This is a genomic window from Streptomyces sp. NPDC003697 (assembly GCF_053587115.1).
Genome location: NZ_JBSFNN010000056.1, coordinates 1 through 46,214, shown reverse-complemented (window position 1 = coordinate 46,214; position 46,214 = coordinate 1). Strand labels below are relative to the sequence as shown.

Annotated in this window: 31 protein-coding genes and 1 pseudogene; 19 read left to right on the top strand and 13 right to left on the bottom strand. The window is 72.0% G+C overall.

All coding sequences use genetic code 11. The features are described 5' to 3' along the window. The 6 genes from ACWDNY_RS21450 to ACWDNY_RS21425 form a co-directional block, all read right to left on the bottom strand. Positions 1-3,199, bottom strand: a 3,199-nt coding sequence (locus ACWDNY_RS21450; RefSeq protein ID WP_451647382.1) for a type I polyketide synthase, incomplete at its 3' end; no start/stop codon positions are given. A gap of 99 nt (positions 3,200-3,298) precedes the next feature. After that, on the bottom strand, positions 3,299-3,748 hold the full coding sequence (locus ACWDNY_RS21445) for a nuclear transport factor 2 family protein (protein ID WP_451647381.1): 450 nt from the start codon (positions 3,746-3,748) through the stop codon (positions 3,299-3,301). Continuing rightward, positions 3,745-4,617 (bottom strand): SDR family NAD(P)-dependent oxidoreductase, encoded by an 873-nt coding sequence (locus ACWDNY_RS21440; protein WP_451647380.1) that lies wholly within the window; start codon positions 4,615-4,617, stop codon positions 3,745-3,747. Before ACWDNY_RS21440 ends, ACWDNY_RS21445 begins: the two co-directional genes overlap by 4 nt. 11 nt (positions 4,618-4,628) lie before the next feature. Beyond that, the gene (locus ACWDNY_RS21435) at positions 4,629-5,975 is read right to left on the bottom strand and encodes a phthiocerol/phthiodiolone dimycocerosyl transferase family protein (protein ID WP_451647379.1); all 1,347 of its coding nucleotides are present in this window, start codon (positions 5,973-5,975) and stop codon (positions 4,629-4,631) included. After that, a complete protein-coding gene (locus ACWDNY_RS21430; protein ID WP_451647378.1) occupies positions 5,972-7,156 on the bottom strand; it encodes an FAD-dependent monooxygenase in 1,185 nt (394 codons plus the stop codon). Before ACWDNY_RS21430 ends, ACWDNY_RS21435 begins: the two co-directional genes overlap by 4 nt. Continuing rightward, on the bottom strand, positions 7,153-14,262 hold the full coding sequence (locus tag ACWDNY_RS21425) for an amino acid adenylation domain-containing protein (RefSeq protein ID WP_451647377.1): 7,110 nt from the start codon (positions 14,260-14,262) through the stop codon (positions 7,153-7,155). Before ACWDNY_RS21425 ends, ACWDNY_RS21430 begins: the two co-directional genes overlap by 4 nt. Before the next feature lie 299 nt (positions 14,263-14,561). Between ACWDNY_RS21425 and ccrA the strand changes: the two genes are divergently transcribed. From ccrA to ACWDNY_RS21370, 11 genes and pseudogenes are all read left to right on the top strand, one after another. Continuing rightward, entirely contained in the window at positions 14,562-15,911 is a 1,350-nt protein-coding gene (gene ccrA, locus ACWDNY_RS21420; RefSeq protein WP_451647376.1) for a crotonyl-CoA carboxylase/reductase, read from the top strand. A gap of 226 nt (positions 15,912-16,137) precedes the next feature. After that, the gene (locus ACWDNY_RS21415; RefSeq protein ID WP_451647383.1) at positions 16,138-16,743 is read left to right on the top strand and encodes an ATP-dependent Clp protease proteolytic subunit; all 606 of its coding nucleotides are present in this window, start codon (positions 16,138-16,140) and stop codon (positions 16,741-16,743) included. Positions 16,744-16,852: 109 nt separating this feature from the next. Next, complete coding sequence (locus tag ACWDNY_RS21410; protein WP_451647375.1) at positions 16,853-17,527, top strand: ATP-dependent Clp protease proteolytic subunit; 675 nt, start codon at positions 16,853-16,855, stop codon at positions 17,525-17,527. After that, positions 17,524-17,868 carry a tRNA-binding protein gene (locus tag ACWDNY_RS21405; RefSeq protein ID WP_451647374.1) on the top strand — a complete coding sequence of 115 codons (345 nt, stop codon included), beginning with the start codon at positions 17,524-17,526 and terminating at the stop codon, positions 17,866-17,868. Before ACWDNY_RS21410 ends, ACWDNY_RS21405 begins: the two co-directional genes overlap by 4 nt. Before the next feature lie 78 nt (positions 17,869-17,946). Then, on the top strand, positions 17,947-19,305 hold the full coding sequence (locus ACWDNY_RS21400) for a cytochrome P450 (protein WP_451647373.1): 1,359 nt from the start codon (positions 17,947-17,949) through the stop codon (positions 19,303-19,305). 15 nt (positions 19,306-19,320) lie between these two features. Then, positions 19,321-20,367, top strand: a complete 1,047-nt coding sequence (mtnA, locus tag ACWDNY_RS21395) for an S-methyl-5-thioribose-1-phosphate isomerase (protein ID WP_451647372.1) — start codon at positions 19,321-19,323, stop codon at positions 20,365-20,367. A gap of 33 nt (positions 20,368-20,400) precedes the next feature. Beyond that, positions 20,401-20,838, top strand: a pseudogene (locus ACWDNY_RS21390) (phosphorylase family protein); the annotation flags it as partial. A 39-nt stretch (positions 20,839-20,877) separates the two neighbouring features. Next, positions 20,878-21,474, top strand: a complete 597-nt coding sequence (locus ACWDNY_RS21385) for a 1,2-dihydroxy-3-keto-5-methylthiopentene dioxygenase (protein ID WP_451647371.1) — start codon at positions 20,878-20,880, stop codon at positions 21,472-21,474. Continuing rightward, on the top strand, positions 21,471-22,211 hold the full coding sequence (gene mtnC, locus ACWDNY_RS21380) for an acireductone synthase (RefSeq protein WP_451647370.1): 741 nt from the start codon (positions 21,471-21,473) through the stop codon (positions 22,209-22,211). The genes ACWDNY_RS21385 and mtnC overlap by 4 nt, the downstream gene beginning before the upstream one ends. Next, entirely contained in the window at positions 22,208-22,822 is a 615-nt protein-coding gene (mtnB, locus tag ACWDNY_RS21375) for a methylthioribulose 1-phosphate dehydratase (RefSeq protein ID WP_451647369.1), read from the top strand. The genes mtnC and mtnB overlap by 4 nt, the downstream gene beginning before the upstream one ends. A 252-nt stretch (positions 22,823-23,074) precedes the next feature. Beyond that, complete coding sequence (locus ACWDNY_RS21370; protein ID WP_451647368.1) at positions 23,075-23,629, top strand: glycoside hydrolase family 25 protein; 555 nt, start codon at positions 23,075-23,077, stop codon at positions 23,627-23,629. Between the two features lie 143 nt (positions 23,630-23,772). On the opposite strand, the gene ACWDNY_RS21365 is transcribed toward ACWDNY_RS21370, so the two are convergent. The 7 genes from ACWDNY_RS21365 to ACWDNY_RS21335 form a co-directional block, all read right to left on the bottom strand. Then, positions 23,773-24,642 (bottom strand): NADPH-dependent F420 reductase, encoded by an 870-nt coding sequence (locus ACWDNY_RS21365; RefSeq protein ID WP_451647367.1) that lies wholly within the window; start codon positions 24,640-24,642, stop codon positions 23,773-23,775. Then, positions 24,639-24,851 (bottom strand): EF-hand domain-containing protein, encoded by a 213-nt coding sequence (locus tag ACWDNY_RS21360; RefSeq protein WP_451647366.1) that lies wholly within the window; start codon positions 24,849-24,851, stop codon positions 24,639-24,641. The genes ACWDNY_RS21365 and ACWDNY_RS21360 overlap by 4 nt, the downstream gene beginning before the upstream one ends. Positions 24,852-25,069: 218 nt before the next feature. Continuing rightward, on the bottom strand, positions 25,070-26,257 hold the full coding sequence (locus ACWDNY_RS21355) for a YVTN family beta-propeller repeat protein (RefSeq protein WP_451647365.1): 1,188 nt from the start codon (positions 26,255-26,257) through the stop codon (positions 25,070-25,072). 359 nt (positions 26,258-26,616) lie between these two features. After that, positions 26,617-27,120, bottom strand: coding sequence for an ATP-binding protein (locus tag ACWDNY_RS21350; RefSeq protein WP_451647364.1), 504 nt, complete (start codon positions 27,118-27,120; stop codon positions 26,617-26,619). A gap of 272 nt (positions 27,121-27,392) precedes the next feature. Then, entirely contained in the window at positions 27,393-28,160 is a 768-nt protein-coding gene (locus ACWDNY_RS21345; protein WP_451647363.1) for an enoyl-CoA hydratase/isomerase family protein, read from the bottom strand. Positions 28,161-28,257: 97 nt separating this feature from the next. Beyond that, positions 28,258-29,493, bottom strand: a complete 1,236-nt coding sequence (locus ACWDNY_RS21340) for a L,D-transpeptidase (RefSeq protein WP_451647362.1) — start codon at positions 29,491-29,493, stop codon at positions 28,258-28,260. Positions 29,494-29,658: 165 nt separating this feature from the next. Next, on the bottom strand, positions 29,659-30,846 hold the full coding sequence (locus ACWDNY_RS21335; protein WP_451647361.1) for a L,D-transpeptidase: 1,188 nt from the start codon (positions 30,844-30,846) through the stop codon (positions 29,659-29,661). 195 nt (positions 30,847-31,041) lie between these two features. Between ACWDNY_RS21335 and glgX the strand changes: the two genes are divergently transcribed. The 8 genes from glgX (at position 31,042) to ACWDNY_RS21295 (ending at position 46,113) form a co-directional block, all read left to right on the top strand. Beyond that, positions 31,042-33,315, top strand: a complete 2,274-nt coding sequence (gene glgX, locus ACWDNY_RS21330) for a glycogen debranching protein GlgX (RefSeq protein WP_451647360.1) — start codon at positions 31,042-31,044, stop codon at positions 33,313-33,315. Between the two features lie 90 nt (positions 33,316-33,405). After that, entirely contained in the window at positions 33,406-35,364 is a 1,959-nt protein-coding gene (locus ACWDNY_RS21325) for an ABC transporter ATP-binding protein (protein WP_451647359.1), read from the top strand. Next, complete coding sequence (locus ACWDNY_RS21320; RefSeq protein ID WP_451647358.1) at positions 35,361-37,220, top strand: ABC transporter ATP-binding protein; 1,860 nt, start codon at positions 35,361-35,363, stop codon at positions 37,218-37,220. The genes ACWDNY_RS21325 and ACWDNY_RS21320 overlap by 4 nt, the downstream gene beginning before the upstream one ends. A 13-nt stretch (positions 37,221-37,233) precedes the next feature. Beyond that, on the top strand, positions 37,234-39,018 hold the full coding sequence (locus tag ACWDNY_RS21315; RefSeq protein WP_451647357.1) for an ABC transporter transmembrane domain-containing protein: 1,785 nt from the start codon (positions 37,234-37,236) through the stop codon (positions 39,016-39,018). Next, positions 39,015-41,015: an ABC transporter ATP-binding protein gene (locus ACWDNY_RS21310; RefSeq protein WP_451647356.1), complete on the top strand. Its 2,001-nt coding sequence runs from the start codon at positions 39,015-39,017 to the stop codon at positions 41,013-41,015. The genes ACWDNY_RS21315 and ACWDNY_RS21310 overlap by 4 nt, the downstream gene beginning before the upstream one ends. A 109-nt stretch (positions 41,016-41,124) precedes the next feature. Continuing rightward, positions 41,125-41,475, top strand: coding sequence for a DsrE family protein (locus tag ACWDNY_RS21305; protein WP_451647355.1), 351 nt, complete (start codon positions 41,125-41,127; stop codon positions 41,473-41,475). 694 nt (positions 41,476-42,169) lie between these two features. Then, positions 42,170-44,215 carry a M4 family metallopeptidase gene (locus tag ACWDNY_RS21300; protein ID WP_451647354.1) on the top strand — a complete coding sequence of 682 codons (2,046 nt, stop codon included), beginning with the start codon at positions 42,170-42,172 and terminating at the stop codon, positions 44,213-44,215. Between the two features lie 236 nt (positions 44,216-44,451). Further along, positions 44,452-46,113 carry a M4 family metallopeptidase gene (locus tag ACWDNY_RS21295; RefSeq protein ID WP_451647353.1) on the top strand — a complete coding sequence of 554 codons (1,662 nt, stop codon included), beginning with the start codon at positions 44,452-44,454 and terminating at the stop codon, positions 46,111-46,113. Positions 46,114-46,214: the final 101 nt, after the last annotated feature.

Sequence of the window (46,214 nt, the reverse complement as noted above, 5' to 3'; positions counted from 1 at the left end):
CGGCCACCAGACGCCACAGATCATCCGGCCCCCGCACACCACCCGGGAACCGGCACGCCATCCCCACGATCGCCAGCGGCTCATCCACCGCCACCGCTTCACCGACGACCGTGACGGACGTCCCGGCATCCCCGGCCAGCGTGCGGCACAGATGGTCGACGAGCACGTCCACGGTGGGGTGGTCGAAGAGCAGGCCGGACGGCAGCCGCAGGCCCGTCGCCGCCTCCAGCCGGTCGCGCATCTCGACGGCGCGCAGGGAGGTGAAGCCCAGGTCCTTGAACGTCCGGTGCGCACTTCGAGCGTCACCGGGGCGCCGCTCCGATTCGTCGTCGTCCGCTCCCACCACCGCGGTGACTGCCGTCTCGACGAGGTCGCGTACGGCGGTCCTCAGGGCCTCGCCGCGCAGCCCTGCCAGCGGGTGCCCTTCCCCGGCCTCCTCGGCCTCATCGGCCCCCACCGACCGCGTGGGCCCTGGGGTGATCGACGCCGCACGAGCCGGACGCCCCTCCGGGTCGAACTGGTCGAACTGGTCGAACTGCGGCCAGTAGGAGCGTCGTTGGAAGGCGTACGTCGGCAGGTCGCAGCCCGGGGTGCCGTGGGGGAGGACGGCGGACCAGTCGACGTCATGACCGGCGGTGAACAGGGCGGCCAGGGCACTTGCCGCGCCGAGCGCGTCTGCGCGGTCCGGCTGGAGGGCCGTGATGACGACCGGCCTGCGCTCCTCACCGTCCAGGCAGGTGCCGACGGCGGGAGCCAGGACGGGGGTCGGGGAGAGTTCGAGGTATGTGGTGACGCCCTCGGTGTGCAGGGTGTGCAGGCCGTCGGCGAAACGGACGGTCGCCCTCACGTGGCGGACCCAGTACTCGGGGTCGGTGAGCTGGTCGGCGGTGGCCATGGTGCCGGTGACGTTGGAGACGACCGGGATGCGGGGCGGGGAGTAGGTCAGGCGGCGGGCCACCGTGCGGAACTCGTCCAGGATGCCGTCCATGTGCGGGGAGTGGCCGGCGACGGTGACCGCGAGGCGCTTGGTCTTGCGTCCCCGGGAGCGCCACCGTGCGCACAACTCGAGGACGGCGTCCTCGTCGCCGGAGATGACCGTGGAGTCGGGTGCGTTGATACCGGCGATGGACACGGCGGCGGAAAACTCGTCGAGGGTAGCCAGCACCTCGTCCTCCGAGGCCTGGACGGCGGCCATGGCGCCGCCGGCCGCGGACTGGATGAGCCGGGCGCGGGCGACGGCCAGTTCGCAGACGTCGGGCAGGGTGAGGACGCCGGCGATGTGCGCCGCGGTCAGCTCGCCCATGGAGTGGCCGGTGAGGTGGGAGGGGCGCACGCCCCAGCTCTCGTAGAGGCGGTAGAGGGCGACCTCTACGGCCAGCAGCGCGGGGAGGGCGAAGTCGGTGCGGTCGAGCAGCCGGGCTTCCGGGGTGTCCGGACAGGCGAAGATCAACGGGCGGACCGGGCGCGGGAGGTGGCGGTCGAGTTCGTCGCAGACGGCGTCGAAGGCGGCCGCGTACACCGGGTGGGTGGCGTACAGCTCAGCGCCCATGCCGGGGCGTTGGCTGCCTCCGCCACCGAAGAGCACGGCGAGGGAGGCGGGGCCGGGGGCCGGTGCACCGATGGTGACCAGGTGCGGAGAGGCGGTTCCGTCAGCGAGTGCGGACAGTCCGTCAAGGAGCTCCGCCCGGGTGGTGCCGACGGCGGCGGCCCGGCGGCGGAATGCGGTGCGGGTGAAGGCGAGGGCGTGGCCGACCTGGTCGGGGGTGGCCAAGGGGTCGGTGTCGGTGAGGTGGGTGTGCAGGCGGTCGGCCTGGGAACGCAAGGCGGCCTCGGTACGGGCGGAAACCGGCCAGATGCGCGGCAGACCGTCCGTCGCCGGTGCCGGGGCGTCCTGCACGGCCGGTGCCTCGGAGAGCACGACGTGGCAGTTCGTGCCCCCGATGCCCCACGAGTTGACGCCCGCGATCAGTTCCCGGTCGGGGTGGGGCCAGGGCCCGTGCTCGGTCTGGACGCGCAGGTGGTGGACGTCCAGCCGGGCGTCGGGGTGGGGGCGGACGTGGTTGAGGCTGGGCGGCAGGGCGCGGTGGCGGAGGCTGAGGGCGACCTTGAGGAGGCCGACGATGCCCGCGGCGGCTTCGAGGTGGCCGAGATTGGTCTTCACGGAGCCGACCGGCAGGGGTCCGTCGGCGCGGCCGGCTCCGGCGGCCCGGCCGACCGCGCCCGCCTCGACGGGGTCGCCGACGGGGGTGCCGGTGCCGTGGAGTTCGACGTACTGGAGGTCGGTGGGGTCGACGGCGGCACGCCGGCAGGCGGCGAGGATCACGGCGCGCTGGGCGTCGGGGTCAGGGGTGGTGAGGCCGTCGGTGGCGCCGTCGTTGTTGACGGCGCTGCCTCGGATGACGCAGATCACCCGGTTCCCGTCGGTGAGGGCGTCACGCAGCGTCTTGAGGACGACGAGGGCACCGCCCTCGCCACGCACGGTACCGTCGGCGTCGGCGTCGAGGAGGCGGACGTGACCCTCGGTTGAGAGCGCGCCGAGCCGGCCGAGGGCGGCGGCGGACTCGGGGAGCAGGTTCAGGTTGACGCCCCCGACGAGGGCGAGGGTGGATTCGCCGCTGCGCAGGCTGGCGCAGGCGGCGTGCACGGCGACCAGGGAGGAGGACTGGGCGCTGTCGAGGGTGAGGCTGGGGCCGCGCAGGCCGAGAGCGTAGGAGACCCGATTGGCGATCATGCCGCGGTGGGTGCCGGTGAGGCCGTACCGGCCGGCGATGTCGGGGTCGTGTCCGTGCAGCAGGCGGGACCAGTCGTCCCAGATCGCGCCGACGAAGACGCCGGTGCTGGAGCCGGCGAGCCGGTCGGGGACGATGCGGGCGTCCTCCAGCGCCTCCCAGGCGAGTTCGAGTACGAGGCGCTGCTGGGGATCCATCGTGGTCGCCTCGGCGGGGCCGATGCCGAAGAAGGCGGCGTCGAAGCGGTCGACGTGGTCGAGGAACGATCCGTGGGAGAGGGCGGTCGCGTCGGCGGAACCGAGAGCGGCGGGGTCCCAGCGGTGGGCGGGGGTTTCGCCGACGGCCTCGGCACCGTCGCGCAGCAGCCGCCAGAAGGCGGCCGGATCGTCGGCCCGCGGCAGCCGGCAGGACATGCCGATGACCGCGATGGGCTCGTCCGGGGTGGCAACGGTCCTGGTGGTGTCGCTCATGCCTGCCTTCGTCCCTCGTCGTTCGTGTCGCGGGTGTCTCGTGTCGCACCGGTGCCCGGCGCCGCCTGGGTCGGGGTCGCCGGGCAGCCGGTGGCGGGGTCAGCCCATGAGTGGTTGCAGCGCCTGGTTCCACGCCTCCTCGCCGCCCACCGCCGCCATGGGCAGCCAGGGGTTCCAGAAGTCGCGGTAGTGCGTGATCAGGCCGTTCTCGAAGTGGACGACGGAAAGGTAGTCCTGCCGGTACTGGCCTCCGGTGGCGAGCAGGGTGCAGTCGCCGGGGAACTCGGCGACGAGCACTCCCTCCGGAGTCACGGCGTGGAAGACGGGTTCGCCGTACTCGACCTTGAGCTGCTGCGGCATCATGCTGATCTGGGCGCGCAGTTGGTCCGTGCCGCGCATGACGGTGGGGAATCCGGGCGGGGCGTAAACGAACTCCAGGACGCCGTCGGGGGCGAACAGTGCGATCCACTCCTCGACGCGGCCCTCCTGAAGCAACGCCAGGCTCTTGGTGAACGTCTCCTTGAGCTTGTCGGGCGCGGGGTTGGTCACAGGGTTCCTCCTGATGGGGTGACGAGGGAACGGAAGGCGCGGTCGAGCGCCGCGTCGGGCAGCAGCCGGGTGAGCACGCGGCCCACTGCGGCGTCACGCCCGACGGCGTATCGGGTGCGCGGTCGCCTGTCGGACAGGGCGCGCAGCACGGTCCGGGCGAAGTCCTCCGGGGTGGTCCTGCTGGTGCGTGCGCTGTGCTCGTTGCTCTGCAGGAAGCGCGGGAAGGTGTCCTGGTACAGCTCCCTCAACCGCTCGGGGGCGGCGTCGAGGATGCGCGAGCCGGTGTCGGACACCTTGTCCCAGATCGGGGTGAGGATGGCGCCGGGCTGGACGACGCTCACCCGGACACCGCTCGGGGCGACCTCCCGCCGCAGGGCGTCGCTGAACGCCTCTTTGGCCCACATGGCGGCGGCATAGGCGCCGAGGTAGGGGATGGCGACGTTGCCGAGTCCGGAGGTGACGTTGACGACGCGGCCTCCCGCGTCGCGCAGCAGCGGCAGGAAGGCCTGGGTGGTGGCGACCTGGCCGACGACGCTGGTCTCCAGCTGTCGCCGCAGGTCCTCCAGCGGCAGGCACTCCAGGGGCGCCGAAACGCAGATGCCGGCGTTGTTGACCAGTCCCCACAGGCCAGTGCCGCCCACCCTGTCGCGTACGACGTCCTCGGCGGCGGCGATCGACGCCGCGTCGGTGACGTCGAGGACGAGCTGTTCCACCCGGGGGCGGGGCGTCTCGCCACCCGGTTTGCGTACCGCGGCGAAGACCCTGAAACCTGCTGCCGCCAGGTGCTCGGCACACGCCTTGCCCAGGCCTGAGGAGGCCCCGGTGACGACCACGGCGCGTCCGCGAGGGCTGGGGATTCGGGTGGACATGAAGGCTCCTGTCAGGTGAGGGAGGCCAGCACGGCCTCGACGCCGGCGTCGGCCATGCGTGCGGCGCGGTCCCGGGGGACGGCCTGGTCCACGTGGGTGAAGTTCCAGGCCAGCCGGTCGTGACTGGTGTTGACGGTGGCCACGAAGTACGCGTTCACCGAGAGGCCGGTGACGAACTCGGCGTCGCTGACCTGCCACGGGCCGATCCGGTCGGGGAAGTCGAACCGGCCGAGGTTCGACAGGCACAGGGTGATGGGCCCCTTGTCCTCCATGAAGCGCAGAAACCGGTCGCTCTTGGCGACGGTCCTGGGTGCGACGAACCCCATGGTCGCGATGGCGGTGAGGTGTTCGCCCCGGTTGCGGCGGCGGGCGAGGTCGCGGCTGATGGCCCGGGCCATGGGCCACAGTGACTGCCCCGGCCGGTAGGCGACGACGGAGGGCACGGTGGCGACGTACGTGCCGAGCTCGTCGTCCGTCACGGGGGGCTCCAGGGCCTCGCGGAAAGTGATGGGGGAGCCGATGGTGAGGTGGCCCGGTCCGCTGCCGGCGTCCTCGGCGACGGCGGTCACCATGGCTGCCGCCAAGAGCCCGTGGACAGTGGTGTGTTCGCGCTTGCAGGCCTGGGCGAGGCTTTCGACTGCGGGCCCGTCGAGTTCGTGGTGGATCAGCCGTGTGGTGCGCTGCGGGAACGGCACGCTGCGGCTCGGCTCGAGGCGGCTGGGCTTGAGCCGCCTGGCTGCCGACTGGTCGGCCAGCAGCTGTGCGGCGACCTTGGCCGCCCCTTTCAGGCCCCGGTACTCCGGGGGCAGCAGACCCTCGGGGCCCGGCAGGGCGCGCGCCGACTCGTGTACCGCGCCCCCACCCACCTCACCGGTCTGGCAGCGGGCCGCGAGGTGGAGCCACTGGCGCAGCAGGCTCAGCACGGTCGTCCCGTCAGCGACACAGTGCGGAACGGTGATGATCAGGTCGTGGACTTCGCCCCGTGAGATCGCGACGGCCCGGGCGAGTGGACCGGTGGCCCAGTCGACGGGCTCGCTGAACTCCTGCTCGTTCAGTTCGCGTTGCCAGCGCGGCTCCCCCGTCTCCGCCTCGGGCACGGAGACGGTGCGCAGCGGGACGGGTCGTCCGGTGATCGGCACGAAGTGCGGCCTGCTCCTGTCGGCCTCGGCATGGATGGCGGCCCGCAGCAGGGGGTGACGGGCCTGGAGGGCGTCCAGGCCCTGGCCGAGCACCTCCTCGGGGAGGCGTCCGCGCACGCGGACATGCCCGATGACGTTGAGCGGGGAGATCTGGTCACAGATCCAGTACCAGCGCTCCAGCGGGGTCAACGGCCGTGCGATCTCCGCGGCGGGCTTCACCGGTTCACCTCCGTGGCAACGACAGCGTGGTAGTCGAGGAGCTCGATGTTCTGCTTGTCGAGCACCGAGCGTGGCGCGAAGGTGAAGAACAGTCGGCGCCCCAGCAGTTGGGGCCAGGACTCGGTCTGTTCCAGCGCGCTCAGGGAGCGAGCGGCAGCGACGGTCTTTCGAGTGCGCGGCAGCCGGGCGCGCTCGTAGGCCCGCAACGCGCCGACCAGGTCGCTCGCGCCCTCCAGGTGACGGGCGAGGACGACGGCGTCCTCCATGGCGATGGCCGCGCCCTGGCCGAGGCTCGTCATCATCGGGTGAGCCGCGTCGCCGAGCAGGGTGACCCGGCCCTCGCCCCAGCGTTCCAGGAAGGGCCGGTCCCGGGCCGGGAAGGCGGTGATCTGGTCTTCGGGCGTGGCTCGGATGCACGCCTCGACCTCCGGAGCCCAGCCGGCGTACGTCCGCTCGAGCTCGGCTCGGGTGCCCTGCCAGTCACGGGCTCGCGCGGCGGGCATGTTCTTGGTGCCCCACCAGTACACCTGGCCCTTGCCGATGTTGGCGATGCCGAAGCGGCGGCCCCGGCCCCAGTAGTGGGCGCCGTACTGCTTGGTGATGGCGGGGTGGGACAGGTGCGGGGTGGCGACCCAGCAGATGTATCCGGGCTCGTAGGGCGTTTCGGGGCCGACCAGGGTACGGCGGATCGCCGAGTCGAAGCCGTCGGCGCCGATCAGGACGTCGCCGCGGGCCTCGGTGCCGTCCGCGAAGAACACACTCACGCCGTCGTCGTCGGCCTCGAAGCGGGTGGCCTGGGCGCCGAGCGTGATGGGGACGTCCTTCACCGCTTCCAGGAGCAGGCGCTGGAGTTCGGCGCGGTGCAGGCCGAAGCTGGGGGCGCCCAGTCGGTCGCAGATGTCCTTGAACTCCAGGGTCCGGATCAGCCTGCCCCGCTTGGTGCGGAAGTGCAGCTGCTCCAGGATCTCTACGGTTTCCTCCAGCCGCAGGTCGATACCGAGGGTCCGCAGGGCCAGCACCGCGTTCGACATCAGCGACAGCGCGCCGCCGACCGGCTTGAGTTCCCGCGCCCGTTCGTACACCTCGACGTCGACGCCGACGCTGCGCAGGGTGGCGGCGGCGGTGAGGCCGCCGATACCGGCCCCGACGACCAGGGCGCGGACAGGGGGACGTGGCGTCACTTCGGTAGCCTCTCTTCCGTGAGGGCTCGGCCCACTTCCTGGACGTACGGTTCGTCGAGCAGCCTCAGATGGTCGCCCGGGACCTTGATCAGACGGACCTGCCCGCTGGTGAGGGTGGACCAGCCGTTGAGGGCGTCCCGGTGCAGGGTACGAGCGGCGCCGTGCATGGGCTTGAGCGCGTCGGGCAGTTCCCCGGTGGCCTTGACGAGGGTGACGTCGATCGGCAGGGGGCCCGGCTGGTAGTCGCGCAGCGCCGCCCAGTTGGCCTTGTAGACGCGGAACAACCGGCGAACCGCCGAGCGTGCGGTGGCGGGTGCGAGGATGCCGGCGGCGGCCGCGCGGTCGGCGATGAAGTCCAGGCGGTCCTCGTCGCTGTCCAGCGTGTCGGGGAGCGGTTCGACGGGGGCGTCCCCGCCACGGTCGACCCAGATCAGCTCCCAGAAGAACCACTCGAGCATGGCCCGGTCAGCGACCTCGGGCCGCTCTCCCGGATCGGGCGCGATCGAGTCGAGCAGCACCAGCTCCTCCACCCGGCCCTTCCCCGAGGCATGCAGTTGCCAGGCCATTTCGAAGGCGACGAAGCCGCCGAAGGACCAGCCGGCCAGCCGGTAGGGGCCCTCTGGCTGGATACGGCGGATCGCCTCCACGTAGCTGCGGGCGATGCCGCTCATCGTCTCCACCGGCTCGGTCCCAGGCTCGGTGCCGGCCGCCTGGAGGGCGTACACCGGCTGGTCGTCGGGCAGGTGCCGGGCGAGCCGGACGTAGCACAGGACGTTGCCGCCGAGCGGGTGGACGAGGAACAGCGGTCGCCGGGTTCCCTCGGTGCGGATCGGCACCACCGCGTCGAAGGCGGCGACGGCGTCCTGGGAGCGCAACCGTGCTGCCAGCGCCGCCACGGTCGGAGCGGTGGCGAACGCCGCGAGTGGGACACGCGCCCCGAACCGCTTCTCCACGGCCACCATCAGCCGCATCGCGGTCAGCGAGGTGCCGCCGAGTTCGAAGAAGTCGTCGTCGACGCCGGGAGCCGGTATGCCGAGGAGTTCGCCCAGGATGTCCGCCACGGCACGCTCATGGGCGTCCCGGGGTGCGACGCGCCCGGCTGCGGGAGCGCTCTGGAGGGGACGGCGGCGCAGGGCGGCGTCGTCGCGTTTGCCGCTGGGGGTGAGCGGCAGGGCGGGCAGCCAGGCGAGGTGGGAGGGCACCATGTGGTCGGGCAGGGTGGCCCGCAGCCGGGTCCGCACCTCGGCGAGATCGACTGTCTCCGGGGTGCCCACCAGGAACGCCGCCAGATAGGAGTCTCCGCTGTCGCGACGACGGGCCACCACGGCGACCCCCTCGATCCCCGGCTGGTCCAGTGCCCTGATGGCCAGCTCCACCTCGGCCGGTTCGACGCGGAAGCCCCGGATCTTCACCTGGTCGTCGGCGCGGCCCAGCCACACGACGTCACCGCCGGGCAGGGTGCGGCCGAGGTCGCCGGTGCGGTAGAGCCGGACGCCCCGGGGCGCGGTGACGAAACGCTCGGCGGTCAGGTCCGGGCGCCCGAGGTAGCCGCGGCCGAGGCAGGCCCCGCCGAGCAGGATCTCCCCGCGCGCCCCGGGCGGGACCGGACGCAACCGCTCGTCCAGCACGTACATCTCCGCGCCACCGATGGGCCGGCCGATCGGCGGTAGCGCGGGGAAGTCCGCCGGGTCGCCGGTCATCACGTAGGAGCTCGCCAGGTTGGTCTCGGTCGGCCCGTACTGGTTCTCCAGCACCGTGCCCGGCAGGGCCGCGCAGAAGCGGCGGATCTCGTCGGTCACCCTCAGCTGCTCGCCGGAGGACACCAGCACCGACAGGTGTGACGGGCGCAGGCCCAGCTCCCCGGAGGCGTCCGCGAGCTGCTGGAGCGCGACGAACGGCAGGAAGGCCCGCCGTACGCGCTGCGCCTCCAGCAGTCGCAGCAGCGCCGACTGGTCGCGCCGGTCCTCCTCGGAGACCAGTACGAGGGTGCCGCCGCCGGCGAGGGTGGAGAAGATCTCCTGGAAGGACACGTCGAAGCTGAGCGGTGCGAACTGCAGCGTGCGATCCCCCGCCGCCGCGGTGGCCGCGTCCAGCTGCCAGCGCACGTAGTTGGCCCACAGCCGGTGCGGAAGCTCGACTCCCTTGGGCTCACCGGAGGAGCCCGAGGTGAACAGCAGCAGGGCGAGGTCGTCGAGGCCGACCCGGCGACGCGCGCCCGCCCCGGGCCCGTCGTCGACGGCTCCCGTCAGGGCCAGGGACTCCACCGGCAGGCGCAGCGCCGGGTCCGGTACGAGTCCGGCGTGCCGGGTATGGGCCACGACCCGGAACGGCCGCGCCCGCTCGATCATGCGCGCCAGCCGCTCAGCCGGATAGGACACGTCGAGCGGCAGGCAGACCGCTCCGGCGCGCAGCACGCCCAACACCACGGCGACCGTCTCCGGGGAGCGGTCCATCGCGATGCCCACCGGCACTGCGACGGGAGCGCCGAGCCCGGCCAGTTCCGCAGCGACACGGTCGGCGGCCCGGCCCAACCGCTCGTACGTCCAAGTGACCGGGCCGAAGGTGACGGCCACGGCATCGGGCCGCAGCCGTATCTGCTCGTCGATGAGGGTGAGCACGTCCACCGGGTCGGGGAGCACGGCGGGGGCGGGCAGCGGGTCCGTCAGGAAGGTGAAGTCGACGGTCTCGTCCGGCTGTTCGACGATCCGGCCGAGGATCCGCTGGAAGACGGCGGCGAGCCGGTCCACCTGCCCCGGGCTGAACGACCGCCCGTCGCAGTCGAACCTGAGCCGCAGGGTCCGCCCGTCACGGGGATCCACGATCGCGTTGGCCAGCAGCGCGAGGCTGGTCTCCTCGTACGTGGCGAGGTCGAGCAGGGTCACCTTCCCGTGCCCGAGAACCGCCTCCAGGGTGTGCATCCGTACGAAGTTGAAGGCCGTCTCGGTGACGGGGCCGCCCAGATCGGTCTGGATGGCGCTGAGCGGGTAGGCCGAGTGAGGGAAGGACTCCTGTTCCTGCTGGACCACTGCACGCACCACGTCGAGCCAGGAGCCGTCGCTCCTCTCCAGCTTCTCCAGCCGGAACGGCATGGTGTTCAGGAAGAGCCCGGTCATGCCGTCGGCTCCGGCCACCTCGGGTCGGCCGTGGGTGACCAGACCGGTGGTGACGTCCGGGGAGCCGGCGAGCATCCGCAGCGTCAGGCAGTGTGCGGTGAACATCAGCAGCCGCATCGGCACCGCATGCCGCCGGGTGAAGTCCTCAAGTGCGCGGGCCAGTCCGTCGGGCAGTTCGACGTGCCGGACGAGCAACCCGGGTTCCCGAGGCGGCTCGTGCGGTACGTACGGATCGAGCCGGACGGGCTCGGCACCGGCGAGCAGCCGCTGCCAGTACGAGCGGTCGGCGGCCGACTCCAGGCGGGCACGCTCGGCACGGACGTAGGCCGCGAACGACGGCAGCGGTGTGTCGTCCACCGGCTCGACGGCGGCGTCAAGCCCGTGCAGGTAGTCCTGGAACAGCTCGCGGACCAGCACGGCCACGCTCCAGCCGTCCAGGATCGCGTGGTGGAAGCTGAGCACGAGGTCCAGCCGCCCCGGGCGGACATGGGACCGGAACTCGTACAGCGGCGGTCGCTCGAAGTCGTAGCGGTGGACGCGCCGTTCGGCGACGCAGGCGGCGATCGCGGCGTCCGCGTCGGTATCGGTGACGTGGACGACCCGCAGACCGCCGGTCGCCTCCGCCCGCACCGTCTGCAGCGGCTCCGAGCAGCCGGTGAGGTCGAAGGCGGAGCGCAGGGCCGCGTGCCGGTCGACGAGGCGGTCGAAGGCGGCACGGAAGGCGGGCTCGTCCCAGTCGACGCCGTCCAGGGCGAAGGCGTAGTGGAAGACGTCGTGGTAGAGCGGGGAGTCGGCCTGTTCTCGACTGTGGTAGATCATGCCGAGCTGGAGCCGGGTCACCGGGAAGGCGTCGACCAGGCCCTCGTCGCTGAGCCGGGCCCGGTCGGCTCCCGTGACCAACTCGAACGGCTCGGGGAGAGCCGCCACCCGCCCCGCGGTGGCATGCGGCGCCTGGGTGGCCACGGTGGTGTGGCGGACCATGTCGGCCAGCGTCAGGCCGAGCCCGCGCCGCTCGGCCGCAGCCCGGACCCTGAGCAGCAGCAGGGAGTCGCCGCCCAGCGCGAACCATTCGTCGTGGACGCCGACCCGTCCCACGCCCAGCACCTCGGCCCACGCCTCGGCCAGGGCCCGCTCCACCTCGGTGGTGGGAGCGGCGTACGCGCCCTGCTCGCCGTCCGGCACGGGTGGGGGCAGGGCCGCGCGGTCCAGTTTGCCGTTGGGCGTCAGCGGGATGCGGTCGATCCGCACGAAGTGCGCCGGGATCATGAACTCCGGCAGGGCGGCGGCCAGTCCAGCGCGGATCTCCGCGTCATCGATCGGAGCACCGGCGACGTAGTACCCGACGAGCTGCACGCCGCCCGGCGAGGGGCGGTCCGTGACGACTGCGGCCCGCACCGAGGGCAGCCGTGAGAGCCGGTGCTCGATCTCCCCGAGCTCCACCCGGTTGCCGCGGACCTTGACCTGCCGGTCGATGCGTCCCAGGAACTCCAGGGTGCCGTCGGCGAGCCGACGGGCCAGGTCGCCGGTGCGGTACATCCGTTTCCCGGGCATGAACGGGTCGTCGGTGAACCGCTCGGCCGTCAGCTCCGGCCGCCCGAGGTAGCCGCGCGCCAGTCCGGAACCTGCGATGCACAGCTCGCCGGCGGCGCCCACCGGCTGCGCGTCGCCGAACCGGTCCAGGACGTACAGCCGCAGGTTGTCGATCGGCCGCCCGATGGGCACCCGGCCGACGGGAGCGCCGTGGGGGCAGTCGTGGTACGAGACGTCCACGGTGGCCTCGGTGGGCCCGTAGAGGTTGGTCAGCTTCGGGCCGTCGACCCCGAAGATCCGGTGGAAGGTGGCGACCTGCTCCGGAGGCAACGCCTCCCCGCTGCAGAAGACCTGCCGCAGGGAGGCGGCCTGCTCGCGCAACCGGAGCTCGCTGCTGAACAGTTCGAGGAACGCACCGAACATCGAGGGGACGAAGTGCAGAACCGTCACCCGCTCGGCGGCGATGGTGCGCAGCAGCTCCCGCGGGTCCTTCTCCGCGCCCGGCGGCAGCAGCGCGACGCGGGCACCCGCGATGCCCCACCAGAACAGCTCCCACACGGACACGTCGAACGCGATCGGCGTCTTGTGCAGGATCACGTCGTCCGCACCGATGGGGTACCGGCGCTGCATCCAGGTGAGCCGGTTCACGACGGCCCGGTGTTCGACCATGACTCCTTTGGGCCGACCGGTGGAGCCCGAGGTGTAGATGACGTAGGCGAGGTCGTCCGGGCCGGCGGCTGCGGACGGCACCGGCAGCGGGCCGGTGGGGACGGACTCCTCGTCCACGCGCCGGACGACGACCCCGGGCGGCACGTCCAGCGGCGGCGCCCCCGGTCCCGTCAGCACCGTGCGGACCCCGCTGTCCTGGAGGACGTAGGCGATGCGTTCGGCCGGGTAGCCGGCCTCGACGGGCACATAGGCGGCCCCCGCCTTCAGCACGGCCAGCACGGCGATCACGGTGTGCCGCGAGCGTTGGAGGAGCACGGCGACCCGGTCGCCCGGGGCCACTCCGTCGGCGCGCAGGACCGCCGCGAGTCGCTCGGCCCGGGCGTCCAGGTCGGCGTAGTCGAGACGGACGCCGGTGGCGGCCTCGACCAGGGCGGTGCGGTCCGGGGTGCGCGCGGCCTGGGCGGCGAACAGGGAGTGCAGCGTCCGGTCGTCCGGGAACGAACGGTCCGTGGCGTTGACCGCGTGGACCATCGCGGTGCGCTCGACGTCGTCCAGCATCGGGACGGCGGCGACGGCGCGGTCCGGGTCCTCCAGCCCACCGAGCAGCAGGGTGCGCACATGGCGGGCGAGTGCCTCTATGGGGAAGTCGGCGTCGAACACGTCGGTGGCGTAGTCGAGGTCCACCATGACCTCGCCGCTGCCGGCCTGTTCGTTGACGACGACGGCGAGGGCGTCCTGGTCGTGGGCCCTGGTAGCTCCCGAGGACTCGACCCGCAGGCCGGGCAGCGGCCTGCCCTGCGGCCACTGCACGTACGACAGCGTCACGTCGAAGACCTGACGGGAGTGGCCAGGCCGGTCGCCGAGCAGGTCCCCGAAGGCGAGCCGCTCGTGCCGCTGAAGGGCGCGCGTGTCGCGCTGCACGGCGGCGACCAGATCCCGCCATGGGGTGTCCGCGGCCACCTCGACCACGAGAGGCAGGGTGTTGGCGAACTGCCCCACCGTGCGTCGCTCGTCCTTTCCCCTACGGTTGAACAGCGGCGCGCCGAGGACCACAGTGCCGGCCCCGTGCACGCGTGACAGGTAGACGGCGAACGAGGCCGCGAGGAACGCGAACGGCGTCTCGCCTCGCTCCCTGACGCGCTCGGTCAGCTCGCCCGGCAGCGTGAAGGAGTAACGCTCGCTGCGCCGCGCGCCGGCCGGCGCGCGGCGCGGGAACAGAGCCGGCTCGACCGCGTCCAGCGTCCGCCGGAAGAACTCCCGGTCCTCGGCGTGCTGGGCCGAGGACCGGTAGCGCCGCTCGTCGGCGACACATTCCGCGAAGCTCGGCGGTTCGGCCGTCCGAAGGCCCGCGTACTGCCGCTTGACCTGTTCGAAGAACAGGTGAAGCCCCCAGGCGTCGGTGATCAGGTGGTGCGCCGAGAGAAAGACCCGGACGGCGGTGGCTCCCTCCTTGAGCAGCGCCGGCCGGCTCGGCGGCCCGTCGTGCAGGTCGAAGGGCCGTATGGACTCGTTGGCGATCCACGCCTCGCAGCTCGCCCAGGGGTCGGCGTCGCCGGAGAAATCCACCACCTGGACTTCGGGCGGTGATCCGTCGGTCCGCTGATACGGAGTGCCGTCCTGTTCCTCGAACCGTAGCCGAAAAGCGTCGTTGGCCCGCACAGTACGCCGCACCGCGGCCAGCAGCCGATCCTGATCGATTTCCCCGCTAAATCGCTGACTCAGGTGGATCGTGAACTGCGGACTGCTGGGAAACAGCTCGTGCGCCACCCAGATATCGCGCTGATAAGCTGTCAAAGGAATGAACTTCGTCACGGATGCCCTCAGCTCCCGGAGTCGGCCGCCGTTCGGCGGTGATGAACTCTGCCTGGCGGCTCGGACCCCATCCAGAAATTCAGCAGCCTGGTAGTCGCAGTACCAGCCACGGCAATTCCCCACAGGGGGTACCGGGTCAAGCGGAGCCGGCGGGCGGCACAAGTCCGCGGACTTTTTTTCCGAGCAGCCGTAGCGGAATACACGCGCGGTCGGGAAGAATCTCCGAGCGGATCGGCCGACCGCTCCCTGCCCATGGGGATCGCCCTGCCATAGGAGCCTCCATGAACGAGTTAGTGGCCGCCGTCACTCAGGCGGTGGATCCCGACCACTTTGTCGCGCCGCCCGTTCCGGAGTCGTGCCGGGCCATCACCCTGCGCAGGGACGAAACCGAACTCTTCGTGGGTCTCGACAGCCGCGACAAGGACCCCCGCAAGTCCATGCACCTGACCGAGGTACCGGTACCCGAGCCGGGGCAGGGTGAGGTGCTGGTGGCCGTGATGGCCAGCTCCGTCAACTACAACACCGTGTGGAGCGCCATCTTCGAGCCGGTGCCCACCTTCGCCTTCCTGGAGCGCTACGGCCGTACCTCGCCGCTTGCCCACCGTCATGACCTTCCGTACCACGTCATCGGGTCCGACCTCGCCGGATATGTGCTGCGCACCGGACCGGGCGTGCGCGGGTGGCGGCCGGGCGACAGGGTCGTCGCACACTGCCTGTCCGTGGAGCTGGAGTCCGCGGACGGCCACAACGACACCATGCTCGACCCGGAGCAGAGGATCTGGGGCTACGAGACGAACTTCGGCGGACTGGCCGAGATCTCCCTGGTCAAGGCCAACCAACTCATGCCGAAGCCGGCCCACTTGACGTGGGAGGAGGCCGCCGCCTCGGGGCTGGTCAACTCCACGGCCTACCGACAACTGGTCAGCCGCAACGGCGCCGGCCTGAAGCAGGGCGACAATGTGCTGGTCTGGGGAGCGGCCGGGGGCCTGGGGTCGTACGCGACCCAACTCGTCCTGGCCGGCGGCGCCCAGCCGATCTGCGTGGTCTCCGACCAGGCCAAGGCAGACCTGGGCCGCACGATGGGCGCGGAGGCGGTGATCGACCGCACGAGCGAGAACTACCGGTTCTGGAATTCGGACGGGACACAGAACCCCCGCGAGTGGCGGCGGTTCGGCAGCCGTATCCGCGAGCTCACGGGTGGCGAGGACGTCGACATCGTCTTGGAACACCCCGGCCGGGACACCTTCGGAGCCTCCGTCTACGTGACTCGGCGCGGCGGCACCGTGGTGACCTGCGCGTCCACCACGGGTTACCTGCACGAGTACGACAACCGCTACCTGTGGATGTCACTGAAGCGGATCATCGGCTCTCATTTCGCCAACTACCGCGAGGCGTGGGAGGCGAACCGCCTGATCTGCAAGGCACGGATCCATCCCACATTGTCCCGGGTCTATCCGCTGGCGGACAGCGGCCAGGCCGCGTACGACGTCCACCGCAACCGGCACCACGGCAAGGTCGGCGTCCTTTGCCTGGCCCCCGAAGAGGGGCTAGGGGTGAGCGATATGGAGCTTCGAGAACAGCACATTTCAGCCATCACTCGATTTCGGGACGCGGCCGAGTCCGCCGCCTGACGATGCTCTGCTGTCAGCGAAGTCCCCAGGGAATCGAGGACAGGTCCTGGCTGCCGTGTTAGCGTCGGAGAGTATCCGCTGCAGACCAAAACGCCCTCAAGTACAGCGCGTTGGGGCGGCGGACACGAAGACACGAGAAAGACTCCGGGCGGCTGCTACAAGCGTCGTCTCCAAGATCTTTGGAGGTCCAGTGACCTTAGCGCGCGACGATTCTTCGGCCTCGCGGATGCCGCGGGGCGAGGGCGGGATGAGCGGCCTGGGAATGGGCGATCAGGTATTCAGCCGACTTCTGCGCGACCGTATCGTCTTCCTCGGCCAGGAAGTCGATGACGACATCGCGAACAAGCTCACGGCGCAGTTGCTGATGCTCGCCGCGGAATCCGACGAAGACATCTATCTCTACATCAACTCTCCCGGTGGTTCGGTGACCGCGGGAATGGCCGTGTACGACACCATGCACTACATCAAGAACGACGTGGTGACGATCGCCATGGGCTTCTGCGCGTCCATGGGCCAGTTCCTGCTGACCTCCGGCACCAAGGGCAAGAGGTACGCCCTTCCCAACACCAAGATCCTCATGCACCAGCCATCCGCCGGACTCGGCGGCTCGGCCAGTGACATCAAGATCTACGCTGAACAACTGCTGCGCACCAAGCGCGAGATGGCGGAGCTGATCGCTCTGCACTCGGGACAGGACGTCGACACCATCACCAGGGACTCGGACCGGGACAAGTGGTTCACGGCCCAGGAGGCCGCGGAGTACGGGCTCATCGACGCGGTGATGAAGTCGGCCTCGGGCATCCCCGGGGCCGGTGGCACGCACGTGTCCTGAAAACGGACAAGGGCCCGGCGAGGACCGCCCCGTAGCACATCGGGGACCGAGCCGGGCCCACCTCGTCCAGCCACCGCAATCACGCCAGAACCCGAGGGAAACAAAGACCATGGCCCTGCACGATCGCCCGGCCCTGACATTCGGCGGTGCACCGCCCCAAGCCCGGTACGTTGTGCCCCGGTTCGTCGAACGCACGGCACAGGGAACGCGCGAGTACGACCCGTACTCCAAGCTCTATGAGGAGCGCATTGTGTTCCTCGGAGCAGAGATCGACGACACCTCCGCCAATGACGTCATGGCGCAGTTCCTCTGTCTCGAGTCGGTGGACCCTGATCGGGACATCGCTTTCTACATCAACTCGCCGGGTGGTTCACTCACCGCCATGACGGCGATCTACGACACGATGCAGTTCGTGAAGCCCGACATCCAGACGGTTTGCATCGGTCAGGCCACCTCGGCGGCGGCCGTTCTGCTGGCCGCCGGCACTCCGGGCAAGCGCGCGGCACTGCCCGGGGCGCGCGTGTTGCTGCACCAGCCGCACAGCGGAGGAGAGCGCGGACAGATCTCCGATCTGGAGATCCAGGCCCGGGAAATCCAGCGCGTGCGCAAGCTCGTGGAGACCATCCTGGCCCGTCACTCAGGCCGACCGGTGGAGCAGATAGAGCAGGACATCGAGCGCGACAAGATCCTCACAGCCGAACAGGCGGCCGAATACGGTCTGGTCGACCACGTACTGACCACCCGCAAGAACGTACTGAACGATCGGAACAGCAGCACGCCATGACAGACCGCAAGGACCGGATCCCTGCCGATCACTTCTTCTCCGCCGACCTCCGGGTGGGGCGGATCCTGGACGTCCAGGACTTCCCGGAGGCGCGCAAGCCGGCCTACCGGGTCCAGGTCGACTTCGGGACCGCGGGAGTGCTCTGGACCAGTGCGCAGATCACGAACCACTCGTCCGAAGATCTGAAGGACCGGCTGGTCGTCGGTGTGATCAACCTGCCCGACAAGCGGATCGCCGGGCGCACCAGTGAGTTTCTGCTGCTCGGGTCCTACACGGCGGACGGTCTGGTCCATCTGCTGTCCCCCGCCCCGGAGGCGACGCCCGGAGACGTCGTCGGCTGAACCGGAACCGCCGGCGTCAGGCAACAGCACGACCCCGATCTCGTAGCGCAAGGAAGTGCAAGAACTGGAGGCGTCGGCATGACCAGGGAAGCCCCGCAGGTGGCGGGAAGCAGACTGCTCGGCACACTGGCGGAGTTGCGCGACGACACCTTGGGGGCCTACCTGCGCGCCCGGCAGGACTACGGGGATGTCGTGCGCTTCCCGGTCGGCCCTCCAGGGCTGCGCGCCCATCTGTACGCGGTGTTCTCCCCGGACGGGGTGCAGCAGATCCTGGGCACCCGGGCGGCCGGATTCCGTAAGGAGAACTCCGTCTACGCCGAGATCCGGGCCTCCATAGGCAACGGGCTGCTGACGAGTCAGGACGACGAGTACCTCTTGCAGCGCCGACTCGTCCAGCCGCTGTTCACCCGCCGCCGCGTCGACGGTTACGCGGCGGCCGTCCAAGCCGAGGCGGCGGCCACCGCCGACCGCTGGGCCGCCCTGCCCGACGCAACCGTGGACGTCGCCTCGGAGATGGCCGAGTTTGCGCTGCGGGCCATCTCCCGCATCCTGTTCGGCGCCGACCTGGACGAGACAGTGGGGGTGGTCCGCCGCTGCTTCCCGGTCCTGGGCGAGCACGTTCTGAACCGAGGGGCCAATCCTCTGCGCTCGCCCAGGAGCTGGCCGACCCCGGGCAACCGTCGCGCCGCTGCGGCCCAGCGTGAGCTGTACGCCATCTGCGACCGCATCATCGCCGAGCGGCACGCCTCCCGTACGGCGCCGGAAGGCGACGGCGACGACATGCTGACCCTGCTGCTCAAAGCCCGGGACACGGACGGCTCGATCCTGGACGCCCAGGCGGTACGGGATCAGGTACTCGTCTTCCTGCTCGCCGGCCACGAGACCACCGCGACGGCGCTCGCCTTCGCCCTGCACCTGCTGGCCCTGCACCCCAAGGCCCAGGAAAGGGCTCAGACGGAGGTCGACGACGTCCTCGGCTGCCGGGCTCCGGCGGCCGCCGACCTCGACCGGCTCCCGTACATCACGATGGTGCTGAAGGAGGCGCTGCGTCTCTACCCCTCGGTCGCCATCATGGGCCGCAAAGCGGTCACCGACACGGAGATCGGCGGCTTCCGCATCCCCGCGGGCGCCGACGTCTATGTCAGCCCGTATGTGACCCACCGTCACCCTGTGTACTGGGAGGACCCGGAGGCCTTCGAGCCCGAGCGCTTCGCTCCGGAAGCGGAGGCGGACCGCCCCCGCTATGCGTTCTTCCCGTTCGGTGGCGGTCCCCGGGCCTGCATCGGCCAGCATTTCGCGATGCTGGAGGCCACCCTCGCTCTGGCAACCCTCCTGCGACGTTTCACCCTGTCGGCGGTCGACACCGAGGTTCCGCTGGAGCTCGGGATGACGATGCGTGCCGCCGGGCCCGTTCGAGTGCGTCTCACCTCACGCTGACCAGGGAGAGTGCGGATGAAGACCTCGCTGAGCTGGGACGGCGAAGCCGTCGTCACAGTGGATCAGCGCGCGCTCCCAGGAGAGTACCGCCTGCTGCGGCTGGCTACGGTGGACGAACTCATCGGTGCCGTCCAGTGCTTGGCCATTCGTGGGGCGCCGGCCCTCGGCCTGGCCGGTGCCCTGGGAGTGGCCCTGTCCGCGCTGCGGCACAGGACCACGGAGAACGATGCCACGGAGGCGGTGACAGCCGACGCGAGCCGTATCGCACAGGCTCGTCCGACTGCGGTCAACCTCGAGTGGGGAGTCCGTCGTGCGCTCAGCCGACTCAGCGACGGCCCGGACGCCGTACTGGCCGAGGCACTCACGATGATCGAGGAGGACACAGCGACCAACCATGCCTTGGCTCTGCGCACGGCTGACCTGGTGCTGTCACTCACAGACAGGCGTCCACTACGCCTCCTGACGCACTGCAACACAGGACGGCTCGCCACTGCTGCGGGCGGAACGGCGCTGGGTGCCATCCTCCAACTGGCGGAACGCGACTGTGTGGGCGAAGTATTCGTCGATGAGACCCGACCGCTTCTCCAGGGCAGCCGCCTGACCGCGTGGGAGCTGGGCGAGGCGGGCGTGCCTTACCGCATCTGCGTCGATTCCGCCGCGGCGGCCGCGATGGCCCGAGGGCTGGTGGACTGCGTGCTGGTGGGAGCCGACCGGATAGCCGCCAACGGCGACGTGGCGAACAAGATCGGCACCTACGGGCTCGCCGTGGCGGCGGCCCACCACCGGATTCCGTTCCTCGTCGTAGCCCCCGAATCCACCTGGGACCACACCGTGCCCGATGGATCGGCCATCCTCATCGAGGAACGGGATCCGGCCGAAGTCACCCACTGCGCGGGCATCGCTGTGGCGCCTGTCGGTGCAGGCGTCTACAACCCCGCGTTCGACGTCACTCCGGCGGGCCTCGTCACGGCGACCGTGTCCGAGGAGAGGACCGTGCTCCGCCCAACCAAGCGGACGACGAGGGGGTACAGGCATGAGCGCACAGCCTCTCGAGCAGGCTGAGGTCGGTGTCATCGGCGCTACGACACGGGCGCCGTACACGTGTCGTTCGCGGATCCGTACTGCCAAGAGGGAAGGACCGCCGTCGTCAAGGCGGCCTCGTCCCTCGGTGTCGACGCCCACGACGGCGGAACCATGGTGGTGGTGGAAGGCCCGCGCTTCTCCTCGCGCGCCGAATCGCAGTGGTACGCAGCGGCCGGATGGTCACTCGTCAACATGACCGGCCATCCGGAAGCCGTCCTGGCACGAGAACTCGCGCTGTGCTATACGGCCGTGGCACTGGTGACCGACCATGACGCAGGCGTTCGGCGTGGCGAGAGCGTCGACCAGGAGACCGTCTTCGAGGTGTTCCAGGCCAACCTGGAGCGACTGCGGGCTGTCGTCCTCGAGGCGGCGAAGCTGTTGCCCGAAGACCGGACGTGCGCGTGCGTCACCGCTCTGGACGGGCTTCCCCTGCCCTTTGAACTCCCCTGATGCGTCCAACTGTCTCCTGCATATCTCCTTGGGGCTGATATGACACTTCTGATCACCTGGCCTGACTCCGACCCGCAGACCGTCCTGCGCCACACGTCCCAGCCAGTCGAGATCACCGCCGCCCTTGCTCCGCTCCGCGTGCGTTACGAGCAATGGCCCGTACGTCATGACGTGCCAACCGATGCGGACAGCGACACCGTCCTGGCTGCGTACCGCAGCGAGATCGACAAACTGAGCCAGGAAGAGGGGTTCGCCACTGTTGACGTCGTCTCCCTGCACCCCAGTGCCGACCCCGACTGGCCGGCCCAGGCGCGGGCCGCTCGCGAGAAGTTCCTCAGCGAACACACTCACGACGACGATGACGAAGTGCGCTTCTTCGTCGCCGGAGCCGGAGTCTTCTACCTGCACACAGCCGCCGAGGTCCACGCCGTGTACTGCGAGAAGGGTGACCTGCTGGGCGTACCGAAGGGGACCACCCACTGGTTCGACATGGGTTCTCGGCCGAGCTTCACCGCGATCCGGTTCTTCCATGAGGAAGACGGCTGGATCGGCAACTTCACCGGCTCCGACATCTCGTCCCGGTTCCCCGACTTCGACGCGGTCCACACCGGCTTCACCGCGAAGCGGGAACCATGACCGTCACGTTCGAAGCGGACGCGGTGGTACTGGACATCGAGGGCACCACCAGTGCCACCACATTTGTGACCGAGGTGTTGTACCCGTACTCGCGGCGACGGTTCGGGGCACTGCTGAACGAGCGCAGCCACGAAGCCGACGTCCGCCGAGCGATTGACCAGGCACGCCGACTACTCGGCGAACCGGAAGCAGACATGGCGCGCATCGAAGACGCTCTCGACGTCTGGCTGGCCGAGGACCGCAAAGTCACCCCGCTGAAAACGCTCCAGGGCATCGCCTGGGCCGAAGGATTCGCGCGTGGCGAGCTGGTCTCGCATCTCTACGACGACGTGGCGCCCGCCCTGCGCCTCTGGCACGGCGAGGGCGTGCGGCTCCATGTGTACTCCTCAGGCTCGGTGGCGGCTCAGCGCGCCTGGTTCACCCACAGCACCAGTGGCGACCTGTCGCCCCTCATCGACGGCCTGTTCGACACCGAGAACATCGGCCCCAAGCGGTCGCCCGAGTCGTACCGAGCCATCGGCGAAGCCCTCACAACTCCCCCCAGCCGCATCCTCTTCCTGTCCGACCGTCCGGCCGAACTCGACGCCGCCCGAGCAGCCGACTGGCTCACCGCGGGGGTGCGACGTCCCGGCGAGCCCTACCACCGGCACGGCACCGACGGCCACCCCTTGGTCGAGTCGTTCGCTGATGTCCACGTCCGCCGGACCCATGTCGACGAAGTGAGGGGCCCACGGTGACCGAACACGCGGCGGACCTCAATACCGGCCTGGCAGAGGCTGGGACGGCGCTGGCCGGCGAGGCGGCCCGCTTCGCCTCCTTCGGCTGGATGCAGGGCACTTCCGGCAACCTCTCGGTGGTGACGAGCCGTGATCCTCTGCGCCTGGCCGTCACCGCCAGTGGCCTGGACAAGGGGGAACTGACAGCGACCGACGTGGTTCTGGTCGACGCAGCCGGCAAAGCCGTCAGCGACGGCAGACCGTCGGCCGAGGCGGCCCTGCACGCCCGGGTCGCCCGGCTGACCGGCGCGGGGGCCGTGGTGCACGTGCATACCATCGCTTCGGTAGCCGTCGCTGACCGCTGCCCCGAGGGGATCATCTTCCGCGACCTGGAAATGCTCAAGGGCATCGGTCGGCCGACGCACGCTGAGGAAGTGGTTCTCCCGGTCATCGGGAACAGCCAGGACATGGCCGTGCTCGGCGACCGTCTGGAGGCGGCCCGTGATCCACGCATGCCGGCTGTGGTCGTGGCGGGTCACGGGCTCTACGTGTGGGGTACGGACCTTCGACAAACGCGGCACCACGTCGAGGTCGTGGAATGGATGCTGGAGCTGGAACTGGCCAGACGTTGAGGCAAAGTGCCACCAGACGGCCTCGCCGTGAACATCATCGAGTGCTGAGACCCTGAGCGGAGCGCCGGAAGCGGCGGCGGTCGCCGCCGCCGGCCGGGGACGCCGCCGGTGCCGCGCCCGGGGACCACCCCCGGCCGAACCGCGGCGGAGCGGTGCGCGTGTTCGAGGAGCCGACAGGGATCGTCCGTGCCGTGACGGGGCACAAGACCTACACCAACTCCTGTTCCCCCACGGCACTTTCGAGGAGTTCCCATGCTTCGCGGCATCGACGTGAGCGCGTACCAGTCCTCCGCCTACGACACGGACGGTCTCTCCTTCGTCTTCATCAAGGCGACGGAGGGCCGCAGCTACGTCAACCCCAGGCTCGCCGCCCAGACGAAGCGCGGCCGCGACGCCGGTCTGGTCGTCGGCTTCTACCACTTCCTGTGGCCGGGCGACCTCACGGCGCAGGCCGAGTACTTCGTCTCCAAGGCCCCGGAGCGGGCCGGCGACATTCTCGCGGTGGACTGGGAGACCACCGGTGGCGGCACCCACGCCTCGAACGCCGAGAAGGACCGCTTCATCCGCAAGGTCAAGGAGCTGCGGCCGCACCACCGGGTGCTCCTGTACTGCAACCGCCACTTCTGGCTGAACGTGGACGACACCTCCTACGCGGGCGACGGCCTGTGGATCGCCGACTACGTCACCGCGGGCAAGCCCCGCATCAAGGCCGCGTGGCGCTTCCACCAGTACACGAGCGATCCCCACGACAAGAACGTGGCCGCCTTCTCCACCCGCGCGGCCCTGCGCGACTGGGCGACTCCGTAGGCCGGCCGCGTCGGCGGGACGGCCGCTGCGGTCGGCAGCGCCGGACGGACCCCGGCGGGGGCCGGGCTGCCCGCCCGACCCGACGTCCGCCGGGGACCGTCCCGAATCGCGTCCGCCTCCGGGCGGAGGCTCGGGGCGCCGGGTTACGCCCGCCAGTCCGCCGTGCGCTCCGGGGACGCCTCGGCGAGGGCGCGGATGACCTCGTCGGTGCCGGCCTGCAGGCCGTAGACCGGGGTGCCGGGCTGCTGGCGCCAGGAGTCGTCCAGGCCGCCGGCGTCCACCGTGTCAAAGCCGAACTCGTCGATCAGGGCACGGACCTTGCGCTTGGCCGCCTCGTCGTCGCCGGCCACCGGGAGCGCCGTCCGCGCGGGGTCACCGGCCGGCCGGGGGCGGTCCAGGATGTCCTGGGCGTAGGTGCCGTTGAAGGCCTTGATCACCGGGTGGCCGATCTGGCGTTCGGTCCAGCGGCTCTCGGTCAGGCCCTCGTCCTCGATGCCCGTGATCTTCCCGTCGCGCTGCTGCGGGTAGTAGTTGCCGGTGTCGATGACCGCCACGTCCGCGGCCGCCCCGTCGAGCAGGCCGGAGGGCAGGTCCGGCACCGCCTTCATCGGGACGGTGACCACCACGATCTCCGCGCCGCGTGCCGCGTCCTCGACGCGGACGGGCGTCGCGCCGGTCTCCTCGGCCAGTGCGGTGAGCGTCTGGGGACCGCGGCTGTTGGCGACGGAGACGTCGTGGCCGAGGGCGGTGAGCCGCCGGGTGAGGTTGCCGCCGATGTTGCCCGCGCCGATGATGCCGATCTTCATGTCTGAACCCGCCTCGCCGTTCTCGCCGTTCCAGGGGTCGGTGTCCTCGCGGACGTCCTGTCTGGCATCGGCAACCCGTGACCGGGGCGGGGTATTCCGGGCGGACGCCGAACGGGTGGACGGCCCGGGGTGGGCAGGACGGCGCGGGGCGGCACGACGAAGGGGGCGCCGGACCGCGACGGCCCGGCGCCCCCTCCGCGGGGTCACTTGCTCAGGTAGGCCCAGAACTCGTCGAACGTCAGGATCTTGTCGCCGTTCAGGTCACGCGTCCTGATGACGGCCTCCGCCACCGTGTCGGTGACGTTCCAGTCGCCTCCCTGGGCCAGGGCGGACTTGAACTCGGCGGCGGTGATGAACCCGTCACCGTCCGCATCGATCCGCTGGAACTGCTTGCGTGCTTCCTCGATGTCCGCCACCGGTCCGCCCCTCTGTGTCGCGTTTCTCTGTCTTGCTGTCGTAGTGACGCAGGTCAGATTAACGGCCCGCGCGCACGCGCAGTGCGGCGACCGCCCAGGCGCGCTCCTCCCGCTGCGGCCCCCCGGTGGGTCAGGTCTGCGAGCCTGGGGCCTTCCGGCGGATCACCGTCACCGTCGTTCCCGGTCCTGCGGCCGCCGCGCGTCCGGTCCGCCTCCGGTCAGCGGAAGACGCCCGTGTGGCCCAGTGAGTACCGGCCCGGCTGCGGGAAGACCGCGAGGCCGTGCGGGCCGCTGCCGACCTTGATGCGGGCGAGCTGGGCGCCGGTGCGGGTGTCGATGGCGTACACCTCGGAGTCGTAGCGGCCCGACAGCCACAGCACCTTGCCGTCGGCGGAGACGCCGCCCATGTCGGGACTGCCGCCGTCGGGCAGGCGCCACTTCCCGGTGAGCCGGTTGCGCGGGAAGTCGAAGACGGAGACGGTGCCCTCGCCGCGGTTGGAGACGTACATCTGACGGGAGTCGCGGCTGACGTACAGGCCGTGGGCGCCCGCGCCGGTGGCGAGGAAGTCCGGCTTGCCGAAGGTCCGGCCGTCGAGGATCCACACGCCGCCCGCCTTCATGTCGGCGACGTAGAACCTCCTGCCGTCGGGCGACATCTTCACGTCCTGCGGCATCGCGCCGTCGAGCGGCAGCTTCCGCTGCCCGACGACCTCCATGCGGGCGGTGTCGACCTTGAGCAGTTCGCCGCTGAACTCGCAGGAGACGACGAAGTAGCGGCCGTCCAGGGAGAAGTCGGCGTGGTTGACGCCGTAGCAGCCGACGGGAACGGTCTTCACCGTCCTCATGGTGTGCGCGTCGCGGAAGACGATCTCCCGGTCCGCGGAGGCCATGACGACGGCGTGCTTCCCGTCGGGGGTGAAGTAGAGGTTGTACGGGTCGTGCACGGCGACCGGTTCGCCCGCCCTGCCGGTCTTCGGGTCGATGGGGGTGAGGCTGTTGCCCAGGTCGTTGTTGACCCACAGCGTCCGCAGGTCCCAGGAGGGCACGACGTGCTGGGGCTGGCGGCCGACCCGGATCGTCTCGACGACCCGGTAGGTCGCGGGGTCGATGACCGTGACGGTGTCCGAGTTCGTGTTCGGGACGTAGACACGGGAGGGGACGCCTTCGACGGCCGGTGACAGCCTGCCCGGGCGGTCGGCGGCGTAGGCGTCGGACGGGTCGAGCACGGGCGGCATGCCGGGGAGCCCGTCGACCCGCTGCTGCCGCGGCTCCGGCCGGGCCGGCGCGCTGCTGGCGAGCGGCTCGTGCGCGCGGCCGGACGTCGCGCTGTCGCAGGCGGACAGCGGGGCGAGAGCGGCGCAGGCCACGCCGGCGATCAGGGCGCGGGCTACTCGGGTGGGGCGCATCGGCTCGGCAGCTCCGTGGTGGTGACCGCGTGGAGGCCGCGGCGGTCGGTTCGTCGAGGAGGAGGGCGGGGCGGTGGCGGTGGCGGTGGCGGTGATGACGGGGTACCACCCAGCAAAACCGCCACGGAGCCGCTCCGCACCCCGGCGGGGGCCCTGCGGGTGATCACCGACTGCGCCCGGACCCACGGGGGCGGGGCCGCCGGTGCACCGGGGTTCGTGCGGTCGGGTGCCCGCTCCGGTGAGGGTCCGCGGGTGGGGGGGCCGGGCCGTTCACCCGTACGGCCTGCGCCGCCTCCACGCCCCTGCGCGCGGAGTGCCGGTGGGTGCCGGGCGGCCGCGGCGGCCTGCGGCGTCCGGTGTCAGCGCTCGGGCACCCGCATCTCGAACCACGTGGTCTTGCCGCGGGGCAGCAGGTCCACGCCCCAGCGGTCGGAGAGCATGTCGACGAGGAACAGGCCGCGGCCGCTGACGTCCATCTCCTGAACGGGCATCAGGCAGGGCAGGCCGCGCGAGGGATCGCGGACCTCGACGCGGATCCAGCCGCGGCGGCGGCGCATGCGCAGGCCGAAGACGCGGGCGCCGGTGTGGCGTACGGCGTTGCCCACCAGTTCCGAGACCAGCAGGACGGTGTCCTCCGTCGTCTTCGGCGACAGTCCCCAGTGGCGCAGGACGACGACCTGCACCAGCCGGCGGGCGGTGGCCGCCGACGCCGGAAGGGACGGCAGCGGAACCTCGGACTCCGTCGGATTGCCGAACAGTTCCAGCGCCTTGAGCGCCCGTTCGTCCTCGACCGTGGGCGACCAGCGCGCCGCGGCCGCACGTTCCTGCCCCCGCGGCTGTTCGATACCCTCCAGCCCCGCCATGCCCCCCATCATGGCCGTCCGGGCAGCGCTCCGGGGCCGTTCCCGGCGAATACGCCCCCGGGCGCCCCGCCCCGCGCCAGGCCCCCGTCATGTGCCGGCGGCACTTCGGGAGCCGGGGCGGTACTCCTGAGCTGCGCGGACGGCGCGGCGGGAGGCCGCCGACGGGATCCCCGGACGAAGCGGGCCCAGAAGCGCCTCGGGCGCCCGGAATCCGCCCCATCGAGGGACCCGGACCGGACGTCACGTCCGTGGCAGGGGGTACGCCGGGTGCGTCAGAGGAACTTCGCCTTACCGGGACCCTCCTCGACGAAGCTGCGCATCCCGCGCTCGCGGTCCTCGGTGGCGAACAGCCCGGCGAACCAGTTCCGTTCCACGGCGAGGCCGGTGTCGATGTCCGTCTCCAGGCCGGTGTCGACCGACTCCTTGGCGGCGCGCAGGGCGATCGCCGGGCCCTGGGCGAGCTTCGCCGCCCAGGCGTGCGCCTCGGTGTACACCTCGGCGGCCGGGACGACCCGGTCCACCAGGCCGAGCGTCAAGGCCTCGTCGGCCCTGACCTGACGGCCCGTGAAGATGAGGTCCTTCGCACGGGACGGGCCGATCAGGCGGGCCAGGCGCTGGGTGCCGCCGGCGCCGGGGATCAGGCCCAGCAGGATCTCCGGCTGGCCGAGCTTGGCGTTGTCCGCGGCGATGCGGTAGTCCGCGCAGAGGGCGAGTTCGCAGCCGCCGCCGAGCGCGTAGCCCGTCACCGCGGCCACCACCGGCTTGGGGATGCGGGCCACCGCCGTGAAGGAGTCCTGCAGGGCACGGGCGCGCCCGACCATCGCCGCGTGGTCCATCACCTGCATCTCCTTGATGTCCGCGCCCGCCGCGAACACCTTCTCGCCGCCGTAGATCACCACGGCGCGCACGTCCTCGCGGCGGGTGGCCTCCTCGGCGAGTTCCTTGAGCCGGTCCTGCGTGGCGACGTCGAGCGCGTTCATGGGCGGGCGGTTCAGGCGCAGCGTGCCGACGCCCTCGGCGACTTCCAGAGTTACGGTCATGCCCAGCAGGTTAACGGGCACTAACGACGAACGGCCCGGTGCGCTCCGTCACACCGGGCCGCGTCCCCGGCCCCGGGGCGGTCGGGGAAGTGAACGGCTAGGCCGTCCACTTCTCCCAGGACATGTTCCAGCCGTTGTACCCGTTGTCCGGGGCGACGGTCCCGTCGTGGGAGTTCTTGACGACGACCACGTCGCCGATCATCGAGTGGTTGAAGAACCAGGCGGCCGGCACCCCGCTGTCGTAGCCGCCGCGCACGTCCCTGAGGCCCACGCAGCCGTGGCTGGCGTTGTAGTTGCCGAAGGCGCCGCCGCCCCAGTAGTTGCCGTGGACGAAGGTGCCGGAGTCGGTCAGGCGCATGGCGTGCGGGACGTCCTTGATGTCGTACTCGCCGCCGTAACCGACCGTATCGCCGTTCATACGGGTGACCGTCAGCTTCTCGCTGACGACCATCTGGCCGTTCCACGTCTCGTAGCCGGGCTTGCCGGTGGTGACGGGCAGGGTCTTGAACAGCTTGCCGTCCCGCATGACCTTCATCGTGTGCTTGCGGGCGTCCACCACGGACACCTGGCTGCGGCCGATGGTGAAGGAGACGGTCTTGGACTGCTTGCCGTAGACGCCGGGGCGGCCCTCCACCCCGTCGAGGCCGAGGTGGACGGTGACCTTCGTGCCGGGCTTCCAGTACTGCTCCGGGCGGAAGTCGAGGCGGTCGTTGCCGAACCAGTGGCCCTGGACGTCCACGGCGGGCACCGTCGTGACGCGGATGGCCCGCTCGACGGCCTCGGGGTGCGTGATGCCCCGGGTGAAGCGGACCGAGAACGGCATGCCCACGCCGACGGTGGAGCCGTCCTCGGGGGTGAAGGCGCCGACGAAGGTGTTCTTCGGCGTCAGGGTGGTGAAGCTGGAGTCCTCGGCCGCCTGGCGGCCCGCGGAGTCCTTGGCGACCGCGTGCACCGTGTAGGTGGTGGCCGCGGCCAGGTGGCCGGTGGGCGCCCAGGTGGTGCCGCCGCCGGTGATCCGACCGGGTATCGCGGTGCCCTTGGCGTCCTTGACCACCACCTGGGTCAATGTGCCCTTGCTCGCGGCGACCTTCAGGACGCCGCTGGTGTCCACGGACTTCGCGCCGTCCTTCGGCGCGATGGTGACGACGGCCTGCGACTGCGCGCTCCCGGCCCGCACGGAGTCCTTGTTCTTGCCCCCGCCGGACTCCGGCCCCGAGCCTCCCCCGCCGCACGCCGTCAGCGTGACCAGCAGCGCCCCCGCCATGAGCGCCAGTCCTCCGCGGACCCGCGCTCGCGCGTCAACCGACGCCCCCCGTATCGGCCGCACGTTCAAGTTGGTCTCCCCTCCCCAGGCCTGGTCAGCAGGCCCGCACACCAGCGCGACAGCGCGCGTGCGCGCATCGTAACCGCAAGGTCAGGGCCGTGGACGAGCGGGAACTGTCACTGTTCCGTCCCAACTCGGGCCGGCGCGGCGGGGGTCGGCCGCGGAGGGGCCGGGTCACTTGGCGGCGCCGCCGCCCTTCCAGTCGGCCCAGCTCATGTTCCACCCGCCGAGGCCGTTGTCGGGGGCGACCTTCTTGTCCTCGCTGCCGACCACCTCGACGACGTCGCCGATGAGGCTGTGGTCGAAGAACCAGCCCGCCGGGGTGTCGGATCCGCCGCCCTTGACGTCCCGCAGGCCCACGCAACCGTGGCTGACGTTGACCCGGCCGAAGACGTCCTCCTCGGACCAGTAGTTGCCGTGCACGAAGGTCCCCGACTCGGTCAGCCTGATGGCGTGCGGGACGTCGGGGATGTCGTACTCGCCGCCGAAGCCGACCGTGCGGCCGTTCATACGGGTGACCTCGAGCATCTCCGTCATCACCATCTTGCCGTTGTACGTGCTGGCGCCGGGCGCGCCGGCCGTGATGGGGAGGGTGGCCAGCAGCGCGCCGTTGCGCCGGACCTCCATGGTGTGCGCGGCCGCGTCGACGCGGGAGACCTGGCTGCGGCCGATGGTGAAGGAGAAGCTCCTGTACTGCCGGCCGTAGACGCCGGGCGCCCCCTCGACGTCCCTCAGCCGCAGGTCGACGGTGACCCGGGTGCCCGGCCTCCAGTACTGGCGGGGACGGAAGTCGACGCGGTCCCGGCCGAACCAGTGCGGGCGGATCTCGACGGGGGGCCTGGCCGTGACGTGCACGGCACGCTCGACGGCCGCGCGGTCGGCGATCTTCCGGTTGAACTCCAGGGAGACGATCATCCCGGCGCCGACGGTGGAGCGGTTGTCCGGGGTGACGTAGCCGATGAAGCGCTCCCCGGGGACGAAGGTGGTGAAGGTGGTGTGCCGCGCGGAGCGGTGCCCGTCGCCGTCGACGGCGACCGCGTCGACCGTGTACTTGGCCGCGAGGGCGAGCCGGTCCTCCGCGGGTTCCCAGTGCCGGCGGTCGCGGGAGAGGTGCCCGGGCACCGGGGTGTCCTGGGCGTCCTGGGACTTGACGACCTTCACCGACTCCAGCCGCCCGTCGGCCGCCCGGACCCGCAGCCTGCTCCCGGGGCGGACGTCCTTGCTGCCGTCCTGCGGGGAGACGCGGATCACGTCCTCGGCCGACGGCTGTTTGCCGAACACACCGCCGAGCCCGCCCATGCCGCCGGAGGTGCAGCCGGCGGCCGCGGCCAGCAGTCCTGCCCATGTCAGTACGGCGGCCATCGTGGCCCTCGCGCGCCGTGCGCGCCCTTGTACGTGCCTCACGGACTGCCCAACGACCGGGCATGCTTCGGGGAAACGTGAGTGCGACCCAAGCTCTGGGCAGAACAGAGGGGAGGACGACGCACCGAGGGAGCCGCGGCCGGGACGCCGCACGCCCTTTTCCCTGTCGTTCCAGGAGCCGCGGGAGGCGCACAGGTGTCCAGCGCAGCCGAGCAGGAGGCGGTGGCGGGCGGGCGCGCCGCCGAGGAGAGGCGCCCGGCCGCCGTCGTGTACGGCATCCGCCGGACCGCCCCGCCGCCGGGTCCGCCCGTGTGGCCGGGTGCGCCGATGCCGCTGGGCGCCCGCTTCCGGACCGGGCCGGACGGGGTGGCGGGCACCAACTTCGCGCTGTGGGCGGGCGGGGCGGAGGCGGTCGAGCTGTGCCTCTTCGACGGGCCGGGACCCCACGGCAGGGAGACAAGGGTCCACCTGACCGAGCTGACGCACGAGATCTGGCACGGCTTCGTGCCCGGCGTGATGCCGGGACAGCGATACGGCTACCGGGTGCACGGCCGCTGGGACCCGTGGACCGGCGCCCGTTGGAACCCGGCGAAGCTCCTGCTGGACCCGTACGCCCGCGCGGTGGACGGCGAGTTCCGGTTGCCGCCCGAGGTGTACGGGCACGTGCGGGACTGGCCGGACCAGTCCGTCGCCGACACCGTGCGCGACGAGCGCGACTCCGCTCCCCACGTGCCCAAGGGCGTGGTGGTGCACGACGACGCCGGCGCCGACGACGAGTGGGCGCACGACCGCCGCCCAAAGACGCCGTGGGCGGACTCGGTCATCTACGAACTGCACGTGCGCGGTTTCACCCGGCTGCACCCCGACATACCGCCACCGCTGCGGGGCACCTACGCGGGCCTCGCGCACCCCGCGGCGATCGAGCACCTGGTGAAGCTGGGCGTGACGGCGGTGGAGCTGCTGCCGGTGCACCAGTTCGCGCACGAGGACCACCTGCTGCGCCGGGGCCTGACCAACTACTGGGGGTACAACTCGATCGGCTACTTCGCCCCGCACGCCGCCTACGCGGCCTCCGGCACGACCGGCCAGCAGGTCGGCGAGTTCAAGCGGATGGTGCGGGCCCTGCACGCGGCCGGGATCGAGGTCGTCCTCGACGTGGTCTACAACCACACGGCCGAGGCGAACGAGCTGGGTCCCACCCTCTCTCTGCGGGGCATCGACAACCGCGGCTACTACCGCCTGCCGCCGGACGCCCGCCGGTACGCCGACTACACCGGCTGCGGCAACACCCTGCACGTGGTGCAGCCGCATGTGCTGCGCCTGATCACCGACTCGCTGCGGTACTGGGTGACGGAGATGGGGGTGGACGGCTTCCGCTTCGACCTGGCGGCCGCGCTGGCCCGCTCCATGCACGACGTCGACATGCTGTCGCCGTTCCTCGCGGTGATCGCGCAGGACCCGGTGCTGCGCCGGGTGAAGCTGATCGCCGAGCCGTGGGACGTCGGCTCGGGCGGCTACCAGGTGGGGGCCTTCCCGCCGCTGTGGACGGAGTGGAACGACCGCTACCGCGACACCGTCCGGGACTTCTGGCGCCACGCGCTGCCCGACGTGCGGGAGATGGGCTACCGCCTGTCGGGCTCCAGCGACCTGTACGCGTGGGGCGGGAGGCGCCCCTACGCGTCGGTCAACTTCGTCACCGCGCACGACGGCTTCACCCTGCGGGACCTGGTGTCGTACGAGCGCAAGCACAACCAGGCCAACGGCGAGGCCAACCGGGACGGCACGAACGACAACCGCTCCTCCAACTGCGGCGCGGAGGGCGAGACCGACGACGAGGACGTGCGGGCGCTGCGGCGCCGGCAGCTGCGCAACCTGCTGACCACGCTGCTGCTGTCCACGGGCGTGCCGATGCTGGTCGCCGGCGACGAGATGGGCCGCACCCAGCGCGGCAACAACAACGCCTACTGCCAGGACAACGAGATCGGCTGGGTCGACTGGCGGCTGCTGGAGGAGCCGGGCTGGCAGGCCCTGTTCCAGCTCACCTCCCGCCTGATCGGGCTGCGCCACCGTCACCCGGTGCTGCGCCGCCGGGCGTTCTTCTCCGGCCGGCCGCACTCGGCGGACGGGCTGCGGGACCTGGCCTGGTTCACCCCGCGGGGCACGGAGATGACGGAGGGCGACTGGTACGCGCCCGCGGCCACGCTGGGGATGTACCTGTCCGGCCGGGACATACCCGGCCGCGACGAGCGTGGCGCGGCCGTCGTCGACGACAGCTTCCTGGCCGTCCTGCACGCCGGGGACCGGCCCGTGGACTTCGAGCTGCCCGGGCCGCCGTGGGCGACGCGCTACGACGTCGTGGTCGACACCTCGCGGGAGGACCAGTCGGGGCCGCCGGGCACCGGGCACCGGGCGGGGGCGGCGATCACCGTGCCCGCCCGCTCGGTCCTGCTGCTGCGGGTGGCCGCCTGACGTCCGCGCAGGTCGTAGGACCGACGGCGGAGAGGGGTCCGGCGAAAACTCGGTGGGCGGCGCCCCGGCCAGTCCGTACGCTCGCTACTGATGGCCACTGCACAGACACCCACCGAGGACCGAACCGGCCACAGCGCCGTCCGCACCCTGCTGCGGCTGTGGCCGTACGTGCGGCCCGTGCGCCTGCGGCTGTTCACCGCCGCGTTCGTCGCGGTCGTCGCCTCCTGCCTGGGGCTGGTGATACCGCTGGTCCTGAAGTGGATGGTCGACGGGCCGGTGGCCGGCCGGGACCCCGGCGGCGTGTGGCTCGGCGCGCTGTACCTGCTGCTGCTCGGGCTGGCCGAGGCGCTGCTGTTCGGGCTGCGGCGGTGGCTGGTGGCCCGGCCGCTGTCGCACGTCGAGGCGCGGATGCGGGCGGACCTGTACGGGCACCTGCAGCGGCTGCCGGTGGCGTTCCACGACCGGTGGGCGTCCGGGCAGTTGCTCTCCCGGGGCACGACGGACCTGATGCTGCTGCGGATGTTCCTCGCCTTCCCGCTGACGTTCCTGGTGGTCAACTCGGTGACGATCGCCGTGGGCGTGGCCGTCATGCTGCTGCAGGACCGGACGCTGGGCCTGGTCGTCCTCGGGCCCGCCCTGCCCGTGCTGGTCACGTGCGTGGTGTTCGAGAAGCGGTACGCGGGTGCGGCGCGGCGCGCGCAGGACCAGGTCGGCGACCTGACGACCGTGGTGGAGGAGAGCGTGCTCGGCATCCGCGTCGTCAAGGGCTTCGGACGGCACCGGAGCCAGGCGCGGGCGTTCGGTGAGCTGTCGCGCACGCTGCGGGACACGGAGCTGCGCAAGTCCCGCCTGCTGGCCTCCATCTGGGCGGTCATCATGACCCTGCCGGAGCTGTCCGTCGGGGCGGCGCTGGTGGCGGGGGCCGTGCGGGTCGCCGACGGGGAGCTGTCGGCGGGCACCCTGGTGGCGTTCCTGTCGACGGCGCTGGCGCTGCGGTGGCCGGTGGAGTCCATCGGGTTCCTGCTGGCGATGAGCCAGGAGGCGGCGACGGCGACGGAGCGGTACTTCGAGGTACTGGACGCCGAGCCGGAGGAGCCCGGCGGCTCCCCCGCCCTGGCCGCGGGCCGCCGTGCCTCCCTCGGCGCCGCACACCCGGCAGGTGCCGCCGGGACGGCACGGACGGGCGAGGCGGACACCGGCGATGCGGACGTCCCCCGTCCGGGCGAAGCCGGGAGCCCGGACCGGCCGCCCCGCGGCGCCGGACCGCGCGGCGTCCCCGGGCTCGGCGCGGGCACCGGGCGGGGGGACGGCCTGCGGTTCGAGCGGGTCCGCTTCCGCCACCCCGACGCCCCGCCCGGCTCCCCGCCGATCCTCGACGGCGTCGACCTCCACATCCGCTCCGGCGAGTCCATGGCCCTCGTCGGCGCGACCGGGAGCGGCAAGACCACGCTCACCGCGCTCGTCCCCCGCCTGTACGAGGTCACCTCGGGCCGGATCACCCTGGACGGCGAGGACATCGCCGCCATGCCCCGCGAGGAGCTGCGCGCCAGGGTCGCCGTGGCCTTCGAGGAACCCACCCTGTTCTCCGCGAGCGTCGGCGAGAACGTCCTGATGGGCGCCGGCGACGGGGCGGGCACCGCCGAACTGGACCGCGCGCTGGCCGTCGCGCAGGCCGACTTCGTGCACGCCCTCCCGCAGGGCGCCGACACCCGCGTGGGCGAGCAGGGCCTCAGTCTCTCCGGCGGCCAGCGGCAGCGGGTCGCCCTCGCCCGCGCCGTCGTCGGCAGCCCCCGCTTCCTGGTGCTGGACGACCCCCTGTCCGCCCTGGACGTGCACACCGAGGCCGCCGTGGAGGCCGCGCTGCGGCACGTCCTCGCCGGCACGACCGCGCTGATCGTGGCGCACCGCCCCTCGACGGTCCTGCTGGCCGACCGGGTGGCCCTGCTCTCCGGCGGCCGGATCACCGCCGTCGGCACCCACCAGGAACTGCTGCGCGGCAACCCCGAGTACGCGCACCTGATGTCCGGAACGCAGGAGGAGGCCCGATGACGGCCCCCACGACGTCCGTCGCCGTCGCCGACGACGAACCGGACCCGCCGGGCGGGCAGGACACCGGCGACCCCTTCGACCGCGACGTCCTGCCCACGCCGCCGGGCGCCACCACCGCCCTGCTGCGCTCCCTGCTCGCGCCGATGAGGGCCCGGGTCACCGGCACCACGCTCCTGCTGCTGCTCCAGCAGGCGGCGGTCCAGGCGGGCCCGCTGCTGGTCGCCTACGCGATCGACCGGGCCGTACCGGCGCTGCGCGCCGGCGACCGCGGCCCGCTGGTCGCGGTCGCGGCCGCCTACCTGCTGTGCGCGGCGGCGTCCGGCGCGCTGCAGTACGCCTTCGTCGTCACCTCGGCCCGCGTCAGCCAGGACGTGCTGCTGGACCTGCGCGGCCGGATCTTCCGCCACGCGCAGGCACTCAGCGTCGACTTCCACGAGCGGTACACGTCGGGCCGGCTCATCTCCCGGTCCACGACGGACGTCGAGTCGCTGCGCGAACTGCTGAACGAGGGCTTGCAGGAACTCGTCAGCGTCGTGCTGTCGTTCGTCTACATCTCGGCGATGCTGCTGTGGCTGGACCTCGGGCTCGGCACGGTCGCGGTGGCCTCCTTCGGGCCGCTGTACCTGCTGATCCGCCTCTACCGGCGGCGCGCGGGACGGGTGTTCCGGGCGCGGTCCACCGCGATCGCCGCGGTGATCGTGAGGTTCGTGGAGACGATGAACGGCATCCGGCCGGTGCGCGCGTTCCGCCGCGAGGCCGCCAACGACGCCGCGTTCCGGGTCCTGAACCGGCGGCACGAACGGACCAACGGGGACTCGCTCCTGGAGATGGCCCGCTACGTCGTCGGGTCCCGGCTGGTGGCCAACACGGCGGTCGCGCTGATCGTGCTGTGGGGCGCCCGGCGGGTGGCGGGCGGGTCGCTGGAGCTGGGTGTGCTGGCGGCAGCGGTGCTGTACCTGCGCCGTCTGTACGACCCGATCGACCGGCTCGGCATGTTCCTCAACTCCTACCAGTCGGCGGCCGCCTCGCTGGAGAAGATCGCGGGGCTGCTCGCGCAGACGCCGTCCGTGCCCGAGCCCTCCGCGCCGAAACGGCTGCCGGCCCGCCGCTCGGGGCTGCCCGGCCGCGAGGTCGTCTTCGACGGGGTCGGGTTCGGCTACCGCACCGGCGGGGAGGTGCTGCCCCGCTTCGACCTGACGATCCCGGCCGGGCAGACGGTCGCGGTGGTCGGCTCCACCGGCGCGGGCAAGTCGACGCTGGCCAAGCTGCTGGCCCGCTTCTACGACCCCACCGCCGGCCGGGTCCTGCTCGACGGGGTCGACCTGCGCGACCTTTCCGTGTCCGAACTGCGGCGCGGGGTCGTGATGGTGACGCAGGAGGCGTTCCTGTTCTCCGGCACGGTCGCCGACAACATCGCCGTCGGCCGCCCCGACGCGACCCGCGAGGAGATCGAGCAGGCGGCGAAGGCGATCGGCGCCCACGACTTCGTCGCCGCCCTGCCCGACGGCTACGACACGGACGTCCGCAAGCGCGGCGGCCGCGTCTCCGCCGGCCAGCGCCAGCTGGTGGCGTTCGCCCGGGCGCTGCTCGCCGACCCGGCGGTGCTGATCCTGGACGAGGCGACCAGCTCGCTCGACGTGCCGGGCGAGAAGGCGGTGCAGCGGGCGATGGCCACGGTGCTGACGGACCGTACGGCCGTGGTGATCGCGCACCGGCTCTCCACGGTGGAGATCGCCGACCGGGTGCTGGTGATGGAGCGGGGCCGGATCGTGGAGGACGGCCGTCCGGCCGACCTGGTCGCCGGCACGGGCCGCTTCGCCGCCCTGCACCGGGCCTGGCGCGACAGCCTCGCCTGAGCCGGGGGCCGCGATGATCGACGCGTACGAGGACCCCGGGACCCCGGACTGCCGGGGCGGCGCCCGGTACCTGTGGTGGCTGGTCGCCCGGCAGCCGGGCCGGTGCCTTGCGGGGGCGGTGCTGGCCGGCGTCTGGATGGTGCTGCTGGCGGTGGCGCCCTACCTGCTGTCCCGGGCGGTCGACGACGGGCTCCAGCGGGGCGACACGACCGCGCTGGCGGGCTGGACGGGTGCGCTGGTCGCGGCCGGGACGGTCAACGCCTGGGTGGGCGCGATGCGGCACCGCACGATGACGCGGGTGCGCATGGACGCCAACTTCCGCACGGTCAAGGTCGTCGTCCAGCAGGCCGTCCGGCTCGGGGCGGCGCTGCCCGGACGGGTGGGCGCCGGGGAGGTCGTCACCATCGGCGTCGGCGACGTGCAGACGATCAGCCAGTCGCTGACGATGGTCGGGCCAGGCGTCGGGTCGGTGGTCGTGTACGCGGTCGTCGCCGCGCTGCTGCTGCCGGTCTCGCCGCTGCTGGCCGCGGTGGTGCTGCTCGGCGTTCCGCTGACCGCCGTGGTGGTGGGCCCGCTGCTCGGGCGCCTGCAGGGCGCGGAGGGCGAGTACCGCGAGCGGCAGGCCGCGCTGACGGCCCGGATCGGCGATCTCGCGGGCGGTCTGCGGGTCCTCGGCGGCCTCGGCGGCAAGGCCCTCCTCGCCGGCGCGTTCCGCCGGGACTCGGGCCGGTTGCTGGCGCAGGGCTACCGGGTGGGCGCGGTGACCAGCTGGATCCAGTCGCTCGGGGTGGGGCTGCCCACCCTGTTCCTCGCCGCGGTGACCTGGCCGGCGGCCCGGCTCGCCGCCCGCGGGGAGATCACCGTGGGGCAGTTGGTGTCGGTGTACGGGTACGTCGCGGTGCTGGTGGGGCCGGTGGCGTTCCTGATCGAGATGGGGCACCAGATGAGCCGCGCCCTGGTGGCGGCCCGCCGGGTCGTGCGGCTGCTGCGGCTGGAACCGGCCGCGGACACCGGCACGCGCGGGGCCCCCGCGGAGCCGTCGGTGCTGCACGACGCGGACTCCGGGGTCCGGGTGCCGCCGGGCCGGCTGACGGCGCTGGTCTGCGCCCGGCCCGCCGACGCGGTCGCCGTCGTCGACCGCCTGGGCCGGTACGCGCCCTCGGCGGCGACCTGGGGCGGTGTCCCGCTGGCCGAGATCCCGCTCGCCCAGGTCCGGTCACGGATCCTGGTCGCCGACCACGAGGCCGACCTGTTCGCCGGGCCGCTGCGGGAGCTGGTCGGCGGGTGCGAGGAGCACGGGGAGCCGGACCTCACACGTGCGGTGCACGCGGCCGCGGCGGACGACATCGTGCGGCACCTGCCCGGCGGTCTCGACTCGCCGGTGGCGGCCCAGGGCCGCAGCCTGTCCGGCGGTCAGCGGCAGCGGGTGCGGCTGGCGCGGGCGCTGCTGGCCGACCCCGAGGTGCTGCTCGCCGTGGAGCCGACCTCGGCGCTCGACGCGCACACCGAGGCGGTCGTCGCGGAGCGGCTGCGGCGGGCGCGGGCGGGCCGTACGACCGTGGTGACCACCACGTCCCCGCTCGTGCTCGACCACGCCGACACCGTGCACTACCTGGTCGACGGCAAGGTCGCCGCCACCGGCCGGCACCGCGAGCTCCTCACCGCGGAGGCGGGTTACCGGGCACTGGTGGCCCGGGACGCGGAGACGCCGAAGACGGGAGAAGAGGGAGAAGAGGCGGAAGCGGGCGGCACCGGGGAGAGCGGCCGGGCCGGCGACGCCGAGGGGGTGGTCCGGTGACCCCTGCGACGGACGGCTCGGGGCGGCTGCCCGTCGCCTCCCGCGGCGAGGTGCGGCGGGCAGCCGTACGGCTGGTGCGGGCCGACGGGCGGGCCTTCGCCGCCGCGGTCGTCCTGAACGCGCTGACCGCCGCGGCCGGACTCGCCGGGCCGTGGCTGCTGGGGAGGATCATCGACGGGGTCCGGGCCGGCCGCGGGACGGAGGCCGTGGACGGGCCGGCGCTCGCCATCCTCGCGTGCGCGGCGGCGGAGCTGCTGCTGGCGCGCTGGGCGCGGTACCTGGGCCACCGGTTCGGGGAGCGGACGCTGGCACGGGTGCGCGAGGAGTTCGTCGACCGGACGCTGGCCCTGCCCGCGTCGGTGGTGGAGCGGGCCGGCACCGGTGATCTGACGGCGCGCGGCACCGCCGACGTGGCCACCGTCGGCACCACCCTGCGCGACGCCGGGCCCGAACTGCTCATCAAGGGCGCGCAGGCGCTGTTCGTGCTCGGCGCGGTCGTCGTGCTCGACCCGCTGCTGGGCGCGGTCGCCGTGCTCGGGCTGGCGCCGATCTGGTGGAGCCTGCGCTGGTACCTGCGCCGGGCGCGGGACGGCTACCTCGCGGAGGGCGCGGCCACCTCCGACGTCGCCGAGGTCCTCGCGGCGACGGCGGCCGGGGCGCGCACGGTCGAGGCTTTCCGGCTCGGGCGACGGCGGACTGCGGCCGCCCGCGACGCGCTGGAGACGTCCCGCCGCACCCGCATGTACACCCTGTACCTGCGCTCGGTGTTCTTCCCGGTGGTGGAGGTGTCGTACGTGCTGCCCGTGGGGGGCGTGCTGCTGATCGGCGGAGTGCTGCACGCGCACGGCGCGGCCGGCCTCGGCGAGGTGGTGGCGGCCACGCTGTACCTGCGGCAACTGGCCGAACCGCTGGACCAGGTGCTGATGCGGGTCGAGCAACTGCAGAACAGCGGCGCCTCGTTCGCGCGGGTGGAGGGACTGGCCGCCGCCCCGCGGGCCCCCGGTGACCGGGCCCCGTCCGTCCGGGCGGGCGGCCCCGCCGCCACCCCGCCGGAGCCGGCTGACGACCGTATCGACGTGACGGGCGCCCGGTACGCCTACGAGCACGGTGGCGAGGTGCTGCGCGGGATCGACCTGGCGGTGCGGCCCGGTGAACGGCTGGCCCTGGTCGGCCCCTCCGGTGCAGGCAAGACCACGCTCGGCAGGCTGCTGGCCGGCATCGACGCGCCGACTGCGGGCTCGGTGACGGTCGGCGGGGTGCCGGTCGCCGCCCTCGCACCCGAGCGGCTGCGCCGGCAGGTCGTCCTGGTCACCCAGGAGCACCACGTGTTCCTCGGCACGGTCCGCGACAACCTGCTGATCGCCGAACCGGGTGCCACCGACGCGCGGCTGTGGTCGGCGCTGGCCGCGGTCGGCGCGGACGAGTGGGTCCGGCGGCTGCCGGACGGCCTGGACACCGTGCTCGGGCCGGACGGCCGCCGCACCGACGGCTCGCAGGCCCAGCAACTCGCCCTCGCCCGCGTGGTGCTGGCCGACCCGCACACGCTGATCCTGGACGAGGCCACGGCCCTGCTCGACCCCGCGACCGCGCGGCACACCGAGCGTGCCCTGGCCGCCGTGCTGCGCGGCCGCACCGTCATCGCCATCGCGCACCGCCTGCACACCGCCCACGACGCGGACCGGGTCGCCGTCATGGAGGACGGACGGCTGACCGAACTGGGCACGCACGACGAACTGGTGGCGGCGGACGGGGCCTACGCGGACCTGTGGGGGACGTGGCACGGGGACGGGGCCGCGCACCGCGACGCGACGACGCGAACCGGCCAAGGGGACGACAGAAACGCCGCCCTCGAAGCCGCCCACGCGGAGGGCGGGGTTGCGGCCCGCGAGAACGCTCAGGGGGACGCCGAGGCCGCCGCCCACGGAGACGGCGGGATCGCCACCCCCGGGAACGCTCACGGGGAGGACGGGGTCGCCCCTCACGGGGACCGGACGTGACGCGGTCCGCCCGCGAGCTGAGCTCGCCGGGGGAGGACAATCCGACTTTCCCTGCGGGACGTCGTTGCGGCGTCGCCCGTCCCCGGCCGCCATGTGCCAGGGTGGGCCCATGAACGCGGCAACTGCCTCCACCGGTCCCGTACGCGCCGTCGTGGCCGCGCCCCGGCCCGAACACGTGGTACGGGCGGTGACGAACCTGCTGACGTCGGCCGACCGGCCGGTCGAGGTGGAGGTCGTCCTCTACGGGGCGGGCCTCGACCTGGTCCTCGGCGACGAGACCGCGGAGCAGATGGCCCGGCTGCGCCAGGCCGGAGCGCGTCTGTTCGCCTGTGCCGACAGCCTGGCCGGCCGCGGCCTGGGAGCCGGTCATGTCCTGCCCGGCGTCGAGGTGGTGCCGGCGGCCGTGTGGCACGTGGCCCTGCGCCAGCACGAGGGATGGTCGCTCGTACCGGTGTGGTGAGCACGGCCCGCACGCAGGTCTGGGCTCGGGCCGGCACGCCTCGTCGGGCGCCCGCGCCCCGGTCCGCGGGGGCGGTGGCGTCCCGGCCGGGGCGGCGACCCGCGGATGCGTGCGCCTGCGTTCCAGGTGGCTCCACACCCGTCGTACGACGACCTGAGTCGCTGTCAGCCACGTCGCACAAACCCTGAGCGAGGGCGGCGCCCCGGGGTGAGACCGGCGCCGGACAGCGCACCGGATGAGGCGTGGCGGCCCCCGCCGGCGGTACCGATCCGGCGGTCCGGCACAGCCGGCTCCGACAGTCCGCGCACCCACCCGGGGCCGGCCCGGACGCCGCCCCCGGAGCGCGGCACGCAGGGCGGCGGACCGATGTGATCCGGCCACAGCGGCGGCACCCAACGCCGGTCTCCTGAACATCCACGCGGCATCTTGTCCGTATACCGAACAGGAACATCCGGACACCGAACGATTTCCGGCCAAATTCCTGACGCGCTCCTGACAGAAACCGCGATCTCCTGTCACCCTTCCCACGGCCGCCCTCACAGCAACGTCACAGGACCCCCACGGTTCCGCCTGTGGTCCGGCCCGGCACTTCCGCACCTGGTTCCGCGTTCCGCCCCGTTCTGCCCGGACGGCCGACCCGCCGCCCGGATCTCCCCTGGCCGCGCGATGCGCGGCCGCGCAGAAGGAGTCAGCGTTGAGAAGCAGTTCCTCCCCCTCCCGCAGACGCACCTCGCACGCCTCGCGCCGTCGCGCGGCCGGCGTCGCGCTCGCCGGCGTGGCCGCCCTGGTCGCCGCGGCCGTCCAGTCCGGCACCGCGACCGCCGCCCCCGGCCAGGAGTCCGCCGGCCGCACCGGCTCGGCCCACACGGCGGTGAGGCTCACCCCCTCGCAGCGTGCCGAACTGATACGGGACGCCGACGGCGCCACCGCGCGGACCGCTGCGGACCTCGGGCTCGGCAGCCAGGAGAAGCTGGTCGCCAAGGACGTCGTCAAGGACGCCGACGGCACCGTCCACACCCGCTACGAGCGCACCTACGCGGGCCTGCCCGTCCTCGGCGGCGACCTCATCGTGGACACGGCCGCCTCGGGGAGGACCACGAACGTCATCAGGGCCACGCGCGCCGCGCTCAAGGTCTCCGACCTCACCCCGGACGTCTCGCGGGCGGCCGCCGAGAAGCAGGCCGTCCAGCGCGCCAAGGCTCTCGGCGGGACCAGGACCGCGGCGGACAGCGCCCGCAAGGTGATATGGGCGGCGAGCGGCACACCGGTCCTGGCGTACGAGACCGTCGTCGGCGGACTGCAGGACGACGGCACCCCGAACGAGCTCCACGTCGTCACCGACGCGGCCACCGGCGCGAAGCTCTACGAGTACCAGGGCGTCGAGACCGGCACCGGCAACACGATGTACAGCGGCACGGTGCCGCTGACGACCACGCTGTCGGGTTCGACGTACACACTCAACGACGGCGCGCGCGGCGGCCACAAGACGTACAACCTCAACCGCGGCACCTCCGGCACCGGCACCCTGTTCTCGCAGACCAGCGACACATGGGGCAACGGCACCGCGTCGAACGCGGCCACGGCGGCCGCCGACGCGCACTACGGCGCCGCGGTCACCTGGGACTTCTACAAGAACACCTTCGGCCGCAGCGGCATCCGAAACGACGGCAGGGCCGCGTACTCCCGCGTCCACTACGGCAACGCGTACGTCAACGCGTTCTGGGACGACAGCTGCTTCTGCATGACCTACGGCGACGGCTCCGGCAACACCCACCCGCTGACCTCGCTGGACGTCGCCGGCCACGAGATGAGCCACGGCGTCACCTCCAACACCGCGAACCTCAACTACAGCGGCGAGTCCGGCGGCCTGAACGAGGCGACCTCCGACATCTTCGGCACGGGCGTGGAGTTCTACGCCGCCAACTCCTCGGACATCGGTGACTACCTCATCGGCGAGGAGATCGACATCAACGGCGACGGCAGCCCGCTGCGCTACATGGACAAGCCGAGCAAGGACGGGGCGTCCAAGGACAACTGGTACTCCGGCATCGGATCGGTGGACGTGCACTACTCGTCCGGTCCGGCCAACCACTTCTTCTACCTGCTGTCCGAGGGCAGCGGCGCCAAGGTCGTCAACGGCGTCAGCTACAACTCGCCCACGGCGGACGGGCTTCCGGTCACCGGCATCGGCCGGGACAAGGCGCTGGCGATCTGGTACCGGGCGCTGACCACGAAGTTCACCTCCACGACCAACTACGCGGGCGCCCGCACCGGCACGCTCGCGGCGGCGGGTGAGCTGTACGGCACCTCCAGCGCCGAGTACAAGGCGGTGCAGGACGCGTGGGCGGGCGTCGCGGTCGGCTCGCGCTCGGGCGGTGGCGGCGGTACCGGCACGTCGTTCGAGAACACCACCGACGTCTCGATCCCGGACCACGGCTCGGCGGTCACCTCGTCGATCACCGTCTCCGGCCGGAGCGGCAACGCCCCCTCCAACCTGCAGGTGTCGGTCGACATCGTGCACACCTGGCGCGGTGACCTCGTGGTCGACCTGATCGGCCCGTCCGGCACCGCCTACCGGCTGAAGAACTCCAGCGGCTCCGACTCGGCGGACGACGTGCACGCGACCTACACGGTCAACGCCTCCGCCGAGACGGCCAACGGCACGTGGAAGCTGCGCGTCCAGGACGTGGCCACGTACGACACCGGCTACATCGACGGCTGGAAGCTGACCTTCCCGTAAGCCCCTCGGGCACCAGCGGTCAGGGCGCCGTCCCGGAGGTCAGAGGCCCGGGGCGGCGCCCGTTCACATGCCCGCAACGTTTACCGGACAGTCAAGTTTTGGCCAACATCACTTCCGCCCGATGACATGTACGCGGCGGAGGTGCCAATCTTCGTGCACCGCCGCACGAGCGCAGAACCCCCATCCAATTCCGGCCGGTGCCCCACGCCGCCCCGGACTCCCCCCAAGGAGCTTGTGTGACCCCCCTCTACGCGCGTCACAAGCGCACCACTCTGGCCGTCGCCACCGCTGTCGCGGCCGGAGCCCTCCTCGGCACCGCTCTGACCACGAGCGCCTCGGCCCAGCCCGCGGCAGCCGCCCCCGCCGGGAGCACGGCCCTCGCCGCCGCACCCACCGCGCTCACCGCCTCCGCCCGCGCCTCGCTGATCCAGCAGGCCCAGGCGGACGTGGCGCAGACGGGCCGTCAGATAGGCCTCGGCGCCGACGAGAAGCTGGTCGTCAAGGACGTCGTCAAGGACGCCGACGGCACCGTCCACACGCGCTATGAGCGCACCTACGCGGGCCTGCCCGTGCTCGGCGGCGACCTCATCGTCCACACCGACAAGTCGGGGAAGACGCGGGGGGTCACGAAGGCGACGCAGGCGTCGCTCAAGGTCGCCTCGCTCAAGCCGCAGATCGCCGCCGCCAAGGCGGAGAAGCAGGCGCTGAGCGCGGCGCAGGCCGCCGGCTCGGACAAGACGGTCGCCGACCAGGCCCCGCGCAAGGTCATCTGGGCGGGCGAGGGCACGCCGGTCCTCGCCTACGAGACGGTCGTCGGCGGACTGCAGGACGACGGCACCCCGAACGAGCTCCACGTGATCACCGACGCGGCCACCGGCAAGAAGCTCTACGAGTACCAGGGCATCGAGACCGGCACCGGCAAGACGCTGTACGCGGGCACGGTCACCCTCAACACCACGCTGTCGGGCTCGACGTACCAGCTCTACGACACCACGCGCGGCGGCCACAAGACGTACAACCTGGCCGGCCGCACCTCTGGCACCGGTTCGCTCTTCACCGACGCCGACGACGTCTGGGGCACCGGCACCGCCTCCAGCTCCATCGCCGACCAGACGGCCGCCGCCGACGCCGCCTACGGCGCGCAGGCCACCTGGGACTTCTACAAGAACACGTTCGGCCGCAGCGGTATCAAGAACAACGGCGTCGGCGCGTACTCCCGCGTCCACTACGGCGACCAGTACGTGAACGCGTTCTGGGACGACTCCTGCTTCTGCATGACCTACGGCGACGGCTCGGGCAACACCCACCCGCTGACCTCGCTGGACGTCGCCGGCCACGAGATGAGCCACGGCGTCACCTCCAACACCGCCGGCCTCAACTACAGCGGCGAGTCCGGCGGCCTGAACGAGGCGACCTCCGACATCTTCGGCACGGGCGTGGAATTCGCCGCGGGCAACGCCTCGGACGCCGGTGACTACCTCATCGGCGAGAAGATCAACATCAACGGCAACGGCACCCCGCTGCGCTACATGGACAAGCCCAGCAAGGACGGCGGCTCGGCCGACTACTGGTCCTCCTCGGTCGGCAGCAAGGACGTGCACTACTCGTCCGGCGTCGCCAACCACTTCTTCTACCTCCTGTCCGAGGGCAGCGGCGCGAAGACGATCAACGGGGTCTCGTACAACTCCCCGACGTACAACGGCTCCACGGTCACCGGCATCGGCCGCGCCAAGGCGCTCCAGATCTGGTACAAGGCGCTGACGTCCTACATGACGTCGTCGACGAACTACAAGGCCGCCCGCACGGCGACCCTGAACGCGGCGTCGGCCCTGTACGGCTCCGGCAGCACCGAGTACAACGCGGTGGCCTCCGCCTGGGCCGCCGTCAACGTCAACTGACGTCGGACAGCCAGGGGTCGGCACCCGGGAGGATCGTCCTCCCGGGGCGCGCCCAGCTCGGGGTCGTCGACCGTCGTGATGGTGCCCAGGGCCTGGTACTG

What these genes read in the sequence shown, in the direction of transcription:
- ACWDNY_RS21325 (WP_451647359.1), top strand. Translation starts at nt 33,406, where the DNA reads ATGGCCACTGCACAGACACCCACCGAGGACCGAACCGGCCACAGCGCC.
- ACWDNY_RS21350 (WP_451647364.1), bottom strand. Translation starts at nt 27,120, where the DNA reads ATGGCGGGGCTGGAGGGTATCGAACAGCCGCGGGGGCAGGAACGTGCG.
- ACWDNY_RS21385 (WP_451647371.1), top strand. Translation starts at nt 20,878, where the DNA reads ATGACACTTCTGATCACCTGGCCTGACTCCGACCCGCAGACCGTCCTG.
- mtnC (WP_451647370.1), top strand. Translation starts at nt 21,471, where the DNA reads ATGACCGTCACGTTCGAAGCGGACGCGGTGGTACTGGACATCGAGGGC.
- mtnA (WP_451647372.1), top strand. Translation starts at nt 19,321, where the DNA reads ATGAAGACCTCGCTGAGCTGGGACGGCGAAGCCGTCGTCACAGTGGAT.
- ACWDNY_RS21410 (WP_451647375.1), top strand. Translation starts at nt 16,853, where the DNA reads ATGGCCCTGCACGATCGCCCGGCCCTGACATTCGGCGGTGCACCGCCC.
- ccrA (WP_451647376.1), top strand. Translation starts at nt 14,562, where the DNA reads ATGAACGAGTTAGTGGCCGCCGTCACTCAGGCGGTGGATCCCGACCAC.
- ACWDNY_RS21345 (WP_451647363.1), bottom strand. Translation starts at nt 28,160, where the DNA reads ATGACCGTAACTCTGGAAGTCGCCGAGGGCGTCGGCACGCTGCGCCTG.
- ACWDNY_RS21305 (WP_451647355.1), top strand. Translation starts at nt 41,125, where the DNA reads ATGAACGCGGCAACTGCCTCCACCGGTCCCGTACGCGCCGTCGTGGCC.
- ACWDNY_RS21400 (WP_451647373.1), top strand. Translation starts at nt 17,947, where the DNA reads ATGACCAGGGAAGCCCCGCAGGTGGCGGGAAGCAGACTGCTCGGCACA.
- ACWDNY_RS21415 (WP_451647383.1), top strand. Translation starts at nt 16,138, where the DNA reads ATGCCGCGGGGCGAGGGCGGGATGAGCGGCCTGGGAATGGGCGATCAG.
- ACWDNY_RS21315 (WP_451647357.1), top strand. Translation starts at nt 37,234, where the DNA reads ATGATCGACGCGTACGAGGACCCCGGGACCCCGGACTGCCGGGGCGGC.
- ACWDNY_RS21370 (WP_451647368.1), top strand. Translation starts at nt 23,075, where the DNA reads ATGCTTCGCGGCATCGACGTGAGCGCGTACCAGTCCTCCGCCTACGAC.
- ACWDNY_RS21320 (WP_451647358.1), top strand. Translation starts at nt 35,361, where the DNA reads ATGACGGCCCCCACGACGTCCGTCGCCGTCGCCGACGACGAACCGGAC.
- ACWDNY_RS21355 (WP_451647365.1), bottom strand. Translation starts at nt 26,257, where the DNA reads ATGCGCCCCACCCGAGTAGCCCGCGCCCTGATCGCCGGCGTGGCCTGC.
- ACWDNY_RS21335 (WP_451647361.1), bottom strand. Translation starts at nt 30,846, where the DNA reads ATGGCCGCCGTACTGACATGGGCAGGACTGCTGGCCGCGGCCGCCGGC.
- ACWDNY_RS21440 (WP_451647380.1), bottom strand. Translation starts at nt 4,617, where the DNA reads ATGTCCACCCGAATCCCCAGCCCTCGCGGACGCGCCGTGGTCGTCACC.
- ACWDNY_RS21405 (WP_451647374.1), top strand. Translation starts at nt 17,524, where the DNA reads ATGACAGACCGCAAGGACCGGATCCCTGCCGATCACTTCTTCTCCGCC.